Genomic DNA, 57671 nt, shown 5'->3' on the forward strand with positions numbered 1-57671 from the left:
GCAGGCAAAGTCTAACACGAGGCGAGCAATGACGAAACATCGAGGCCCCGCTCGCGTCGCCGCCGACTTCCTCCTCAACCTGATTGCCTGCAACCTCGGCCCGAAGCTGAAGACTACACCTGGAAGCGAAAGTCTCACTCAGTGGAGTGCTTCCGCTCGTGGCCCGTTTGAGACCTTGCGATGGGCACTGAAGATGTCCGCTCATCGGGGCTGACCGGAAGTCATCGCTGGAGGACTAAACCGACGCGAATGACCCACAGCTGACGGCGCCTGTTCTCCAGGAGGGAATGTTTCTGGGCACGGCAGCTATTTCAACCACAGCTTGAGAGGAACTGCCTGTCGATCGGAGCAGTTCATGGTGCCAGTATAGGAGTCTGACAGTTGTCCGCTGTAGGTGCATTCGACCCCCGCAACGGAGAATGTCGCATTCAATTGTGGTGATGAGGCCGATATCTGAAAACGCATTTCACCGGTCTTCTCCTCCGGACCATCTTGAATGCATACGCCGACGTGTTTCATCGTTAATGGCCCGGAGTATTCCTTTATAGGGCCGGAAGCCGTTTCCGTGACGGTGGCGGTCAACTCCCACTCGCCGAGATAGCCGGAGTATCCGATGACCTGAAGTGATTGAGCGACAGCCGGGGTCGCGAGAGCAATCAGAACGATAGGCAGAAAGAATGCTCTCACGATATGCTCCCGTAATATCGCTGCAGCCCCTCAGCGCTTCGTCAGAAACGCGCGCGCGTCGGTAACCTCGGTCCGGGTATTATCCGCAGCATCGGCGATCGCAACGACCTTGCTGTAATACTCGTGTGCCTTGGCGGACTCACCGGACTTTTCGGCGGCCCTCGCCGCGCCTACGTAGGCGCCTAGCCGGTTTGGCTCCTTCTTCAGCGTCGCTTCAAAGGCGACGAGCGCGTCCCTGGCGTTACCGCTATCGAGCAGCATGACACCATAGAGTTCGCGAGCCGGCTTGGGTACGCCCGGCGTCACCGGATGCTTCTCGGTCTTGTCTTCAGCATCGGCGGCTGCGCTCATCACTTTCAGCGCGTCGTCGCGCTTGCCCTCAGCATAGAGCATCCAGGCGGTAGCGACCTGCCGCTGAATGTCTACCTGCTCCGACCAATAAGCATCCTTCGCATCTCGCAGCTTGTCCCGCAACTCGGCGAGCTTGGCGATATCTGCCTTAGCGGCTTCAGGATTGCCCGAGCGGGCTGCGCCTAGCGCTCGCGCGAAATGGGTGACCGCCTGCACGTGAGCCAGCGGGCTGGCACGGACTTGAAGCGCCGCGGCGGCCTTCCAATCGCCGCGCTCCACCGCGTAGCGTGCCGGCGAAGCGGCCAGCGCGTATGGCCCAGCGATGAAAGTCTCGGTGAACCCGGTGACCGCGTTCATCTCCCCGATAACGGCTGCGGCCTTCTCGTCCTGCCCGAGTTGTAGATAGGCGTAGACTAGGTAATCCATGGCGTGCAGCTGATCGTGACCCTCTTTGTCCGCGTTCGCGACACGCGACGATTCGACGTTGGAGGCAATCGACTCCTTCCAATAGCCGACGCGCGTGAAGATGTGCGACGGCATATGCTGGGCATGCGCTGACGCTGGCGCGACCCTGGCATAGCGTCGGGCGGCCTCCAGGCCTTTCTCAGCGATCGGCGGATAGTCATAAAGATGAATCAGGTAATGCGCGACGCCGGGATGTTGTGGCTGGCGTATTGCGATCGGCTCCAGGATCGCCGCCCCTTTGAGCTGGTTGGCGTATGTTTTGTCGGACGGCAAAGCCGAGGTGTTTAGGGCGAGCGCATAATAGATCTGCGCTTCGTCATCGTCTGGATAGCGCTGTGCTAGTTGTTCCATAGCCTTGGTGTAGGCTTGCATGCGCGTACGGTGATCGACTTTTTCGTAGTCGGCATACATGGCGCTGAGCGCATCGAGGTAGTCGCGTTCGCGCTGGGTCTTGGCGCCGACGGTCTTTGCCGTCGCCAGCACGGCGACACCCTCGGCGAGATTCTTCGCAGGCGCAGGGACGTGGGGATTCCATAATAGACTAAGCGCGATACCCCAATAAGCGATGCCGCATTCGGGATCAGCCTTCAGCACATCCTCAAATACTCTTTGGGACGCGCGGTACCAGAACGAATGTTGATAGAGCATTCCGCGATCGAATAACTTCTGCGCATCCGATTTGCAGGATGTCTCGAAATGCACCGTGCCAAGCTTCTCGTCGTTAGATTGTCCCAACGCCGGTTGCGCGAATGAAAGTCCCGCCGCGGCCGTAGCAGCAATTGCGAGTGGCGTTTTGATCATGATCCAGCTCCAGGCAAGAATTAAGAATTCCCTGAGCATTGCGCAGATTAGACCTATTTCTTGACGTGGGCTATGTCACCCACCTCCGAATTCGAAATGCGAAGAGTGGTGATAGCTCCGATCCTCCTTTTCTGCGGCGCGTCAGCGGACCTGACATTTGCGAATACAGGAGCGACGACGATTGTCTCCTTGTGGCCCTTAGCCGAAGGTCGATTGAGCGCGTGTCATGTCGGCTGTCAGGGGCAAGCCGGACGCCGATCTAACTTGGCGTCCACCGCTGCTTTTGACCCATTACGGACTTCTGCCGGCTCCCACCGGAAGACTGCACCTTTCTCCAAACATTAATATTATTGACACGAGTGTCGTGCCCCAAAATACACGCTTGGGATGAAAAGGGATGGGAGGTAAGCGAATGGTCTTGGTAGTCATCTCCGCCGCTCTGGTCGCGGAAGGCTCCTTATCGCGGATAGGTATTTAGTCCCTCACGCTCCGCTGCAGTTTGCGAACTGGTCTCGCCAAGTTCGCGAGCGATCTGCTTCACGTCGACGGCTCGCCTTTTGTAGAAGGTCGAATTTCGAGCGATGACAAAGAACCATCGATGGCGGGAGAGCGCGGTAATTATCTTCGGTAATGCCGTCCGCGAAATACTCCTGCTCGGGATCTCCACTCCTGTTCGAGAACGGGAGGACCGCAACGGATGGCTTGTCCGGCAACGCAAGCTCGCCGCCAAAAACGCGCTGTGGAATGGACACAAGAATACATTGGCACGGCTGCGTGCGCTGATGGACGTCACGAGCGGGCATCTCGCAGCATCACGAAAGCAAATCGCTCTGTCGGAAAAGCTTCTCGAGGAGCCGGTACCACTTGAACCCCGATGCTAATCGTCACCACTAAAGGCGGGTTACGTGCGGGCGGTCCCGTCCATTGCGCGAAGAAGAAGAATTTGTGGGCAGGTGGAAGTTGAAGGTGGCTAACGACTTCATGACAGGACCGCGAACCGCAGCCCGAGCCTTGCCGGTCCTGCTGACCACCAATTGACCACCGAAACGCCGTGAACAAACAGCGATAAAAGTGGTCAGCCACGAACGAACGTCATTGTTTTTATTGAATTTTTCGGTTGTTACTTACGTTCGGGACGCAGGGGGCGCAGGTACTGAAGGCGAAGCCGAGCGATTTACAGTTCGTCTGTAACCCATTGATTTCGATAGCGCTATTGTGGTGGCCTTTTACACCTAAGTGTCTGCAATTGCTTCGGAAAGATGAGACTCTTAATCAGCGGGTCCCAGGTTCGAGCCCTGGTGCGCCCACCATCCCAAAGCCCCGCTAGCGCAGGGTTTTTCCACTTCGGGCCCTGGAACAAAGCGCGTCTCGTGCGACGCTTTTCGTGGTCGGACGTCGCACGGTGCGACGACTTGACGATGTTTGCGAGATGTTCTTGTTGGCGCAATGAAATAATCTGTCTCGTCAAAGAGCGCGACTATTGCGTTGAGATCTGGAACGACGCCGGCCAGCACGACATCCGCATCGACGAGATCGACAGGTTCGACGCGCTGGCGCATTCCGCCTGAGAACTCATAAGCTGGGTGGTGTTTCTGCCTGCCCGCAAGGAATCTCAACTCCATCGCATGGGCTTGCCGCCATCTGCCGCACTCTCCTGAGCGAGTATCGCGATGCGCGTGGCCCGCAGGGCTTCATTTGCTGGAATTTGCAAGGTCTCGCCACGGGCGAGATGATCGAAGACGAAGCCGGCAGGCGAGACGCCCGCGGGCAGGTCGACTTCGCGCAGGGGTCTCGTCGCCGTCTCGACGAGCAATTTGTTTTCAGCGAATAGAACGTCTGCGCGCCCCTTTGTCCCGGAGATCCGCATGGCATAGTCGCCATGCCGTGGCGAAGCTTCGGGCTGGATCCAGTCGACTTCGATCGCGAATTGCGGGCCGCCGTCGCAGGCGAGGATGGCACGCCCCAGCGCGGGAAAGTCCGTCGTGCCGGCAGCCGCGATCGGTGATATCCAGCCGCTGACCGTACCGCTGGTATATCCCGTCAGCCAAAGTGCGAGATCGATGTCGTGAACCGTGAGGTCGGCGAGGATGCCGCCATAGGTCGATGGTTCGAACATCCACGCGGGACGACGGCTCGGGACGAGCTTGTGCGGCCCGGTTGCGGTGATGGATACGATGTCTCCAAGTTCGCCGCTGTCGATGATCGAGCGGAGCGCGAGGGTGACCGGATAGAAGCGTTTTTCCAGCAGAAGCGTCAGCAAATTGCGCCCGGCGAGAGTTTCCTCGATTGTTGCGAGCTGTGGCAGGGTCACCGCCATCGGCTTGTCGGCGATCGCGAAGATGCCGCGGCGCAAGAGTTCGGCCACGATCGGAGCGCGAAGGCCGAATTCGGTGAAGACCGCTGCGGCTCGAACCTGATGCGCGTCCAAAAGCGCATGTGGATCGGCGTAGCCGGGCGCCTTCGTGCGTCGTTCGAGCTCGGCACGTCGCGCCGCGTCATGATCGGCGATGGCCACGACCTTGACGTCGGTTCGGTTCGCAATCTCCGAAAGTACATACTCGACGTGTGGGTGGGCCGCGCCAATGATGGCGATGTCGAGCGTCTCGGAGTTACTCGTCGGCATGAATGACCTCAGATGCGACTTCGTTGGGGCTGATGGCCCGACCTTCCGAGGCCGATCGATAGATGGCGTCGACCAATCTCGCAGCTTCGAATCCGTCCCTGAACGAGCTCGCGGGTGACCGTCGCTCCCGGACGGCTTGAGCGAAGTCGCGCCATTGCGCGATATGTCCTTCGATCCCGATGGCCTTGGGATCGCTGGCGGCGCTGCCAACTCCGGCCGCACTTGGCGGCTCCGCGACGCCGGGAAAATCCCAGCGGACGATGCTGTCGTTTCCGAGTTCGCAACTGCCGCGGTCCGTGAACAGCCGAAGCATGGCCGGCCGTCCCGGAGGCAGTGCCGTGCTCGTCACGATCACGCCGAGCGCGCCGGACGCGAAGGAGAGCAGCGCCGCTGTCGTGTCCTCGACGGCGTGTGTGTGCCCGAGCGTTGCCATCTTGCCCTGAACACTGTCCACAGTCCCGAACAACCAAAGCATCAGGTCGAGATTGTGAACGCCCTGATTGAACAGCGAGCCTCCGCCGTGCTCCGCTTCGCTGCGCCACGGCTTCTCCGCGTAGTATGCGTCGGAGCGGTACCAATGGATCGCCGCCTCGATCAGGCGCGCCTGTCCGAGATGACCTGCGTCGAGCAGAGCCTTGATCGCCTGGTGTTGCGGTTCGAGACGGCGCTGCGAAACAACGCCGCACGTCAGTTGCGAGCGCGCGGCCGCGCGGACCAGCGATGCGGCCTCGGCCGGATCGACGCAGAGCGGCTTTTCGACGAGCACGTGCCGTCCGGCCTCGATCGCAGCAAGCGCGACGTCATGATGCGCGCCGCTCGGGGTGCAGACCACGACCGCGTCGATCTCGGCACTTGCGAGCATCGCCTCGGCGGTCGCGAATGTCGGAACAGGTTCGCCGTTCGTGCACGCTGCAATCTGCTCGGGCGTGCCGCCGGCGATCGCGGACAAGACGGTTTCGTCGAGCGCTCGTATCGCCCGCGCGTGCGTTTCACCGATTGCCCCTGGGCCGATCAACCCGATGCGAAGCCAGTTCATGTCTCATTCCTCAGGGGGTGAGCGGGTAAGGCCGGCCCGCGACATAAACCGTCTCAGGCATAAGAGAGCCATCCTCGCCGAGACGGAATCGCAGCAGATCGGCCGGTGCTCCCACCGTCAGCGCGGGAAGGTTGAACAGCAGGCGCGGATTGATGGTTGCGAGCCTCAGCGCCTCTGCCAGGGTCAATCCGGCCATGCGCCTGGCCATGGCTATTCCGAACTTGAGGCTGACGGCCGCGCCCGCCAGGAAGGATGTGCCGACGACCTCCAGCCGGCCGTTCGCCTTCAGCTCGACCTTGCCGCCGATCGGCGCGTCATAGATTCCAGGCGTGCACCCCGCGAGCGCGGCGGCGTCCGACACCAGGATCGATCGCTCAAGTCCCTTTGCACGCAGCATGGCTTTGAAGGTCTCCGGAGGGAGGTGATGGCCATCGGCGATGAAGCTCGCCCACAGCCTGTCTTCGGCCAGTTGAGACCAGATCGGGTTGGGATGTCGCGGCAGCGTGGCTGCGATGCCATTGCCAAGATGCGTCGACAACATTGCGCCCGCCGCAACAGCAGCGGAGATCTGATCCGGCGTCGCATTGGTATGGCCAAGCGCAACGCGAACACCGCGCGTCCGAAGGCCACGTACATATGCTTCCGTCTCTGGCCAGTGCGGCGACATTGTCGCGAGGCCGATGAGGTTGCCGCTGGCGGCTTGCCACGCGTCGAACTCGTCGAGGCTCGGCGGCCTCACATGTTCGGCCGGATGTGCGCCGCGTGGACCGTCCTCCGGCGCGATATGCGGTCCTTCAAGATGGACGAACGGCATCGCATGCTTGATGAGAGGATCGCTGTCGCGTGCCTGCGCAATGGCCTGTAGCGCGTCGATGGTCGCATCGTGCGATGCCGTGATCAGCGTCGGGGCAAAGCGTGACACGCCGCTTCTGTGGACGGCCGAGACGAGATCGCGGACCGTCTGGGGATCAGGGCGGGCATTGAGATCGTAACCGCCAAAGCCGTTCAATTGCAGATCGAACAGGCCGAGCGACAGCCACAGCCCGTCATCGTGTCCGCCAGCAATGATGTCCGAGATCCGGCCATCCTGAATGACGATGGTGCGATTCTGTCCAGTCTCCGGATCGCGGCCCCAGACGCGTGTTGCCGGATCCGTCATGCGCGTGCCGGTATTTGCGGTGAGAGCTGCGGCGGCGTGGAATCCTGGTCGAGATACAGCGCGCATCGCGGATGCGTGCGGAGCGCGCTTGCCGGGCAGGCCGTTCCGATCGGGCCGTACAGCGATCGCTCGACGGCGGTGCGCTTGGATGCACCAGGCACGACGCAAAACAGCTGGCCGGCATCCAGCAGCCGCGGAATCGTCAGCGTGATCGCATGTGTCGGGACGTGCCCGAGGGTCGGGAAACATCCATCGTCGACCTGCTGCTGCCGGCAGATCGCGTCGAGTTCGACGACCTTGACCTGTTTCGTATCGTGCAGGTCGGCGACCGGCGGGTCATTGAAGGCGAGGTGACCATTGACGCCGATGCCGAGGCAGATGATGTCGATCGGGGCCTCTGCAAGAAGGGCCGCATAGCGCGCCGCTTCCCGGCCCGGATCCGGTTCTTGTCCGATCAAGTGAACGGTGCCGAAGGCGACACGCGAGAAGAGGTGACGCGTCAGCCAGGCCCCGAAGCGCTCCGGCGCGCCCGAAGGAAGTCCGATATATTCGTCCATGTGGAAGGCTGTGACGCGCCGCCAGTCGATATCGCGCTCGCGTGCAAGGGCATCCAGCATCTCTGCCTGGCTCGGCGCCGCGGCAAATATCATCCGCGCCGTGCTCTGCCGCGCGAGGCGGTCGCGCAGCGCCACACCGACATCCGCAGCAGCCGCACGGCCCATCGCATCCCGCGTCTTAAATGTCGCGATTGAGGGAGTAACCGAAGCCGTCATGCTCATCCATGGTTCTGTCGGGCTTGCCCGCCACCCCAAGCGGAGAGAATGTAATGCAACCGGTTGCATGTCAAGCTTGCGCCCCGGGCCCGACCGAGGCATGTGTAGTTGGATGCGATGCAGAGGAGGCGGCCCGCGGTGAAGCGCGATCCTGATAGCGGCGGGGAGGGGCGTCCATCGGTCGTGCCGACGATCAGTCAGGTGGCGAAGGCTTCGGGGGTCTCCCGTGCGACCGTATCGCGCGCCTTTTCGCGGCCCGAGATGCTGACCGAGGAGACCGTCCGGCGTGTCAAGGCGGTCGCCGACAAGCTCGGCTACGTGCCAAATCAGGTCGCCCGCGCACTGTCGACCGGGCGCCATGGCAATGTCGCTCTCATTGTCTCGGATGTCGCGAACCCGTTCTTTCCGCCGCTGATCAGGGCCGCGCAACTTCGCGCCGACCAGGCGGGGCTGTGCGTTTTCCTCGGCAACTCGGACGAGGATCCCGCGCGTGAGGAATTGCTGGTCGGCCGCTTCATCGGCCAGGTGGAAGGGCTCGTCCTCGCCTCGTCCCGCCTGGACGAAGAGCATATCCGCCGCCATGCGATGCGCCGGCCGCTGGTGCTCATCAATCGCGATATCGAAGGCATTACGCGGGTCCTGATCGACACGGCGCCGGGCGTCGCTGCCGCGATCGCGCATCTTGCCGAGCTGGGGCACCGGCACATCGCCTATGTCAGCGGCCCGACGACATCGTGGTCCAACCAGCAGCGGCGCAACGCCGTCCGGCGCGAAGCGGAGAAGCGCGGGCTCAAGGTGATTGCCGTTCCCGCGCGCCCGCCATCCTACGACACGGGCCGGCTAGCGGCCACCCAGATCGTCGCCAGCGGCGTCACCGCGGCGATCGCGTTCGACGACCTGGTCGCTCAGGGTCTGCTGGCCGGGCTCGCGGCGCTCGACATCGAGGTGCCGAAATCGTTCAGTGTCGTCGGCTGCGACGATGTCCTCGGTGAAACCACCTACCCGCCGCTCACCACCGTGTCGGCGCGCTGCGCCGATGCGGGCGATGTCGCGGTCGGTCTCCTGCTCAGCCAGATGAAGGGCGGCGTGTCGGGCGAGATCCGCCACAAGCTGAATTCCCATCTTGTCATTCGCGCCAGCACCGGCCCGGCTCCGGTGAAGCGGAGAAGCCGCTGACGATTTAGTCAACGGCCTCAGAAAGCGGCAATGGATCGCAATTGACACGCAACCGGTTGCATGCGAGCTTTTTCGCAGGATTTGCTCAATTCCGGATGCGAGAGTGACCTTCATGATGAGACCCGTCGGCAGGTTCGGCTACACGACGCTCCCCGAGAACAGAATTCGCCCGGCGACGCCGGATCGTCGGTCATGGATGTCGGCAGCGCTGTCACTGGCGCTGGTTGTCGCTGCCCCCGTGTTTGCTTCGCCCGCGTCGGCGGAGAAGCTGACGATATGGAGTGGTTGGCCCGACCTTGCCCCGTTTTACAAGCGCGTCGGCGACCAGCTGAAGAGCAAATATCCGGATCTCGAAATCAGCGTCGAGGCCATTGCCCTGCGTGAGCACGAGAAGCGGCTGGCGCTGTCGCTGCCATCCGGCGCGGCCGGGGACGTCATCGAGATGGAGGTCGAGGCGGCGAGGTATCTCGAGGCTGGCGTCATTCCGGAGCCGCCGGCGTCGATCGTCGATTTCGTCAAAGCCAATTACGACATGACGCGTGTGAAGACCGCCATGTACGACGGCAAGATCTTCGGTGTCCCCTTGTTCCAGGGGCAGGGCGCGCTGTACTACAACACCGAGATGTTCGCCAAGGCCGGCCTCGACGGCCCGCCCAAGACCATGGCCGACTATACCGCTTATGCGCAGAAGCTTGCGCAGCGCGATGCGTCCGGCGTGCCGACGGTGAGCGGATGGAGCTTGCGTCTCAGCGGCGGCGGCTCGGGCATCGCGGAGAAGTACTGGACCATCCTCTATAACCACGGCGGGACGCTGTTGCAGGACAAGGGCGGAAAGTGGCGCGCCGCCTATGCAAGCGAGGCCGGCCGCGCCGCGCTCAAGCAGTATCTCGACAACGTCGTGGTTTATCGGACGGTGACGCCCGAGATGAAGGCGGATGCGGAAGCCTTCGAGCTCGGCCAGACCGCGATGTTCATCCGGGAATCCTGGGTGATTGGCGACGTCGCCAAGAAGGCGCCCAACCTCAAATACGCCACCGCCCCGTTACCGAAGGGCACGCTGATGGTCCCGGTCGACCTCTATGTGCCGAACAAGGGACCCAAGAGTCAGATCGCCTGGGATTTCGTTCAAAAGGCAAATGAGCCGGAAAATCTGCTCTGGCTGCTCGAGAACACGGCCTGGGTCCCCAACCGCAAGGGCCTCGACTACTCCGCGGTCCTCAAGAAAGTCCCGCAGCTCGGCGCATTCGTCAACGTTCCGGCCGACCACGTCTTCTTCACCGTGCCGGCGATCAGCCCGGCGAGCGAAATCCTTACCAGGCTGGCGGCACGGCTGGAGAAGGCCTTCACCGACAAGTCGCTGGCGGGCAACGACGCTGCGATCGATGCGTTCCTGAAGTCTGCGGCTGATGAAAGCGACAAGATCCTCGCCCGGGAAGACCTGCTGGCCAAACCCTAGAGCTTCCGACAGGGGCGACCCAATCCAGGCGCCGGCCGCTGACTGGCGCTTGCTGGAGGATCCATGCGCACCACGCCAAAATGGCTGTTTCCAGTTCTTGCGCTTCTTCCGGTCCTCGGGCTCTACGGCTGTGTCCGCGTCTATCCGATCATCGAGACGTTGCGGCTCAGCCTCTTCCAATGGAATATCATCTCGCGGCGGAAGCCATTCGTCGGATTCGCCAACTTCATCGAGTTGGCGAGCGACTCGCTGTTTCTCGAAGCGATATTCAATACAACAATCATCGCCTTCAGCGTCGTGGCGATCACCATTCCGGTTGCGCTTGCGCTCGCAACGCTGATCAACAGCCGGCAGGGGCTGCGGCGCAGCGGCATTTATGAAGCCTCGGTTTTCCTGCCGCACGTCGTCTCGCTGGTTCCGGCGGCGATGGCCTGGAAATGGATTTTCGACGCCCGGCTCGGACCGCTCAACGCCTTGATCGGACTGGTCGGAATCCCGGCCCAGTCGTGGTTGTTCGACCCCATCCTGTCACTGGTGTGCCTGATTGTTCTCTGTTCCTGGCAGGCGATCGGTTATGCCGTCCTGATCTTCCTTGTCGGACTGAAGAACGTTCCGGATGCGCTCTACGAGGCCGCGCGCCTCGACGGTGCCTCGTCACTTCAGGCCTTCCGCTACATCGCGGTGCCGCTGTTGAAGCCGGTCATGCTGTACGTATCGGTCATTACGCTGATCTCGTCCTACAATATCTATGCGCAGGCCTTCGTGCTGGCATCCGATGTGCAGGGTGCGCCGGGACACCTCGTTCGCGTCCTCGTCCTCGACATGCTCGAAAACAGCTTTCGCAACTACCGGGTCGGCTACGCCGCCGCAGAAGCCGTCGTGCTGCTCGTCATCGTCCTCATCCTGACCGGCGCGCAGTTCAGGCTGTTCCGCGATCGGAGCCGGGCATGAGCGAGCCCGATCGTCCGTCCGTCGTTGGTCAGCACCGTGCCGTCGGCCTCGTGATCGACGCTGTTCTCTGCGCCGTCAGCCTGATGATGCTGTTGCCGCTGGTCTTCCTGATCAGCAACGCGTTCAAGACGCCGCCGGAGCTGCTGGCCTGGCCGCCGACCATCATTCCGCACCAGCCGACGCTGGACAACGTCGTCAGCGTTCTGCGCGAAACGCCGCTGTTTCGCTGGATCGGCAACTCGCTCATCTTCGCAACGCTCTCGACCGCGAGCATCGTCAGCACGTCGGCGATAGCAGGCTATGTGCTCGGCAAGTTTGATCTGCCGGGGGTGCCGGTCATCTTCGGCATCATCATTGCGACGGCGGTCGTTCCCTTCGAAGTCTACATGATCCCGCTCTACCTCAACGTCCAGTCTGCCGGACTGTTGAACACCTGGCCCGGGCTTCTGGTCGGCTATCTCATTATGAGCTTTGGCATCTTCCTGGTGCGGCAATACGTGATGACGTCGATCCCCGACGAGCTCCTGGAGGCCGCGCGAGTGGATGGCGCCGGAGAGGGCTGGATCTTCCTGCGGATCGTGCTGCCGCTGATGCGTGGCCCGTTGGGCGCTCTCGCCGTGCTGGCGTTCTTTCAGGCCTGGACCGCATTCGCGTGGCCGCTCGTCGTCATGACCAACAAGGAGACCTATACGCTCGAGGTTGGGCTGGCATTGTTTCAGACCGGTTTCACCGTGGATATCGGCCGTCTAAGCGCTGCCGCCGCCCTGGCTCTGGTTCCGAGTGCGCTTTTCTTCTCGCTGATGCGTCGAAATTTCGTGCGTGGCGTGGCCGCGAGCGGTTTGAAAGAGTGACGCCTCGGCAGCATTCCGACGAAGAGAAAACCCGTTGCGATTTCGATGCTGGCTTGGGGGCTCAGTTGTCGGAATGGACGCTGATTTTTCCAGCAAATCATGCGCCTCGTCATCAGCGGGCTCGCTGCGCCCGCTTCTTGCGCCTACGCTACAAAAACGCTTGCGCCGCGATCCGCGCAACTGACGCGCTCGCGGAAGAAGCCGAAGAGTTCACGGCCGATCCCGACATGCATCGTGGAGAGATCGGCTTGCGCACAGGCTCGCGCGGCCAACTCGCTCGGGGTGACGAGTACGTCAAGCTGACCGGTGACGGCGTCGAGCCGAATGACGTCGCCATCACGGAGCCGCGCAATCGCACCGCCATCCGCTGCTTCAGGAGTGACGTGAATGGCTGCAGGAACCTTACCCGAGGCGCCTGAAAGCCGCCCATCTGTGACAAGCGCGACTTTCAGTCCGCGATCCTGAAGCACGCCAAGGAGCGGCATCAGCTTGTGCAGCTCCGGCATGCCGTTCGCCTTCGGACCCTGGAAGCGTATCACCGCGATCATATCACCCGCGAGCTCACCCGCGGCGAAGCTCCGCTGCAGTTCGTCCTGGGAATCGAAGACGCGAGCCGGGGCTTCGATGACATGGCGTTGCGGTGCGACCGCAGACGTCTTGACGACCGCGCGCCCGAGATTGCCCGTCAGGACCTGAAGGCCGCCGGCCGTTTGGAACGGGTCAGTGGTGCCGCGAAGCACGGCAGAATCGCCGGTTCCAGCCGGTCCTTCGCGCCAGGTCAGCTTGCCCTCGGCATCGAGCAGCGGCTCCTGCAAGTACGCATCGAGCCCTTCGCCGCAAACGGTCAGGACGTCGCGGTGCAGGAGCCCCGCAGCAAGCAATTCGCGGATCAAGAAGCTCATTCCGCCGGCGGCATGGAAATGGTTCACGTCTGCTGAGCCGTTGGGATAGATCCGCGCGATCAGCGGCGTCACCCGGGCGAGGTCGGCGAAGTCGTCCCAGGTCAGGGTGAGGCCGGCCGCCGCAGCCATGGCAACCAGATGCAGCGTCAGATTGGTCGAGCCGCCGGTGGCGTGCAGGCCCACGATGCCGTTGACGAAGGCGCGCTCGTCGAGCACGCGGCCAATCGGGATGTATTGATTGCCGAGCGAGGTGATGTCCAATGCTCGCTCGGTCGCTGCGACAGTCAGCGCATCGCGCAAAGGTGTGTTCGGGTTCACGAATGATGCGCCCGGCAGCTGCAGGCCCATGATCTCCATCAGCATCTGGTTGGTATTGGCGGTCCCGTAAAAGGTACAAGTCCCCGCGCCATGGTAGGCCTTCGCCTCCGCTTCCAGCAAAGCCTCGCGACCCAGCTTTCCTTCGGCGTAAGCCTGCCGGATTTTCGCTTTCGCGTCGTTGGCAAGGCCCGAAGTCATCGGACCGGATGGAATGAAGACCGCAGGCAAATGCCCGAACGAGAGCGCGCCGATGACGAGACCTGGCACGATCTTGTCGCATATGCCGAGAAACACCGCGGCGTCGAAGGTCTGATGCGACAGCGCGACCGCGGTGGACAAGGCGATGACCTCGCGCGAGAACAGCGAGAGCTCCATTCCAGCTTCGCCTTGCGTGATGCCGTCGCACATCGCCGGAACGCCGCCCGCGACCTGGGCAACACCACCGGCTGCGCGTGCGCTCTGCCGGATGAGTTCAGGGAAACGCTCGTAGGGCTGGTGGGCCGAGAGCATATCGTTGTAGGCCGTGACAATTCCGAGACTGGGGACGTGGCCATCCTGCATCAGCTGCTTGTCGCGCCCCCCGCAAGCCGCGAAGGCATGAGCCTGGTTGGCGCATCCCAGTCGCCGCCGCACAGGCGTGCTCGCCGCGTTCGCAATGCGGTCGAGATAGCGTGCTCGGCAGTCGTGACTGCGCCGAGCGATGCGATCCGTTACCTCGGCAACCCGCGCATTGATCCTTGCTTCGATGGTCATACAAGCCTCCCGTTTGCGGACTGAGCATCGGCGATGCGCTGCTCCGTGGTCACGGACCGTCCTCCATCCATGTCCGGCCGTCGCGTTCGATCAGTGCGACGGCAGCGGAGGGGCCCCAGCTGCCGGCGACGTAGGGACGCGGGAGATCATTGATCTGGCTCCATGCCTGACGGATCGGATCGATCCAGCGCCATGCCGCTTCCACTTCGTCCCGTCGCATGAACAAGGTGGCGTTTCCGCGGACCACATCCATCAGGAGCCGCTCGTAAGCGTCAGGCACCGAGACGTCGAATGCTTCCGCGAAGCTCATGTCGAGGGGGACATACTGCAACCGCATGCCGCCCGATCCAGGCTCCTTGATCATCAGCCAGAGCTTGATTCCCTCGTCCGGCTGCAGGCGGATCACGAGCCGTGTCTGCAAAGCCTTTCCGCAATCCGAATTGAAGATCGAATGCGGAACTTTCCTGAAGGTCACGACGATCTCGGAACTGCGCTGCTGCAGTCGCTTTCCTGTGCGCAGGTAAAAGGGAACGCCGGTCCAGCGCCAGTTCGCAACGGCGACCTTGAGCGCGACGAAGGTTTCGGTCGGGCTCTGGCGATTGTCGATCTCTTCCACATAACCCGGAACCGCAACGCCGCTGCATGCGCCGGCGCGGTATTGACCCGGGACCGTCAGGAATGCCGCGTTTGTCTCATCGATGCGCTCGAGCGATTTCAGGATCTTGAGCTTCTCGTCGCGTACGGCGTCGGCTTCGAGCGAATGTGGCGGCTCCATCGCCACCAGGCAGAGCAGTTGTAGAAGGTGATTCTGAACCATGTCGCGCAGGGCGCCGGACTTGTCGTAGTACGTGCCGCGTTCCTCTACGCCGATGGATTCGGCGACCGTAATCTGCACATGGTCGATGTGGGCGGCATTCCACAGCGGTTCGAACAATGCGTTGGCGAACCGTAGTGCCATCAAATTCTGCACTGTCTCCTTGCCGAGATAGTGATCGATACGGTAGACGCGTTCCTCCGGAAAAATCATGCCGACGGTCTGATTGAACCTGATTGCGGATTCGAGATCCTTGCCGATCGGCTTCTCGATAACGATGCGGGAATCGCCTTTCGAAAGACCGTAATGCCCCAGCCTTTCGCAGATTGGTCCGAATAGATGCGGGGCCGTCGCCAGATAATGGACCTGAACGCGGTCGGCGTAGGCCGACAGGGCGGCTGCGAGTTCGGTCCAACCGTTCTCGCCTTCTGCATCGGCAGCCATGTAGGAGATGCGGGCCAGGAAGCGATCGAGTTCGGGTCCCGCCGTTTCCGATGCCGGCACATGCTTCAGGATCGACGCGCGCATCACAGCGAGGAAATCATCCCGCGACATTGCGCCGCGCGCGACGCCTATAATGGCTGCTTCATCCGGCAGCTGGCCCGCAAAATCGCGCCTAAACAGCGCCGGCAACAGCTTGCGGCGCGCGAGATCGCCTGTCGCGCCGAAAACCGTCAGGACGAAGGGAGCCACCGGGATGACGCGGCTGGTCAGACCGGAGCCTTGCTCAATTCGATCCCTGCTGATGTGCCGCATTGCGTCCGTCACTCTGTCAAGCATGGCTGCGTGCTCCCATCGATATCGGCGGTGGTCGGCAAGTCGGCGCCATCGCGTGAAACCGTGACGGCGGCGGCGGCCATCCCGTAAGTGAGCAATTCGCGGATCGCCGCCTGGTCGAGCGCCGCGATGGCGTCGGGATGGAGCCGCCCGGTTTTGGCAAGCTGCGCAAGCAGCGCGGCGTGGAATGTGTCGCCGGCGCCCACGGTGTCGCGCACGACCACTGAGCGACCGGGGACCGATACGCTTCCAGTGGCGGAGAAGGCGGTTGCCCCCTTCGCTCCCTCGGTCACCACGACCAGGCGCGCGCCGCACTTTTGCCAGTAGGCGGCCGCATCGGCAATTGAGAAACGACCACCCCATGCAAGGCGAACGTCCTCGTCACTCGCCTTGATCATTGTCGCCGTCCGGTAGAAGCGTTCCGCGGCGACGACCCAGCTTTTCATGTCGCCGACGACGGTCGAACGGACGTTCGGATCAACGCTGATGACGCGACGCCCATGTTCGCGTTGGGCGAGCGCGGCAAACGTGGTGCCGACCGGCTCGACGGCCATGGAATAGGAACCGAAGGTCAAAGCCCTGATGTCGTCGGGCAACGCGCCGGGCAGATGAGCGAGCAGGAGCGAGCGATCTGCTGCACCTTCGCCATGGAAAGTGTAGTTCGGCTGGCCGTCATCGGCGGTCGCCACGATCGAAATAGGGGAAGGCCGATCGGTGCGCACGAGAAAACGGCCGTCCACACCTTCGCGAGCGAGGCGGTCCGCGAGGAACGCGCCGAAATGATCGCGCGAGATGCCGCTCAGGAAGGCCGTTCGAACACCGAGGCGAGCAAGGCCAACAGCGACATTGAAGGGAGAGCCACCGGCAACGGCATGGGTCGACATTTCCGGCCCGCCGGGCACCCTCACAAACAGATCGATCAGGGCTTCGCCACAGACAAGAATCACGATGCGTCACCCTGGTTCATCACGACAAGCCTCTGGGCGGTTCGGCGCTTGCTGAAAAGGGGATCGGCGCCAGGCACGTTGCTGCGCTCGAAGCGGAGAGCCATGTCGGTGACCATGCTCAATCCTTGAAGAGGACGTCGTAATCGCGAGCGAACGCCGCGAGCAGCGGCAAGGCCGCACCGCCGATTGCGCGTGCATCACGCCCGATCGAGCCTTCCACCACCGCAGCGTCGGTGAGGCCCTGTCGGTCCATGCGGGCCCAATGTTCGTTTGTGCGCTCGACGAGACGGCGGCGCACATCGATAGGAAAGGCCCCGTCGATGATGACGGCTTCAAAGTCGATCACGGCGAGTAATGAAGCGACGGCCTGCGCCAGCGCCTCCGCTGTTGCGTTAATCCACGCTTCGAGCGGATCCGCAAAACTCGACCAATCGTCGGGGGAGAGCCAGATGTCGGTGCCGCGTTGACCGGCGGCGATCACGCGGCGCTCCAACTGATAGATGGAGGCGGTGCGGATCAACTGCTGAAGGCTTGTCTCACCGTTTTCCTCCCGTCGCATGATCGGCATCGACCCGAGCGCGCCGGCATTGCCGCTGCGACCCGGGAACAGGCTGCCATTCAGAACGATGCCGCCGCCGATGAAGGCGCCGATGTAGAAGTAGGCGAAATCCCGGTACGCGGCGCCGGCAGCGAAGGTGAGTTCGGCCGCACATGCCGAAGTCGCGTCGTTGCACACGCGGACCGGCCAAGGGGCGAAGCGGCGCGACAGTTCAGCGGCAACGTTGAAGTCACGCCACTTGTCGAGCGCGCCGGGTGGTGTCTGCAGATCGGCTTCCCAGTTCCACAATTCAAATGGCATTGCGACGCCGATGCCGCTGATCCTGCCGTGCTGGGCTTCTGGCAGTTCGGCGACAAGGCCCGGCATCTCGCGTTCCGCAAATGCCATGATCTCTTCGGGCGTCGGGAAGGAATAGATCATGCGTCGCCGGGCGCGGATGCCGGCGGTGAAGTCCATCAACACCAGATCGGAACTGCGCCGGCCGATCATGAGCCCGAGACCGAAAGCGCCGTCCGGATTGAGCGAATAGGGGACGGAGGGTTGGCCGATGCGGCCTCGCTGTGGTTCGCCCGCAAGCAGCAGCCCATCGGCTTCCAGCCGATTGATGATCACGGTCGTGGTTTGAGTCGAAAGGCCGGTGAGGCGTGCGATCTCGACCTTGCCGAGACTGCGATGGCGCCGAATAAGGGAAAGGATCAGGCGCTCGTTGTACAGTCGCACGCCCGTCTGGGTGGTGCCGCGGCTGTCGCCGGGCAAAGCCACCGTAGCGCCCGCAAGCGGTGCTGTTTCTTCCATCCTCGGCTCCGCCAAACTCCGGGAATCTGTCGTCGCGACAGTTCTGTTGGCCATTCCCCGGCAGTTGGCACGCTACAATGGACGCAGTTGAGGGTTGCGTCAATTAATAAATCGGGATGATTTATTTATTGACAGAGCCGTTCGCAGCTCCTTAGGATCGGCAGCTACACGCGGTCGAAACCGCGCAGGCCAACAAAAACGTCCAACGGAGAGGGAATAGATGCGTCATTCACTTGGACTGTTCACAGCGTTCGCGCTTGCTCTGGGCACCACCGGCAGTTTCGCTGCCGACAAACCGATCGTGGGTCTCATCACCAAGACCAACACCAATCCGTTCTTCGTGAAGATGAAGGCCGGCGCCGACGAGGCCGCGAAGGCGAATGACGTCGAGTTGCGCTCGTTTGCCGGAAAGGTCGACGGCGACAACGAGAGCCAGGTGGCGGCCATTGAGAACCTGATCGCCGCCGGTGCCAAAGGCATCCTGATCACACCGAACGACTCCCGCGCCATCGTTCCGGCTGTCGAGAAGGCACGGGCCGCCGGCATTTTGGTCATTGCTCTTGATACCCCGCTCGATCCGGCGAGTGCGGCGGATGCGACGTTTGCAACGGACAATTTCCTGGCGGGTCAGATGATCGGCCAATGGGCCGCCAAGACGCTGGGGGCCAAGGCGGCATCGGCGAAGATTGCGCTGCTCGACCTCAACGTGAACCAGATTTCGGTCGATGTCGCCCGCGACCAGGGCTTTCTGAAAGGCTTTGGCATTGATCTCGGCAACCCCGCCAAGATCGGTGACGAGAAGGATGCGCGCATCGTCGGTCATGATGTGACGCTCGGCAGCGAGGAGGGCGGCCGCAAGGCGATGGAGAATTTGCTCCAGAAGGATCCCGGCATCTCGCTCGTCTACACCATCAACGAGCCTGCGGCGGCGGGAGCCTATGAGGCCCTGCGCTCGGTCGGGCGCGACAAGGACGTGCTGATCGTTTCCGTCGACGGCGGTTGCCCTGGCGTGCGCAATGTGAAGGACGGCGTCATCGGCGCCACCTCCATGCAGTTCCCGCTGCTGATGGCGGCGAAAGGTGTTGAGGCAGTGAAGGCCTTCGCTTCTGGCGGCGGCAAGCCGAAGGCCTCGCCGGGCCTGGACTTCGTCAACACCGGTGTCGAGCTCGTTACCGACAAGCCGGCCGGCGAGATGCCGTCGATCGACAGCGCCGCCGCCTTGAAGAAGTGCTGGGGCTGATTCCACTCTTTCACTTGTAGCCGATGGCAAGGACTGGCGCCCGCTATCCGGGCGCCAGATAGCGCCGGGCAAGCTCGCCCGAGATTGGCAGGTCTCCACATGCAACGAGGAAAACGGCCATGACTGATATCGGCAGTAGCCGCCCCGCTGCCCAGGCCTTCGAGCTTGTGCTCGACAAGGGCGAGAGCCGCGTGGCCGAATTCGAAGTCCGTGCAAGATCGCCGCTGCAGAAGCTTCAGCACTTCCTGCACGCCAATCCGACGGCCGTGCCGGCAATTGTGCTCCTGCTCAGCGTTGCGGCGTTCGGCTTTACCGTCGGCTCGCGTTTTCTGTCGATGTTCAACCTGTCGCTGATCATCCAGCAGGTCACGATCATCGGCGTGATCGGGGCGGCGCAGACGTTGATCGTGATCACCGCCGGCATTGATTTGTCGGTTGGGGCCATCATGGTGTTGTGCTCCGTCATCATGGGCAAGCTCGCGGTCACCATGGGACTGCCGGCTCCGATCGCGTTCGTTGTCGGTGTCGCCGCAGGCGCCGGCTGCGGCGTGGTCAACGGTGCACTCGTGACCCGGCTCAAGCTGCCGCCCTTCATCGTAACGCTTGGGACGTGGTCGATCTTCTTCGCTCTCAACCTCTGGTATTCGGCGTCCGAGACCATCCGTTCGCAGGAGGTCGCGAAAATCGCCCCGTTGCTCCAGTCACTGGGGACGTCGGTGAACATTTTTGGCGCCCGTTTCACCTACGGCTCCTTCTTCATGCTCGGGCTCGTGGCATTGATCTGGTTCGTGCTGAATCGTACAGCCTTCGGGCGCCATCTCTATGCGGTGGGCGACGATCCCGATGCGGCGCGGCTTGCCGGCATCCGAACCGACCGCATCCTCTTCAGCGTCTACGTGATCGCCGGCGTGATTTGCGCGCTCGGTGCGTGGGCATTGATCGGGCGCATTGGGTCGATCAGCCCGCAGGCCGGCCAGACGGCCAATTTGGACAGCATCACGGCGGTGGTCGTCGGTGGTGCCAGCCTGTTCGGCGGGCGTGGTTCGATTGTCGGCACGCTGATCGGCGCCCTCATCGTCGGCGTATTCCGCAACGGGCTTGCCTTGTCCGATGTCGACGTGCTCTGGCAGGAATTCGCCGTCGGCTGGCTGATCATCATCGCAGTTGCCCTCGATCAATGGATTCGCAAGGTGTCGGCATGAGCGCAGGACCGAACGTTCCCGGGGTAACACCGCTCCTGCAGGCGCGCGGATTGAACAAGCGCTATGGCCGCGTGACGGCACTCGATCACGCCGACTTCGATCTCTATCCGGGCGAAATCCTGGCCGTGATCGGAGACAATGGCGCCGGAAAATCATCGCTGATCCGCGCGCTCTCGGGCGCGCTCGTCCCGGACGCCGGCGAGATCAAGCTGGCCGGCATGCCAGTCGCGTTCCGCTCGCCGCTCGACGCCCAGGCGGCCGGCATCGAGACGGTCTATCAAACGCTTGCACTGTCTCCGAGCTTGTCGATCGCCGACAACATGTTTCTCGGCCGCGAGCTGCGCCGATCGGGTCCGCTCGGCACGATCTGCCGCATGCTCGATCGCAAGGCCATGCAGCGCATCGCGCGCGAGAAGCTCACCGAGCTTGGCCTCATGACCGTGCAGAGCATCAACCAGCGCGTCGAAACCTTGTCGGGCGGTCAACGCCAGGGCGTGGCGGTGGCAAGGGCCGCGGCCTTCGGCTCGCGCGTGGTGATCATGGACGAGCCGACCGCGGCGCTCGGGGTCAAGGAATCGCGTCGTGTGCTGGAATTGATCCTGGATGTGCGACGGCGTGGCGTTTCGGTGGTCTTGATCAGCCACAACATGCCGCATGTGTTCGAGATCGCCGATCGCATCCATATCCATCGACTCGGTCGGCGGCTCACGGTGATCGATCCCAAGGCATACACGATGTCGGATGCGGTCGCCTTCATGACCGGCGCGCGGGCGCCCATCGAAGTTGCGGCGTGACAGGACTCGAGGGAGGACAAGCCTCTCCGGTCCACGCTTTTCCAAAGTACCGGGGTTATTGCTCCGCCGTCGCGCAAGCGAAACGCCGCGATTTCGTGCTCGCGCGCGGACGAGCGAAGGTGATGCGGCCGGACGGATGTGGGCAAGGAGGGAGTCGCCATCCATCAATCCGGACGTGAATTGTCGGTTCACTCGTCAATCGCGACCACATAGTCCGCATGAAGAGTAATCGGAGCCTTCGATCCGTCGAGAACCACACGCAGACTCTTCGGGTAGTATCCAACGCCAACCACCCTCCCGGTCTTTCCAGCCAAGCGAGGGCCCGCCGTGGGCTTCACCTGAATACGCGACCCCGATGGAAACCTGGGGTTGGTTTGGGTCGATCCTGGCATGGCTGGCTTACGGTTTGACGTAGGTCCAGCCCATCTCCTGCAATTCCATCACGCGCACGACGCCCGACTTCACGACCTCCGCCTGCCGAACAATCGGTATGTCCTTGTTCTCGGCCTTCTGCATCTTCTCCTGGGTGTTGCCGCAGGCCTTGAACGAAACCTCGGGCGTGCTCAGGGCCATCTCTTCGATGCGCGTCTTTACCGGCGAGGTGTCTTCACGCAGCATGTGCAGGCCGGGCCCGAACGTGACGACCTCGATCTTCACCTTCTCGCCTGCGTCCTTGTAGTACTGCGTCACATTGGTTGCGTTGTTGAGCGCGAGATTCATCGCTGCGGGGTCGTTCGTATTCACCTGCAGGATCAAATGATGTTCTCTTTTCTTGGCTGCGGCCGCATCCTCCATGCGGGCAAACGCGGAGTTTTTCCGTGCCGCCGTCGTCGGCTTCGCTGCCTGTTGTCTTGCATGGCTCGCCTTATGCGGGACGGGTTGCCCGTCCGCCGGCGTCCAGTATTTTCCGCCCTGCTCCGCGGCCGAAAACGATGCGGAAACCAGAACGGCGATCGCTGCCATCACGACCGCTTTGCCAATATGTTGAAGTCTGATCATTACTACCTCCATCGAAGAAAATCATAAGCGCACCTTCAATGATTTGGTGTCGCGATCGCGCGCGGCCATTTGCACGCCGCGGCGATCTTCGCGCGCGCCGCGTCCAGCCCGGCGAGGGAGAACGTTCCGTCACGGGCAGCGCCGCCCCGTGGTGAGAGAAGGACAATGAGGTCCCCGCTGTCTGGAAGCGACTGCAGCAAGCGAACGACGTCCCCGGTGAACGCGACGCCGGAACCGAATGCCGGGACGGCTGCCGCAACCTGCACCGCCGGATTGTCATTGACGCGATAGAAAATTGCATCCTCACCGCCTCCGCGGGAGATGCCGGGGCCCGCGAGGGCCAGCTCCGTCCGGCCGCCGCGACAGCGGATCGATAATTGCATCGCGGATTCGCCGGTCTCGCCGCGCGACGATGTCGTGGCGGTCGCGATCGGTGAGTAGTCGACGGGGGAGGTCGTCTGGCTGACGATCCAGTCGTCTTCGGGCGTCAGGCGAGGCTGAGGCGCGGTGGTACGCGTCAATTTATTCAGACACGCCAGGCGCTCGGCGTGGTCCTTCTGAAGGCAGGAACGGAGCTGCGTCATGGGATCCTGGGCCAACGCATTGCCGCCTGTACCGCCGAGTGCGATGAGAAGAAGGACCGCGGTGCGTTTCATTGCGATGCTTGTGTTGCCCGGGGCTGGCGATCCAGCCACGCCTGCGCCGCAGGGACGCGCGCAAGACCCGGGACTGTCGCAGCGAGGTTGATGGATTTCCACTTCGGGTCGAAACCGGGCGCCTGCAATCTGTCGATCCGGGAGAACAGGTGGTCGATGAAGCGCGCGACGCGCTCGGAGCGGTTCGAGTTGGCCGGCCAGTTGAATGCGACCAGAGCGGTCGGCACCGCGATCGTTGAAACCCGTTCGCCCGGTTTGATCAGACGGGGATAGTCGGCTTCACCGAGGGCAGCGGGAAGATAGTAGTCCTCGAACCTGCCGTCGTAGGGGAGGGGCAGGAACTTGAATCCCGGCTCCCAGCGCCCCCGCACGAAGGCATCCACCGGCTTCGATGTAATGAAGACAACGGCTGCTATCTCGCCCTTGCGCATCTGCTCGAGCGCGATCTGGTGCGGAATGAACGTCTTTTCCACCTCGAGGTTGAGGCGGCTGAAGATCAGCGGCCCCGAATAGGCCGCAGCGGTGCCCTGCGTATTGAAATTGACCTTCTTGCCGGCGAGATCGCTCAAGCTCTGAATCTCCGGCCGAACGAAGATATGCAGCTCGGACGGGAACAGATTCAGGACATACGCAATTCGTCGCTGGATGTCCGGCACCTGGCTCTTGTACTCCTCGAGCGCGTCGGAGTTGATGATTGCCGCATCGATGCCTCGCAAATAGAGCAGGGAGTTCACGTTTTCAGTTGCCCCGCGGGTGACCACCGGCAGCACATGGAGGTTATCCCCATCGTCGACCACACGCGCGATCTCCGCCGCCAGGCGGATCGGCGCGCCCTCGAGAAGACCTCCGGCCAGGCCGATCGTCCAGGCGTTCATGGCGGTCACCTCAGGCCTTGGCTGCGGCGGCTCGGGCCGTGCCAGACGGACCTTGTGAGGCCGAATGTCTTGCGGCCGCGCATCCGCCCAGGGTTGAATGGCCAGGAGCAATGATGCGAGCGCCACGAGCAACAGCAGCCGTTGCAATTCCATGAATCTTTTCATCAACGAACTCCTTTACGCACGCTGCATCCGTGTCTGCGCTTTCGATCCTTGATGGCGCATGTCGGCTTGGAAAATCGCCTCATAAGACCGTGCTATCGGCGCAACGCTTCGAATCGCGCCTTCGCCTCCTTGATTCCTCCAGCTTCGGCCCGCGCATAAAGATTTTGCGCTCTAGTGGGATCGCCCTGCGTTCCATAGGTTCCGAAGTTCGGAAGGATCAGCGGATCGTAGGTTTCTGCGAGCACGAAGCTTGCTCGGGCGCTGCCCATCTCGGCGGCACGTTCCAGCACGATCCGCGCAGCGCCGATGTTTCCCTGTTCAAGCAGCACGCTCGCACGCGCAATCAATTTCGCCGCTTGCGCCCCTTCGTTGGGATTGACTTCTTTAGGATTGACTTCCTTAGGATTGACCTGGGCACCGCCCTGGCTGTGCGCCGCTGTGTCCTGGTCTTGGACTGGCTTGTCTCTGACCGGTTTGTCTTGGACTGGTTTGTCCTGGACGGGCCGGTTCTGGATTGGCCGTGCGGGCGCTGACAGCGGCTCCTCGCGCACGGCCTTGCCGGTGGTAGCCGGCGGAGACGCTGCGGAGGGAATCTTCGCCGCCAGAGCGCCGTTTTCTCGATGCGCCGATGCGAGATCCCTTTCCAGTCCCTCGGCCCGCTCGCGTTCACGCAGCAACAAGTTGCGCAACTCGGCCGAGTCGCGCTCCCCGGCTTGCTTGATCCTTGCGGCTTCCTCGGTTGCCTTGGACGCGCGCTCGGTCTGTGCGTCGAGATCGCGGCTTGCTTTCGCGAGATCCCGGGCCAGTTGGTCGGCCCGCTGGCGCTCGCGTTGTGATTGCGCCAGGGAGGCAGTATTGTTCGCCTCAGCCTGTTTGAGCTGTGCTGCTTCCGCGCTGGCTTTGGCCGCTTGAGCCTCGTATGCGTAGATCGTGCTGCGTGCCATCGAGAGATCCTGCGCCAGCGCTTCGGCTCTCTCGTGCTCCTTCTGCATCGACCGCCTCTGCTCCGCGGCGCCAGCCTTTGCTGCTTGCGTCAGCCTGGCGACTTCGTCGCCGGCATTTGCAGCCAGCGCCGTCTGCGCATCGATATCTCGTCGCGCAGCCGCGAGCGCCTGCTCCAGCTGGCCGATCCGATCCCGCTCCTGTTGCAGGGAGTTCTGCAACTCTGCCGCGCCGCTTTCTCCTGCCACTTTCGGTAGGAAGGCGTTTTCGCTGGCTTTCGCCACCGGTGCAGTTTGTGCCTGGTATGCATAAATAGCGCTTCGCGTCAGGGAGAGATCCTGCGCAAGCGTGTCGGCCCTTTCGCGCTCCTTCTGCATCGATTGCCTCAAGTCCTCGGCGCTGGCCTCCGCCGCCCGACTTCGCCGCGAAAGGTCCTCGTTCACGTTTGCCGCCAGCGCAGCCTGGGTTTCGGCATCGTGCCGCGCGGCCGCCAGAGTCTGCTCCAGCCCCGCCGACCGTTCACGCTCCTGCTGCAGTGTTTTCTCTAGTTCCGTAACGACGCTATTTCCCGCTTGTTTCAGCGCGGCCACTTCCTCTCCCGATTTCGTCGCCAGCGCAGTTTGGGTTTCGACATCGCGCCGGGCGGCTGCGAGATCCCGCTCCAGCCGCGCCGACCGTTCACGCTCCTGCTGCAGCGTCTTCTGCAGCTCCGTGGCGACACTCTCGCCCGCCTGTTTCAGGGAGGAAACTTCCTCACCTGATTTCGTCGCCAGCGCGGTTTGGGTTTCGACATCGCGCCGCGCGGTTGCGAGATCCTGCTCCAGCCGCGCCGACCGCTCGCGCTCCTCCTGCAGGAATGCCTGCAGATCAGCCGCGCCACTCTCGCCCGCTTGGTTCGGCCGGGAAGCTTCTTTCAGTCGGGAACCTTCCTCGACGGCCTTCGCTGCCAGCGCCTTTTGCGTTTCGACCTCGCGCCGCGCATCGTCAAGTGCCTGCACCAGCCACTCGACCCGATCATGCTCCCGCTCGAGATGTTGCAACAACTCTATGTCGCGCCTTGCGAAGCCAAGTTCGCACGACAGCGACTCTGCCCAGTCGCGTTGCTGTTTCGGAGGCTGCTGCAGGGCACCCGTGTCGCCAGTCGTCGCCTGCGCAACCTGTATCGACTTGTCGCTGCCGCCCGGGCGCGGCAGCAACTTCTCGAACGCGTCAGAACCGCGATCGCGGGCAGTTGTCGCCTGTTGCGCGTCTGCGAGGTGCCGCGCCTGATCCTGGGAAGCCTTCGTTTCCGACGGCCATGTCATGACGAGCATGACCGCTGCCATCCACAGGGGGGCGCATCTTCCCCGCGTGGGGGAGATCTTCACGTCCCCGTTGAGCATGACCGTGCGAGCCATCGGCAATCACCTGTCGCGTGGCGATACGATATCCTTCAGATGCCCCCTGATGCCTCATTATGCGCTCCATCTTTACGCGAAGCATATAGCTCGAATGGAGGACCCTCCCCACCACTTTTGGGTTAGGCTTCGGACTGTGCCCGATCATCCAAGCCATGAACAATGAGATGGACTCAGCGGGCTGGAGCCTTCCGGATTTGGTTCAGTGTCCAATCCTTTTGGAGTACTCTCCTTTCGTCCACGCACATCAGGAATCCTGCACTCATATGTCAGGAGCAGGTGGTAACCATTGATCTGGTACCGCTCAGGTAGGGCATGAACTTGGTCGAAGGGAATTCCACGGCAGGACGACGGGATTGCTCCAGAGCAGGCGGCGCCGCCACCTAGTGCCACTGCAGGCGAACACACCCTGCTGCAGGCCCGTCAGCTCGGCGTGGAAACTGCAGGTCGATCTGACTCGAACTGGGAGCGCTGCAGCCGAATGGATCGTTCAAGGTTCGCGGCCTCGGCGCAGCGTGCGAGAAATGTTTGGGTGCGATTATTGAGGCTGCCGTTTGCGCTGAGTGGAGGGAGCATGTTCTTGAAATCGAGTCTCAGAAATGAAGAACCCCGGGTGCGGCTGCCAATCGAGGCCCTTTAGTGGTTACCGCGCTTCTTCGGCTGATCGCGTGGCTGCTCGCGGCCGCCGTCACTTTCGTAACGCTTGGACCTCAGGACGTTCGGCCTCACCCCGTTCTCGGACAGCAAGGCGATCACGCGCTCACCTTCCTTCTGATCGGGATTGTCTTCGGCCTTGCCTATCCGCAGCGGCGCTTGACTGCTTCAGCGCTCGCCGTTGCCCTGATCGGCCTGCTTGAGATCATGCAACTATGGGTGCCGGGACGGCACGCGAGATTTGAGGATTTTATGGTCGATGCGCTCTCGGCCTGCGTCGGCTTCGCGCTTTCCGCGGCGGCGAGCTGGATGATGGCGCAATTAGGCCAAGATCCCGACGCGGTGACGCGCCAACGTCCTTAGTGCGCACATATGGCTTGCACCGGGGGTGCGCGAGTTGACCGCGAGACGAAGCGCACCATCAATCGAGCTCAGTGCATTGGTGCACGGACACTCCGTCGCCGCCTGGATCGGTGCTGCGGATCGTCGAATTTGAGCTCGGCAACAAGTCGCCAAAGCTGAACCTCGTGACCATCGGCCAACCGTCCGGCCCGCTTGGTTGCGGACGCGTCGTCAGGGCAGTGAAGGTTGACGACGCTTCCCAATTGGCCATGTTCATCCAGAACGTACGCACGATAGTGTGGCATCGCAAATCCCCAGGCGCGACTGCATCTTACCTGCAGGCTTGTTCCACGGTGAAAAGATTTTGGGTCATTACGAGCTACCTCTGATGGGCGACATGCACGCTGCTGCAGCTCGTCCCGAACTCCGCTCATGCGGTCAGACCCGCCGGTGCACGTTTCAACACCTCGGACGCGCACGCTCAGGCATGACGACGAAGATGCCTGGACCGCTCCCGAACCTTCGGTAGCTCGCTGCCCTGATAACCGTTGGGGTTCTGCAATTGCCAACGCCAATGGTCCGCACACATTTGCTCCAACGACCGCGTCGATGCCCAGCCCAACGCGTTCTTCGCAAACGTCGGATCGGCATAGCAGGCGGCGACATCACCGGCCCGGCGCTCCCTGATTTCATAGGGGATTGATCGCCCGCTCACCGATTCAAACGTACGGACGATGTCCAGAACGCTGCTGCCGTTGCCCGTTCCAAGATTGACCGTGATCAGACCGGGCTGTCCGAGCTGGCGCAGGGCACTCAAATGCCCGGATGCGAGATCGACCACATGAATGAAGTCGCGGATTCCGGTGCCATCAGGCGTGTCATAGTCGTTTCCCCAGATCTGCAGCTTCTCCCGTCGTCCAATCGCCACCTGCGCCACAAACGGCAACAGGTTGCTGGGAACGCCCAGCGGGTCTTCCCCGATGAGCCCGCTTTCGTGCGCGCCAACCGGGTTGAAGTAGCGCAGATTGCCGATCCGCCAACCGTCGTCGGACCTGCAGAGATCCTTCAGCATCTCTTCGATGACGAGCTTTGTGCGGCCGTACGGATTGGTCGGACCGAGGGGATGCTTCTCGTCGAGCGGCAGGTATCTGGGCATCCCGTAGACGGTCGCCGACGAGCTGAACACGAGCGTCTTTACGTTCGCCCTCTTCATGGCCGACAGCAGCCGCATCGTTCCCAGGACGTTGTTCTCGTAATACGTCATGGGCCGTACGTTGGAATCGCCCACCGCCTTCAGTCCTGCAAGGTGAATGACCGCGGTCACTGCGCAGGTACGAAGCATGTCGTAGATCAGCTCTTCATTCCGGATATCGGCATGCCGAAAGATGAGCGATCGCCCGCAGATGGACTGGACCCGCTCAAGCGAGGCCTTGTTGCTGTTGGAAAGATTGTCGACGACGACGACGTCGAACCCGGCGTCCAGCAATGCGATACAGACATGCGACCCGATGTAGCCCGCACCTCCGGTCACCAAGATCATTTCGGACAGCTTCCGCATTCGCTCAACTGGCCTCCGTGCAATGCGGCACCACATTACTTGCAAGTCGCGCCCACGGGGCGTGGAGATTTTGGGCCTTATGAGCTACCTCCGGTGGACTGCATCGCGCGTGGCGCAGCCCGCCGGGACGGGCCGTCGAGCGCTCACGATTGTCGCGTCACCCATTTCCAGGCGTCGCGGACTTGAACCTCCAGGTCAGATCCTTCTGGGTTCCAGCCGAACAGGCTTAGCGCCTCTTCGAGAGTGCCGATCAGGACTGCGGGATCGCCATGGCGGTTTCGTCGAGGTTGTTGCGATAGGAGAGCAGGGGGGTTAGATTCGCCGACGTAGGCATAAGTGGCAAAATGGCATCTCCCGCTGCGGAATTGCGACGGCGCTTGTTACCTCTGCCCGATGCGTACCGAATCGCCTGCGGTCGCATCGGTCCGGCTTGTCCCTGATGGAATGTCTGAACTGCCTACCCTTCGAGGAGGCACGGCAGGACCATCCTGGTATTGGAGGGCGACCTCGACGGCGTCACCCGGCTGCAACTCGGTATCTTCGCTTGCGATGATCCGTTCCTGTCCCTTTCTGATGATGGCAATCTCCGCGTGATTGCCGGTTCCTCGCACGAGTTGCGATCGAACCATCGCAGTGTACTGAAGTTTCTCGCCGACGCTCTGCAGCTTTTCGCGGATTTGATTGAGCTTTACGCTGGTATCTTGCAGCTCACGGAGCAAGTCGAGCCTCCGCTGGTCATCCAGCTTTGCCAGCTTTCTGACGAACTCGTCCTGCTGCTTCTTGACCTGCAGCAGTTGCGCAGAGGTTTGCAGCTTCCGCGTTGATGACAGCAGCACTGCGCGACGCGCATCCGTAACGCGAGGACTGATCAGGGATCCCTTGCCGAAGAGCTCGGTCGCTTTCTGCAGCTCTTCAAGATCCCCCTGAAGTCCCTCTTCGTCCTTCTTCTGCTGCTCTGACAGCACGCGGACCTCGTCGTCTCCCTGTCGAATACCGCGCTGAAGGAACGTTTTTTCCTGCTGATAGTCACTCTGCTTGGTCTTCAGATATTCCTTTTCCGAATTCACGATGTCAGAAATCGCCGATCGAGCTAAGGGCGCGTCCATCAGAGCGCTTGGACTGATCTGAGCTCCCTCTCCAAGTTCAGTCTTGATGCGCCACATGCGCGCCTGTTCTTTGGCCAGCTCTGTCCAAAGCGAACCATACTCGCTTCTCAAGTCCGCTGACTCGAGATACGGGTTGTTCATTCTGAGGCGCATGATGTCGTAGCCGCCGGCCACGGCGACGAGCTGGCGTGCGGTGATGGACGGACGATAGGGGTACTCACCCGGCTTCGATACATCCCCGTTTACGTATATGGGCTTGTATTCCGCGATGACCGTCGTGACCTCGTCTGCGTCGATCACGACGGCCGTCTCCCGGCCATCGGCCGTCCTCTGTCGAAATACCTTCCTCGCCAGTGCAGCCCCGATTTTGGCTCGGATCTGCGATAAGGGCAGGCCTGCCACCGGAAGCGATCCGACCAGTGGCAACGAAACGTTCCCGTCCATTTGGACGGCAGCGCGATGCCGCAGCTCCGGCACGCCCGCAACCGCGACCTCCAGTACATCTCCGATGTTTACCAGATATTCCGCCCTTGCTTGAGTGACGGAGATTGTCAGGCCAACAGCCACCAAGGCCCATTTGATGCAACGACCCAGGTCGCTGCGAGAAACGCCGACATGGAAGCTATTGCGCAGTCTGGAGTTCGGCATTGCGACATTCCCTGTACGAACGTGGTCACCGAGGTGAAGTCTTTCGAATTTGGTCATGGAAGGCAGCACGTCAACAGCCGTCCGAGTAGCCGTCCAGACGGGGCGATCCGCAAAACGACGTTCTGTTCTCTCATTGACGCCGAACCGCTGGTGCCTTCTTCCCCTTTTTCCGACTGATCGGTTCTCCGTCATGCCCATCGGACCCACTCGGACGGGCGCTTCCATTGCTGCCCGAATCTAATCCCGCGCTGTCGCGGCTCAATCGACCATCGTAGTTACCCACTTTTTGCCCGTCCCATCCGCATTGCCAATTTTCATCCAGTGACCCGGACTGTACTGAGTCAACCCAAGTGGCGAGTGATCGGGTGGCTGACTGCTATGACTTATGCGTCCTTCACCAATTTGCCGGCCTCTACCAAGCTTCAGGCACATTCGTTCGACGACGGCAGGGCGATTGCAGGAGGCGTTGGAAGGAGCAGATTGACTGCTCTATTGGTCGTGGCAGCAGGCACGGAGTTCCTGCTCGTAGCCGGTGCGGCCTATTTCGCAGCGGTTCTTTATCATCGCGTGGTCTTGCTGGAGCCGCCGGATTCCGCCAGGTACATTCTGGAATCCCTTCTGATTTCCACATTGGAATTGCTGGTTTCCATAGGACTACGGCAATATTCCCGAATCCTGACGCAGCCCCGCCACGTCTTCCTATGGAGCGGTGCCAACGCCGTCCTCCTCGTATTCTCCTTCTTCGTCTCGGCAATATTCGTTCTGAAAGCCTCCGGGGATTACTCGCGAGCAACTGTCATCATCCAGGCCGGGAGTGTCCTGATCACCGTGCTGTGCACGCGGGCAATATGGTTTTCAGTGCTGCAGCCTGCTATCGCGTCTGGTTTGATCGATGCTAGGCGCGTCATCCTCATAGGAGACCCGGGTCACTGCTTGCAGTTTTCTGCACGAGCTAACGCCACCGGAATTCGGACCATTCGCTCGTTCGACCTTCCGCGGGCTCGCGCCGCTTCCTTGGTTCCGGCGCACCCCGACGCCGGCCAGGCGCCACCTGATGTCCGCCAATTGGTCGCGGACTGCCGACCCTTCCGAGTGGATGACGTTGTCATTTTGATTTCGGAATCAGATTGCGGCTCTGCTCTCGCGCTTGCCGCCGCCCTGTCAGACCTGCCAGTAGACGTTCACGTCGTGCTTGTTGGGTCCATCGATCTGATGGCCGTGTCGCGGAGCACCCAGTTCGGCAACATGGTGACGATGCGGATATTCCAATCTCCGCTCACTCCTTTCAGCCGAGCAATCAAAAGGGGAGTCGACATCGCCGTTGCAAGCGCGGGCCTTGTTCTGACCAGCATCCTTTTCGTGATTGTTCCGCTCGCAATCAAACTCGAGTCTCGTGGGCCGGTGTTTTTTCGACAGACACGCCACGGCTACAACAATGAGCCCATTCGCGTGTTGAAATTCCGATCGATGACCGTCATGGAGGATGGCGACAACTTCAAACCGGCCACCAGACACGATCCGCGCGTGACCCGTGTTGGACGCCTTCTGCGCCGGACCAATGTCGACGAGCTTCCGCAATTGTTCAATGTCCTGCTCGGCAACATGTCGATCGTCGGGCCCCGTCCGCACGCAACCTCGCAGAACGAGTCGTTCAACGCGCTGATTTCGTCATTTTCCCGCCGCCACAACGTCAAGCCTGGTATTACAGGTTGGGCTCAGGTCAACGGGTTTCGTGGTGACGTCGATACGCTCGAGAAGATGCAGCGTCGGGTGGAGCATGATCTGTATTACATCGACAACTGGTCAGTCCTTCTCGACTTCAAGATCATGGTCATGACCTTCTTTTCGAAAAAAGCTTATTGGAATGCCTATTGATGCGTTAGTCGGTGCCGACCGTCGTTGCCCGCAGCGCGTTTCTCATCATCCGGGGGCGTAGAAGTGCAACCCGGGGACGACACGTCGGCGGAGAGGCGCGTGGCCCCTCCGCTTCGTATCTCGTGATCCCCTGATGCTGCATACGGGCGGCGGATGACCGTTGGGCCTATTGGGAAAGGCCGCAAGCTCAGCCGACCCCTGTCTACCGCTCTCGCAGCGATTCCTGCTTGTACCTCGCCAGCGGCGAGAGAAGATAGCTGATGATCGTGCGCGCGCCGGTCTTGACCTCGACCGTCACCGCCATGCCGGGACCGAGCTTGACGAGCTTGTCCTCCACCTGCATGTGCGTGCGGTCGAGTGAAATCCGCGTCGCATACTCCAGCTCCTGGCCTTTCGGCTCGCTGCTGCCTTGCGCCGTGCCCGACGCGCGGTCGTTTGGTCCGCCCTGCCTGTCCCGCGTGATGGCGTCGGTCGACACGCTGAGGACGTCCCCATGCAGGAGCCCATAGCGCGTGAAGTTGAACGTGTCGATCTTGATCTCTGCCTTCTGTCCGGGATGGACGAAGCCGATGTCGCGGTTGGAGAGCATGGCCTCGATCTCGAGCTGACTCTCGCTTGGAACCACGATGGCGAGCGACTGCGCCGGCGTCACCACGCCACCCACCGTGTGAACGGCGAGTTGTTGAACGACCCCGTCGACCGGCGCGGTCAACTGCTGAAGCTTCGTGCGCCGATCCGCCTTGACCACTTCCTGCGCAGCGCTCGCCGCCTTCTGCTCGGCTTTCGCGAGTGCGTCATAGGTGGCACGCCGATACTCCGCGGCAGTCCTTTCCTTCGTTTCTTTCAGCAGGGCAATGGCGGCGTCGGCTTCGCCGAGCCGGCTCTGCTGGAGGACCAGATCCTGCTGAAGGCCGACCAGCTCCTGATACTCGGAGAGATAGACAACCCGCGAGGCCAAGGCCTTGTCGACCAGAGTCTTGCGGATGTCGACCCGCTCCTGGAGCACCGGTATCGTCGCCTGGAGCTTCGCCACGCTCGCCGATGTTGTCGCCCGCTCCGCTTCCTTCTGACCTTGCTGGCGCTCGATCTCAGCGAGCTTGGCGCTCTGCTCGGCGCGCTGGCTGATCAGAAACTGGCGATGCATCTCGATCTCCGCGGCGCTTGCGCCCTGCGGTGATCGGAAGGCGGCAAGCGGATCGCTGGTGAGCGCTGCTCGCAGCCGCGAGACGTCGAGTTCGGCCGCAACAAGATCGCTTCTCTGGCGCTCCTGATCGGCGTCCGTCATCGTCGGGTCGAGTTCGATCAGCACATCGCCGGCCTTGACGCTCTGTCCGTCACGTACGTGAATGGCGCGAACAACGCCAGTCTCGAACGGCTGGATCAGCTTGGTGCGTCCGCCGGGCACGATCTTGCCCGTCGCAGTAGCGACGATGTCGACGCTGCCCAACGATGCCCACAACAGCGCGACGCAAAACACCGCGATGATGCTCGCCCCGATCGCGCGACCAATCGGCGACGGCGGCGATTCGGTGATCTCGAGTGCCGCCGGCAGAAACGCGATCTCGTGCTCGCGCCGTCGGACCTCGGCTCTCGGAAACGGTACGATATTCCGGCTAGCGGACGTCATGGATACCGGCCTGCAGATAGTGGAGATTTGCGTAGCGCCCGTTCGAGCGAATGAGTTCGTCATGGCTGCCGTCCTCGACGATGCGGCCATGCTCGAGAGTGATGATTCGGTTCGCATTGCGCACGGTAGAGAGCCTATGAGCGATGACGATTACAGTCCGGCCGGCGGAGATCCTTTTCATGTTCTGCTGGATGGCGCGCTCGCTTTCGTAGTCGAGCGCACTGGTCGCCTCGTCGAGGATAAGGATGCGGGGGTTGGTAATGAGTGCGCGAGCGATCGCGACACGCTGGCGCTGCCCGCCGGATAGACTGCTGCCGCGCTCGCCCACGATGGTGTCGTAGCCCTCGGGCAGCTCCAGGATGAAGTCGTGTGCGCCGGCGAGTGATGCCGCCTCGATGACGCGCTCCATGGGCATGGCCGGGTCGGCGAGTGCAATGTTCTCGCGGATCGAACGATTGAAGAGCACGTTCTCCTGCAAGACCACGCCGATTTGGCGCCGAAGCCAGGTCAGGTCGACCGTCGCGAGGTCGACGCCGTCGACCAGCACGCGTCCGCTCTCCGGCACGTAGAGACGCTGGATCAGCTTGCCGATGGTGCTCTTGCCCGAGCCCGAAGAGCCAACGATACCGATGACCTGGCCGGGCTCGATGCCGAAGGACACATCGTGCAGCACCTCGGGGCCGTCGACGCGGTAGCGGAAGGTCGCGTGCTCGAATACGACCTTGCCGCGGATCGCCGGCAGCGCGGCGCGGGCCGAACTGAAGCTTGGCTCCGGGATGGTGTTGAGAATGTCGCCGAGCCGATCGACCGACAGCCGGGCCTGATGGAAATCCTGCCACATCTGCGCGAGCCGAAGCACCGGCATGCTTACCCGCCCCGCCAGCATGTTGAACGCGACCAGCTCTCCGACGGTCAGGTCGCCGCCGATCACGAACTTGGCGCCGAAGTAGAGCGTTGCGGCCGTGACCAGCTTGTTGATCATCTGGACCGCTTGGCTCGCCGTGTTGTTCAGGCTGAGTACGCGGAAACTCGCCCCCACATAGCCGGCGAGTTGCTCCTCCCAGCGGCGTTGCATCTGGGGCTCAACTGCCATCGCCTTCAGCGTCTCGACGCCCGTGACGCTTTCGACCAGGAAGGCCTGGTTCTCCGAGCCGCGATTGAACTTCTCATCGAGCCGCCGGCGAAACAGCGGCGCGGCGCCGGCGGAAATTCCGATGTAGAAAGGGAACGACGCCAGAACGATCCACGTCAACGCGGCCGAATAGTAGAACATGACCGCAAGGAAGACGACAGTGAACAGAAGATCGACGACCAGGGTGAGCGCCGAACTCGTCAGGAACTGGCGGATGTTCTCAAGCTCGCGAACGCGTGCGACCGAATCGCCAACGCGGCGTGTCTGGAAATATGCGATCGGCAACGCCATCAGGTGACGAAACAGCCGGGCGCCGAGCTCGACGTCGATGCGGTTCGTCGTGTGCGCGAACAGATGGACGCGCAACGTGCCGAGAACGGTCTCGAACAAGGTCAACGCGACGAGACCCGCGACCAGGACGTCGAGCGTGCTGATGCTCCGATGCACGAGTACCTTGTCGATGACGACCTGGAAGAACAGCGGGGCAACGAGGGCAAAGACCTGAAGGAAGAACGACGCGATCAGCACTTCGCCGAGAAGACGGCGATACTTGTGGACCGCACCGAGAAACCAGCTGATATCGAATCGCCTGGACAGATCCGTCAGAGCCGCACGCCGGGTCATCAGGATGATGTCGCCGTCCCAGACGGCCTCGAGTTCGGCCTGCGTCATGGATTCGGGTCGGGAAGATAATGGGCGCTGAACGAGAATCTTGTCGTCGATGACCTTGCCCAGGACCAGGAAGCTGCCGTCGCGCAGCGCGGCGATCGCCGGCAACGGCGTGACGGCCAGCCTGTTCCAGCTTGACCGCTGTGCCCGCGCCTTGACGCCGAACTCCTTGGTACAGCGCAGGATTTCGGTCACGCCGATCCGCGAGGTGCCCATGCGATGGCGAATTTGCTCCGGGTCGGCCGCAATGCCATGGCAACGCAGCAATATCGCCATCGCAATCAGTCCAGACTCATCGCCATCCGCAGGCTCAGGACCCGGCTCCTGGACGGGCATATCGCGACGTTCGGCGGACCGTGCAGACGCCAGAGCATCGCCGGCGAGCGCAACCAGATCACGCCCGCGCGCAATCAGACCGGCAAAGGCATGCTGCGCGCGACCGGCGAGGCCATGAGATCCGGTCAGAATCAAGCGGCCGTCCCAGATTTCTTCGAATTCCGCACGCGGCATCAGCTTCGGATGGGCCGAGGTCGGATACAGCACAAGCGCGGCGTCGTCCTCGACCTTGCCGAGCAGCAGGAAGCCGCCATCACGCAGCGCTGCGATTCCGGGCAGGCTGATGCCTGCAAGCTGTTTCCATTGTGTCGTGCGCGAACCGACCTTCAGTCCGAAATCGCGGGCGCAGCGAAGCATCGCACGGATGCCGATTGCGCTCTCTCCGCAACGGTCGCGGAGCTGGTCGGGCTCGGCGTTCACGCCATGAAGGCGCAGGAACAGAGCAAGGGACCGAAGCCCGAGATCTGCGGCATGGGCATTTCCATTCTGGATCGCCATTTATTACTCAACCCTTCGCGGCTACCGGCCGCGTATGATGTTCCTTCTCATGCATTCCCAAATATTGACGGGGCCGCACCCAGGCGCTGAGCCTGGGTGCGGCACGGCCTTAGTGTTGCGGTCGGGCCAGCAACGAGTCGTGTCCCCAACCGGTCGCCTGCGACAGAGCCGCCACGAACTGACCGGGATCCACGTGGCCGGTGTGAGCGGCCAAGTACTGGTTCAGCAGCGCAAAGCTCTGGCTCGCGAACGACGCCATCGTGGTGCCGGTCGCAGCCGGATGATCCGCCGCCATGATCGGATGGGCAGCGGTCGTTGCCAGGGTGCTGGCGGCCGGGTCAAGGTGCTGCTGGAGCAGCGCAAAGCCCTGGCTTGCCAAGGACCCCGTGTTTGCAGCGGTCGTGTGCTGATGATCCGTGGACTCGGTCGTGTGCGAGGTCGTCGGGGCCACGGCCGTCGTGGTGGCAACAGGCTGCTGATTTGTCGCGGTGTGGTGGTGGTGGTGCGACGACGTCGTCGTGGTCGTGGTCGTCGCAGGTCGTGGATCCACCACGGTGATGGTCTGCGGCGAGGCCGTCGCAACCGCACCGGTGGTCGGATCCTTCGCACTTGCAGTCAGCGTGAGCGTTGCGGTCGGATGGCCGCCGCCCCTGTAGGTCGAGGTCAGCGTCAATCCGCTGTCGACCTGCGCGGCCGTCAACGTGATGTTATTCCCCCGGAACGTCTGACCATCGAGCTTGTCGGTAATCGTCTCGTACTTGGGCAACCCAGTGATGTTCACGGTCACGACGTCGTTGGAGTCGGTCGTGGTCACCTGGGTCCCGAGATCGACCTTGCCGCCTCTTCCGGCCACCCAGAGCGAGTGATCCGCGATCGTGAGGACGGGCGTGGTGGCTGACGGCGTCGTTGGTGCCGTCGGCGTGGTCGGCGTCGTCGGGGCGGTCGGCGTCGTCGATGCCGTCGAAACCGCCAGGCCGGAGAAAGTCTTCACCGCAGCCGACAGGTTCGCCGCAACACCGCTCGCGTCCTTGATAGCCGTACCGCTCGGCAGGTTCACGCCGGTGATGGCGAGCGCCGAGGTGCTGGTGTCGGTCGAGGCGACAGTCGTTTTGAAGGTGAGCGTGCCCGTGCCCGAGCCACCTGCATAGGTGGCGATATTGCCGTCATTGAGCGACAGCGTGGGCGTGCCTGTTACCGTCACGGCCTCGTTGAAGGCGAGCGACAGCGTGATCGTGTCCCCGACGTGCTCGGTACCCGTTCCCGGAGCAGCCGTGGCCTGGGTCACCGCCGGCAAGACCGGATCGATCTGGAGACCGGTGAACGTCTTCACCGCACCCGACAGGTTTGCGGCGACCCCAGAGGCGTCCTTGATGCCCGCACCGCTCGGAAGATTGACGCCGGTGATGGCGAGCGCCGAGGTGTTCGTGTCGGTCGACGCAACGGTCGTTTTGAAGGTGAGCGTGCCCGTGCCCGAGCCACCTGCATAGGTGGCGATATTGCCGTCATTGAGTGACAGCGTGGGCGTGCCTGTTACCATCACGGCCTCGTTGAAGGCGAGCGACAGCGTGATGGTATCGCCGGCATGCTCGATGCCCGTTCCCGGAGAGGCCGTGGCCTGCGTCACGGCCGGCGTCACCGTGGGTGTTGTGGGTTGTGTCGGTGCCGTGCCGCCCACACCCTGCCAGCCGATCGCCGTCGACCCAGTGACCATGGTCAGATTGCGAAAGTCGGCGGTCACGGTCTCGGTAGGACCTGAATTCCGATAGAGGCCTTCTTCCCAATAGGTCTGCGAGCCATAGCCCAGCGGGCCGGAATAGTTCACGACCTGCTGGCCGTCGACCGCCAGCTTGAGATAGCCGCCGCCGCTGTTCGAGACGTTGGCCTGGATGTTGATGTCGTAATACTTCCCCGGAACAATCGGGTTCGGGTCGGTCCATAGCACCTGATAATGCAGATCGGGGGAGCCCTGGGCGGGATTCCCGCCAGGCAGGACATAGAGCGCGACAAGCTGCAGATGGTCGCCGTTGAGCTGAACTGCGAATGGCGGCGAGGTTCCAGCCACAGTGCCGCCATCATGCATTTCTGCGGTAACAAAGAACCACGCGTTGTTGACGAATGTGTTGTTTGGCCCGTTGGGCTGCACCGCAAACTGGTAGTCGATGGCGACGGGAGTCCCCGCGGGAATGTATTGGGTGCTCGTGCTTCCGGCCGTACCCGCCCACATGATTTCAGAGCGATCAACACTTGACCCATCGAACCAGGCGTGATCGCCAGGTTGAATTGAAAATTGCAGAGTCTGCGGGTCGGGATTGGTCAGGCTGTAGCTCTTGCCCGGGGTCTGTACGTAATAGCGGTCGCCCCCAATGCTGAGGTACGTTTGCGGCGTAGCCGAAAATGACGTGATGGTGCCGGTAGTATCCAATTCAGGTCTCCATTTGCACTTTTGACGTTGACACGGAATTCCAGTGCCGCGGCGAAGGGCGCGCGACATACCGCAGCTCACAGCGTCTGGCGCCGCGAACACATTTCAACGCATCGCAGTCTCGGACCGCGAGCGGATTTCAGAGCATCGGGAATTCTGCCCCCCCGATTGCTAGGTTGGGGGGTTAATCAGCAAAAGTGGCGAAAAAACTTTCAAAGTATGACTTATACCATTGTATGTCGGTCTAATACGCGCCGATATTGAGTCGGTTCAAGGCACTCGCGCGATTTTTCCACCAGATCGCTTCGTCGCCAGCGTTGGGGGAGATCGAAAGCGACGGGGCTAGCCGAGAGGAACGCACGTAAGCGTCAATTGACGCGTGGTGTGAGGGCGCTTCGTTTAGCTCGGTCCCGCGGATCGTCAAAACTGGACTGCGCGACCAATCCCCAAAGGTCCGCCTCATAACCGTCCGCTCTTTCGCGGAAAGAGGTCGTCTCCGCAGGGAAGCTTAATCACGCCGATGCGATACAGTTGATCGCGTTGGAGGCTCAAACGAAACAGGGAAGCAACGCGGCTTCATCGCTCATGAGGTCGCTCGATTTGTTGCTTCCTTAGGTTCTGAGCCGTGGCAGCAAGGAGAAACTTGTCTCGAGCCGCTGATGAGTCTCTCAACCTCGGCCGGTCGAAGCGCAGGATGCGCTTCAGAACGGCGACCAATATCTCGATCTTCTTCAGTTCGTGCCGCGACTTCATGGGAATCCGACTTGGCGATAAAGCGGTGTCGTCCCATCATTCACGAGAGCGCCGGGAAGCGTGGCGGCGCTGCACCGCGCGATCCGCCGGCGCTTGATAGATATGGCCCGTCGTTAGAACCAATCAGGCGGGAAGGGCAGCGCTGACCTGCTGGTCCGTCCTCGCGGTGAGAGCGGGTTTGCGGATGATAAAGATGATGTCGTTGTGATCGGAGCTCAGGCGGCCGAGGGACAGGACCTGAAGCGTCTTCTTGTAGGCTTCCATCAGCTTCAGCTTGAGGCTGTTGTTGTTCAGGCCGTGGCTGCTGGGCATCCCGTATTCGGCGGCCAGGAGCAGCCCGTTCTCTCCGCGGAACGCCCGAATGCCTTCGCGCGACACCACTTGGTCGTAGGTGACTTTGTAGCGACCGTGGCCTGGCTTGCCGGCGTTCTTCCATCCGAGGATCAGGCGATAGAAGAGCACGTGAATCCAGTGCGGCGTCATCCTGGCGGTGAAGCCGTACGCCGAATAGGGGTCGGGGATCACGATGATGATCAGCCCGCCGGGTTTAACCCATCTGTTGAAGCTCTCCAGGACCTGCTGCGCCCCCGGCACGTGCTCCGGGACGAAGAAGTTGAAGATGACATCGAAGGTCCGCTGACCGAAATCGGCCGCGCGCAGATCCCCGACGATGCCTTCGTGGAGGTCCTTCGTTTCGTCGCGCCGGATGCGAAGGGCTTCGGGGTCGAGGTCGATGCCGGTTAGCACATATCCGCCCAGTCAGACGGCCGGCCGCACATGCTGAGCCGGGAGGGGGCATTTGCATGGCTGCAGATGACAGACGCCGCAAGGAGGTGAGCTCTGCAGTGCTTCATGGATGGTTGAACGACAAACCCTTGGCAAACAGAAGGCCGATGTGGGTAGCTCCAAAGAGTCCGCACACGGCGCGATTTTTGAATTATGCGGAAGAGCGTGGAGTTACCGAAACTTTGCGATATGCCGTGCACAAGATTGTCAAGTTCGCGACCGCAGGCGTAGTCCTGGGCGTACTACTCGCCTGTGCGGCCGAGGCTGTTTTCCTATTTGTCAGCATTTTCATGATGGGGCCCATCCCCATGCACGATGAATTTGCAAGCCGCGACTTTTCACGATGGAGCGGCTTGGCAAAACAAGTTTGCTGCAATGGCTCCGCAACAGTCGTTGACGCGCCCAGCTGGCATTCCAAGAACGCCGCAAGGTTCAAGATAAGCTTCGATGATCCCGTNGTGAAAGGGAATCATCGCTCTGAATTCCGATTGAAAGCGACGGAGTTTCACCGACTTTATGAATATGGATTGAAGATCTTCGTCCCACCGGATTGGCAGTCCGATAATAATCAGGTCATCGTGACGCAGATGCACAATGTGCNNGACAGNTGGAAAGGTGAGGGGGGACTCCAGCCCCCGCTCGAATTGAGCTTAGTCAATGATAGCTGGGTTCTCCGGACAGCCTGGGGGCGAAGTCCAACGTGGCTCGACCCAAAAGGGGACATTCGTCGAGACATTCCATGGTCGCAGCCGTTTGAACGTGGAAAATGGACCACCTGGACTTTTCGCACCAGGTGGTCGCTAGATGGGGACGGGATTATCGAGGTCGAAAAAGACGGTAATGCTGTTTTTCAGAGGCTCGGCGCGAACTGTTACGACAACTTACTTGCTCCCTACCTTAAATTTGGAGCTTATGCTCCTGGGTGGATTGACTTGGGTGCACCTCCTGAAATCAAGACCAGGGAGATTTTTTTTACGGACGTTTTTGCGCGGGAGGCGGTGAGAGCGCCGACTGAGCATGTTGTTGAGCGATAGGCAGTATCTGTCCGGTTACGTTTGCCCATAGCTGGAAACGCGATCCGTCATTTTTCCGCTCGCGCTGCGTGATAAGGTGTTGGGCGTCCTTCTCATCGCACAGGCGAGACCGTTGAGGAGCCGGCACATGCGGCGGCGCGATCTTCTTACCGGATTATTGGCGACTACAACGGCGAGCGCCATGCGGACGGCCGCCGGGCTATCAATGCCAGCAGTCAACGATGAGACCAATGCGCTCGCTTCTGCCATCTCGCCTGCACCGAGCAGCGACTGGCTGCAGCAGGTCGACAACTTGATTACTACGCTCAAGCAAAAGGGCATCTGGGCGACGCTCGATCTGTTCTATTGCTTCGCCGCACCATCCGAGAGTGCTTGCAGCTACAACTGGGTCAACACAGCCACAGGCCGTCTCACTGCCAATGGTACCATCTCCTATACTGCCAACAATTGCCTCGCCGGCGATGGCTCAACAGGCTGGCTCTCGACTAATTTCCAGGTCAACAGCGGTAAGGCCACCGATGGCAATTCTGCGTTTGGGCACTTTTGTCTTAATGAGTGCACATCCGACGACATCAGTCCATTCCAGTGCAGCGGCGAAAAACTCTTTATCGGTCACAAGGCCAATGGCTCTGTGATTAGTAACATCATAGCGGGCCTCAATACTTCGGATGGAATTTCTCTGAGCAGCGTTTACGGCTCGACCGTCGGACATTGGGCGATACAACAGAATGACACATCAGCGCAGATTCAGGTCTTTCTCGATGGCTCATCGATCGGCACTGGCACCGCAACCCACAGTGCGGGCGCCGGCACCGTTCAGATCCTCAAGAGCGCGCGTGGTCATTTCACGTCGCGTCACGTTGCCTTCGTGCATTATGGATCGAAGCTGACAGCACAGCAGCAACTCGATTTCAGCAAGGCACTCTATAGCTTCCTGACCGCGATGGATGTCAGGCCGAAGATCGGCGGCCTCGGCTCAAGTACGGGACCGACCAATGTCGCGCCCTACAAACATCTCCCGACCGGGAGCGGGAACAACCTAGTTTATCCGGTCACGACATCGACGAGCGCACTTCATGGTTCCTTGCAGGGGCGTGCCGGAGCCTATCCCTATTGTCTGATCAAGGTGAACGATCCAAACTATCTCAATCTGTATCGCTTTGAGGTGCATAAAGGCGATGCTGCCCCATTCGACGGTCCCAGCGTCGACCGAATTCAATTCAATACTGCGCAGCTCCTGATTCCGTGGCAAGTGACCGGCGACATCTCGTTTGCCTTCTTCATAGAGCCTGGCTCGACCTTCGACTGCACCTTCTGTGGTCTTCCCAATCTTCACGATCAGACTGGCGGCGTCAATTCCGGACCGACCCATGCGCTCTATCCTCGTAGCGGGAGTTATGGCGTCTGGGTCCATATCAATCCGACGACCTGGAGTTCTCCCTATGTCAGTTGCGCGACTGGCCGGTGGCATTTCGTGAGGACGACATTCCGGATGGATAATTCTCCCAATGGATTTGTGCAGACCTGGCTCGATGGCAATCTGCTTTGGAACAGGAGCGGCGTGCAAGTTGGCACGCAAGCCAGGGCACCATTCTGGTGGAATCTGGCGTTGTATCGAGGGAATGACCTAGATGGCCTGCCGTTGGCCGTTTGGTATGCGAACATCGAAATAGATGCATCGGGCTCGCAGCCGTTTGTATCGCGCATCAACAATCCGCTGCCGGTGCCACCGCTGACATGATCGCTCTGGCCCTCGTCGCGGACCGCGCCTTAAGCCGCTTGGCATCGGACACCTCCAGGCCGCCGTATTTGGCCTTCCATTTGTAAAGCGTCGCGCTGGGAGATCCCGTGCTTGCGGCAGACATCGGCCGTGGCCGCGCCCGCCTCCTGCTCCCGCAGGATCCCATGATCTGCTCGTCCGTGAACCAACTTGGCTTCATGGTCCATCCCTTCAAGGGTGACGGACTCTACCATTCTTGGAGGAATCTGCGGGGCTCAGACCACTTAGTTCGCGCAACCACCGAGGGTTACCTATTTATAGCCACGACATTTGTGACGAATCCTCTAGTAAAAGGATAGACCTAACACCTCTTCATCTGATGACTCGTGGAGGTTGAGCGATGCAATTGCACGCCTTGCAGCAGGGCAGAGGTTTTGCGGCAATGGCCGTCCTCGGCTACCATCTTTCGCTCACGATGACCCTGCCGCGCTATCTCGGAGAGGAACTGTTTTCCAACTTCACTCGACGCGGCAATTTGGGCGTTGATTTCTTCTTCGTGCTTTCGGGCTTCGTCATCGCCCTCGCCCACCGTCACGATGTCGGCAACCCCGACCGGCTGGGCCGCTATCTGACGCGCCGCTTTGTGCGGGTGTTCCCGGTCTATTGGGTCTATGTCGGCATCTTCTGCGCACTGGTGGCGATGGGATTTGGAACGCCGGGGGCGGTCGTGCTGCCGGACACCGTCGGCCGCTGGATTTCGACCGCATTCCTCGTCCGCCTCGACAGCTTGGAATTTCCGATCGCGCCGGCGTGGTCCCTCGTCAACGAAATGGCCTTCTATCTCGTTTTCGCGCTCTTCATTATTAGCAGGAATGTCGGAAGGGCCGTCTTCGCGCTATGGATGCTGGCTTGCCTGCCGATATTCCAACACCAAGACGGCAGCGGCTGGACGCCGTGGACTAGCTATTTCTCGTCGCTCAATCTCAATTTTCTTGTCGGTATGCTGGCCTTCCAGTGCTGGACGCACGGCAGGCCGAGTGTCGTCAAATGCGCGTTTCCAGCCGGTCTGGCGCTGCTGGCCGCCGTCTATGCGCTCGAAAGCGAGGGCATGCCCTACAGCCAGACGCAGATCGCCTACGCCATCGCCTTCGGCTTGATCGTAGCCGGGGCTGGATCGCTGGAATCTGCCGGACAGTGGCCATCCAACGTACGGCTTCTCAACCTGATCGGGGATGCATCCTATTCGATCTACCTGACCCATGAGGCCTTTCTCGGCCTGCTCGCCAAGGTCATGATCGGGGTTTCGGCCCACGTCTCGCTGACGCCGAAACTTATCTATGTTGTGGTCTTCGCCAGCACGATCGCCTGCGGCTGCCTGCTGCACCTGCTCGTCGAGCGCCCGCTGATCGAGGCCTGTCGCAATTTCAATCGTCGGCAACCACTTGCTCAAGTCTGACCTGGCGAAGGTATCTGCGCTCAGAAACAGGCACAGACTTAGCGCCAATGCGATCTTGATGGTACGTGTCATTTCCGAAATTTCAACCAAAGGCTCAGCATATAGCTGAGCATGAAGGGCATCATCAATGCGATGATGATATCCCAAGCGGGATGTGCGTATGGATCGTCGGGTAACGGTGTTTCGCGCAGGCGATCGGCTTTGCCATCGCCAGAAGCTATGTGACGCCATCACGAACAGAGAGAGTTGATCAGCCAGCGCTTGCGCCTATCCGTCGGAGATCAGCGGCGCATCGACTGCCTCCGCCCGAGAATGGCGCAACCGGTGAACGTGGTGCCGAACTCGCGATTGAGCTTGTCAGCAATGGATTGCACTCTCCGCTCTGCGCCCTGGCCGGGCCCGGGTTGAGGGCCGTCAAGGGTCTCGCCAGACACCTATTCGCGCGGTTATCTGTCGAATCGCGCCCGATAGGCCGGTTCTGGACATTCACGTTCGATTTTCCGTCAAATTGTGTCGGCGTCGAAGGAGTGCTCGATCGGGTTGGACGAGCGTCACTTGATCCGGTCCCGGGGCGGGAGCGTCATGCACGTCCTCCCAAAACGCCGGCGAACCAGCTCGCCACCGACTTCACCATGGAGGTTCTCATGGGGCGAGGGGGCTCGGCAGGCCGGCTGGGAATGCCGACAGCGTCACCGGTCTCGCCTCAATGCAGTGGGACGTTTCCTCAGCGACGCGTCGCGACGAGCTGGATTCCGAGGATGCGGCGCAGTATCGGCAGGTTCGAAACGCGCCATCCGAGGCTCCGCGGCAGCCAGCCGACGGCGGTTTCGAGCGCGATCACGACGCCCAGCGGCAGCGTCGTCTGGAATTTGCGGATGCGCACGAAACCCTGCACCCGCGCGAAACCCACGGAGCGGAACAGGCCCGCTAGTTCGCGATTCGTGTACTCGCGCAAGTGAAAGCCCCGCGCCACTTCATCGATGCCGCCCGAGACGTCGTGCGGACCGTTCATGCGGTTAGGCGTGATGCAGAAGTATTTTCCGCCGGGCTCCAGCGCGGCGAACACGTTGGCGAGCTGGTCGCGGGCGTCTTCCGGATGGAGGTGCTCCATCAGCTGGTTGGAGAAGATCAGCGTCGCCTTTACTGGAATGCTGATGCCGTCGGAGAGCACGACTTCAAGGTTCGGGGCGCTCGCGCCGCGTGTCACCGTCTCGGAGACATCAATCGCGTACGCCTTCCGCACGTGCGGCGCGACGAGCATCGTGAGCGCGCAGTCGCCAGCTCCGACCTCCGCATAGACCGTGTCAGGGTTCAGGAACGGGCGGAGAGTCTCGAACAGCTCCTGCAATTCGGCCCGCTTCACCGCCTTCTGGCTCTTAAGCACGAGCAGCGGGTGGTACGGCACCTTGCGAAACAGCTCTTCGTACACCGAGCTGTAAAGTTGCTTGCGCTCCGCGCGCGAAGAATTGCGCAACCGATCCGCGAGCTCGATTTCCACCTCGTAGTGGTGCGCGCGCTTGGGGTCCATCAGGAGTTGGGAGGCCATTCCTCACGATACCACCCGTCCAGGGGCCGACCAATACTCAAGATGGGGTAGCCACAACGTGAGCACCGGTTGAACTCAATCGAAGTGCGTTATTCATAGCCTCTGGCTAAACTGGTATCAAAGTTGTGCCCGAGCGTCGGTAGCTAGGGCTGAACGGATCGCCATTGCGGAGGTCGCCTCAATTGAATCGGCAGCTTAAAGACCTCGTATTTCATACCATCGGGAGCGCCGGATTTTTTCCGGTCTTTCGCAGGGTCTTCGCTGGTCGAGCGGCGATTGTAATGTTTCATGAAATTCAGCGGGATTGTCGACCAGAATTAATGACCGGCACTTCTGTTGAACTATTCGAATATTCGCTCAGTTGGCTCCAACAAGAAGGATGGGCGATTGTCAGCCTCGAGGAATGCCTTGAGCGGCTGGCCAGAAATGACCAATCGCGCCGCTACGCGGTCCTCACTTTCGATGACGGCTACCGGGACAATGTCTCGGTGGCGCTTCCAATCCTTGAGCGCAACAACGCTCCATTCATGATGTACGTGCCGACTGCTGCGCTAACGCGGACCATGCAGTCGTGGTGGTTAGGATTGCGCGAGCTGTTTCGCTCAAGAGATGACATCACAATCGATGCGATGGGCATTCGGTTTCATTGTCCTGACTTCGAGAGCAAGCGGTTCGCATTGACAAGAGTCGACCAGTGGGTTCACCAGGATTACAGACGTGCCGAAATGCTTGCGCCGACCTTCAACAAGGCTGGTATTTCGATATCGACGTTGAACAACCAATACTTCCTCGACGAGGGCGAGCTTCAAGAGCTATCGCGTCATCCTCTCGCATCAATTGGCGGGCACACTACCTCACACGCAGCGCTGGCGACCATTGACGCGACCTTAGCGCGAGCCGAATTGGCCGATAACCGCAACTATCTGGAGAACTTACTTCAGTTGCCTGTCCGGCATCACGCTTATCCGTATGGGGCGTGCGGTGTGCGTGAAGAGCATCTCGCCAAAGAGGCGGGTTATTTGACCGCCGTAACAACGCGACACGGTCAGCTGGGCAACGATCGTCTCAACCAATTCGCGCTTCCCCGCATTGGGGTGAGCAGTGCATTTGACTCGGAAATTTCGTTCGCGGCGCGAATGAATGGGGTGCAGCTGGCAGCCCAAACGCTACTTGCGAGACGATCCCATCGGCAGGCACTTGGAAGTGATGCTTCGGGCCTGGGCCGGGCGACGGTGAGCTGAGATCACCGCAACTCTCGGGAGGCGCGCCCGTGAACTGTGGTTCGCCACCATTGAGACGATCGCCGCTGCAGACACCCCAGTAACGGGGGCAATCTGCACGAAGCTACGACTCGCGGTTGCCAAAGTCCTTTTCTAAGAGGCCAAATAGGTCGGCGTCAGGCGCGTGTCTCCGGCTCTCGACACCGTGCGGCCTTTCGCCAGATCGGTACCAGTCGCTTCATGTAGGTGTTGATTTCATATCGTTCCGCATGATCGCGGCGGGCGGCGTCGCCCAGGCGGCGCCTCAACGCTCTATCTTCGAGCAATCGGTTAAGCGCATTGGCAAGCGCCTCAGCGTCCCCCACAGGCACCAGGAGCCCGTTGCGTTCGTGAGCAACGACTTCGGGAACCGCACCAACAGGTGTTGCGACCACAGCTACACCGTAAGCGAAGGCTTCGATGACCGCCATTGGCAGAGATTCGACAAAAGATGGGAGCGTGAGAATATCGGTCTGCTGGAGCAGCGCCGCGGTTTCTGAAGGGCCGAGCCAGCCTGGGAAGTCCACGCGATCGGCGATTTTGAGCCGCTGAGCCTGATCGCGGGTTTGCTCTATTTCTCCGCTTCCAGCTATGGTCGCGGTCCAGTCAGTGCGGCATGCCAGTTTTCCGAGTGCATCAACGAGTTGTGGCACACCCTTTTCTGGCTCAATGAAACCGAGAAAGGTAATGCGAATTTGCCCGGATTCTGATCGGCCCAGGTTTGGTTGGCTCGGCGACGTGCTTGCGTTCGGAAGAATCGTTATTTTATCGCGAAGGCTGGGAAGCCGATCGAGAATGACGCGCGCACCATAGTCGCCCAGCACGATAATCGCCGCACTATCCACGAACAATCGGTTGATGCTTCGACGCAAATATGTCCCGGCTCCTGCCCAGAATTGATCAAACTGGCCAGCGTGAAGATGAACAACATAGGGCACCCGAAAATAGCGCGCGATAGCCGCGATGATCAGCTTGCGGTACGCGCTCCCGCGCCATGCAAGCTGAAAATGGATTAGGTCAACCTTCCCGCGTCCTGCGGCGACACTGAATTGAATCAGTGCCCGCGCGAAGACCACCACTCCCCAATAAATGCTCTTCTGTCCCCTGGTTACCAGTCGCTCGGCCTTGACGCCAAGATCCCCACGTTGGTCGATTGTATCAATGATGAGATCCGTAAGACGATCAATTCCTCCTCGGCCATGCGGGCCGTAGGGTGTAGCTACGATCAAGCGAAGGGTATTCTGGGTCGTACTCATCCAATACACCGAAGTCCGTCAATAAGCTCCGGCGGAGCCATCCTTGGCAATTCCCGCCTAACAGTGCGGGCTTTAACGGCGAAGATCGATCCGACGCTCTTCTGAGAACGCTGCGCAGCAATGCGCGATATAATATCCTTGGCCCAACCAGCCTGAAGATCCTAAGGCTGTCTCCATGACCTTACTACTTTTAGTGGCTTACTCACAAGCGTGGTGTCCGGCTGGCGAGACCGACTTGAACCTCCTCCGAATGAGTGGACACCTGTAGCAGGCCAATTGAGCCCGGAGGTGTCGAATGGAACGTCAACGTCGGTCATTTACCGAGGAGTACAAGCGCCAGGCCGTCGAGCCGGTGGTGTCGAGCCGTCGCTCGGTCACGTCGGTGGCCAAGGAGCTTGGTCTGCGCGACTCGGTGCTGCGGCGCTGGGTCGACAAGTTCGGGCAGGAGCGGGCATCGGCGGCGCGGCGCCCCACCACGCAGGCGACGCCGATGTCGGCGGACCAGGCTTCGGAGATCGCCCAGCTGCGCCAGGAGAACGAACGTCTGGGCATGGAGCGCGATATTTTAAGAAGTCGCAAGATCGTCGGCTGGGCCATGCGGGATCATATGCAGGTCGAACTCGCATCCGCGGCACTGATGATGGCCATCCAGCAGCAACGGCCGCAGGCCGGATTGATCCATCGTTCCGATCGCGGCGTGCAGTGTGCCTCACATACCTATCGCAAAGCCTCACGGGCGCCGCGTCACCGCATCGATGAGCCGCAAGGCCGATTGCTACGACAATGCCCCGGTGGAGAGCTTCTTCCATACCCGGAAGACCGAGGTCGTTCATCATCGCAGCTACAGGGCCCGCGCCGAGGCGGCCAGCGCGATATCTTCGCCTTCATCGAGGGCTTCTACAACCGAACCAGGCTCCATTCCGCCGTGGGATAGATCGCCCCTTGCGTCCCACTACCTATGGCGCCGCCTGATTCCAATCCGTCCTCAATGCGCGTCGGCCCGGCTCGACGCTCACGTTGCGGCAGCTGGGTACTCACAACTGGGTAGCCACTCAGCCCCCGTAACGACCCTTTTGCTTACACTAGCTCGGCACGCCCCAAGGCTATTGTAGTGGGACGAAACTTGCGGTGTTCAGACCTGGCTAGCGGCAGCGGGGGTGGAGATGCGTGCGTCATTTCTAGGGTGCCCTATTGATGTCCTGACGATGGCCGATACGGTCGAACTCGCACACAAGGCGATGCATACCCACCAGCGCTTGCAACACGTTGCGCTCAACGTCAACAAGTTCGTCAGCATGCGCTCTGATCCGGTGCTCGCTGCCGATGTCGCTAGCAGCGATGTGATCAGCATCGATGGCATGGGCATCGTGTGGGGCGCGCGGGCACTCGGCCTGCCGGTCAAGTCGCGCGTGACCGGCATCGATCTACTCACCGAGCTTCTTACACTCTGTGCAAGAGAGGGCTTCAAACCGTATTTTCTCGGGGCGGCTCCCGGCGTGTTGCAACAGGCCGCGCAGCGGGTCCTCGACAAGCATCCCTTGATCGCGTTCGCAGGCCTCCGGGACGGTTACTTCACGGGCGAGCAGGAGGCCGACGTGGTCTGTGAAATTCGGTCCAGCCGTGCCGACTGCCTTTTCATCGGCATGCCGACGCCGCGCAAGGAGCGCTTCCTTGCGGCCCATCGCGATGCGCTCGGCGTCCCCTTCGTCATGGGGGTCGGTGGGTCGTTCGATATTCTTGCTGGCGCAGTACGGCGGGCGCCGATTCGCATGCAGCGCCTTGGGCTCGAATGGCTGTACCGCGTCTATCAGGAGCCGGAGCGCATGTGGTGGCGATATGCCAAGACCAATACGTTGTTCGCCGGTATCCTGGCCCAAGCCATTGTACGCCAGAGCCTTGGCATGGCACCGCGAGCGAGCAGCGCGCTGCCGCCTGGAATGGGCCAGGCAGGCGGATGAGGCGTGCAGAAGCACTTTCAAATTCTGTCAGGTATCTGTGCGGAAGCGATCAAGCTGTTTCCGGTGATCAACCGTCTCGAGGCCGAAAGGGGCATCGCTATCACCGTCTGCGCCATGGCGCAGCTGGTTCGCTTTGATTGATAGCTTAATCGCAGCGTCCCCAGAAAGAGCACAGTCGTCCAGATAAGGCATCTAGCATGTGTGGGATATTTGGATGGGTTCTTGGGACCGCGGCGCATCAGGATCGCAAGACTCTTGTCAGCCTTACCGATTTGATGGCTCATAGGGGGCCGGACGGCTCGGGCTATTGGCTTCACAAGACGTCGGATGAGCGATTTCAAATCGGTCTCGGCCACCGCCGGCTCTCGATCATTGACATCGGTGGCGGCGCGCAACCGATGTCGAGCGAGGATGGCCGCTTCACCTTAATTTTCAACGGCGAGATCTATAATTACCTTGAACTGCGACAGGAGCTCGTTGCTCTTGGCCATCATTTTCGCTCGAACTCGGATACCGAGGTGCTTATCGAAGCATATCGCGCCTGGCAATTTGACGCAGTACGTAGATTTCGCGGCATGTTCGGCTTTGCGCTGTGGGATGAAACAGAGCAGCGGCTAATACTTGCCCGCGATGCCTTCGGGAAAAAGCCACTGTTTCTCGCCGAGCTGCAGGGTGTTCTTCTCTTCGGCTCGGAGATTGAGCCACTCGTCCAATTCTCGGGCTTTAACCGAGCGTTCGATTCCGATGCACTCGGTCACTATCTTCTTAATCGCTATGTTCCGGGGCCCTCCACGTTTTTCCGAGCGGTGAAGAAGCTGCAGCCTGGTCACTATGCCGTATGGCAGAGCGGAACGCTGAAAACGACACGCTATTTCACGCCCCCGTTTGCGACGACTGCGCCGGACATCAAATCATTCGATGATGCAATTCGTCTGTTCGAAGAAACATTCGATGAGGCCGTTCGAATCCGCATGCGCAGCGACGCGCCGTTCGGCGCCTATCTGTCAGGTGGCATTGACTCGTCGGCGGTCGTGGCAACCATGGTCAAGCATAGCGCGGAGCCCGTGCGAACTTTCTCAGTGGGCTTTCGGGAAGTGGAATATTCGGAGATCGATCACGCGCGTGTCATTGCGGGCCGGTTTGGTACAATTCACAATGAACTATTCGTCGAACCCGGCTCCTTCATGGAACATTGGTCAACCGCCGTCTTGCGCCGTGGTGCTCCGGTCAGCGAGACATCTGACATCCCGATCTTCATGCTTTCGGAGATGGCCTCTAGCAGCGTCAAGATGGTACTCACGGGAGAAGGCGCCGATGAGTTGATGGGCGGATATCCGAAGCATCGGGCTGAGCAATGGATCGGTCTGTACCAATGGCTGATGCCACACCTGTTGCACGAGCGGGTAGTCCATCCGCTGGTGCGTTCATTGCCCTATGGGATGAGGCGCGTAAAGATTCTTGCATTGGCTGCGGGCGAGCGCGATCTCGTGAACCGCATGCGAATATGGTTTGGCGGCACGTCGGTTGCTGAAGCTGAGGCGATGCTCGGCCGCCCCCTCTCGGCAACGCCGCCGGATGTCTATCCATACTCGTCTGGGCTCAAATCTAGCCTGCGGCGTACATTATTCTTCGATCAGACATCCTGGCTTCCAGACGATCTGTTGGAACGAGGCGATCGAATGATGATGGCGGGGTCGATCGAAGGGCGGATGCCATTTATGGATACGACGCTGGCCGGCGTCGTAGCGCGCTTTCCGGATGAATTTCTGACGGGAGGCAAGGGCGGCAAGACAGTGCTGCGCGCGGCAATGGAAAAGATCCTTCCACCGGAGATCGTGCGGCGGAAAAAGGTCGGATTCCGTGTGCCGATCGGAGAATGGTTTAGAGGTCCTTACCGTGATTTCGTACAGGACATGCTCGCGAGCGAGAGTTCCAGTTTAGCGCGACTGATAAGCGGCCCTAGGCTCCGTAGGCTCGTGAGTGAGCACCTTAGCGGTCGACAGAACCACGAGAAGAATCTTTGGTCATTGATAAATCTCGAGATCTTCTTGCGTACATTCAAGATAGCAACATGAAAATGACGGGCTCGCTTTCTGGCTCCGTCTGCTGAGCCCGGGCGATCGAACTATTTCGTCTGTAGATCGCAGCCGCGCGCCGGCCGCTTGGCGCGCTGTTCACACAACCACGCCTCCAACTCGACGATCAAGGGTCGGCCACGCCTGGCGCACGCGCAAACGCTCCTGCGGCGCAAGGCCGTTGATCTCGAGTTCGACGCTAAACTGGAAGATTCGCTCACCCGCACGTCCTGTACGAAATCACGGTAAGGGCCTCTAAACCATTCTGCGATCAGCACACGAAATCCGATCCTTTTCCGCCGCACGACTTCGGCGGAAGGATCTTGTCCATTGCCGCGACGCGGATTGCCTATGAAGCCTGTTGAACATCTGTCTCTGAACGAGATCGTCCATCATTGGCATGTCGTGATTGAGTTCCGATACCGCGTCTCCTAGCCCGAACAGCCGCCGTTCGCCGGAACTGGGTCACCTCAGCGTTGATCAACTTCTCAAACGAAAGCAGCGGGGATTCGAATTTCCTGGATGCGTAGGCCGTATGATTCGAAAGAATGACCAGCACGTCCGCCCAGCCATCGACTTCTTCGATGGGGAAGAGTTCGAGATCCCAATCTTTCACGAAGGGATCGTGGCAGCGGATTGTGTAGTGTTTCGAGAGAATCCTTGCGACCTCCAAAGCCGGAGTTTCGCGAGCATCGTCGACGTCCGGCTTATAACTCACTCCCAAAATTCCGATTTTTCCGGTGGACGGGGCGATCTTGTTTCGAATTCGCGCGGCCGTGCGCTGCGGCATCCCGTCGTTCAGTTCGCGCGCCGTTCTAATGAGAGTCAAATCGTCGCCGATGTCTTCGGTCAAAAACCACGGATCGATGGCGATGCAGTGGCCTCCGACTCCGATTCCCGGTTGCAGAATGTTGACGCGCGGATGTTTGTTCGCAAGCTGAATCGCAGCTGAGATGTCGAACTTGAATTTATCGGCAATCAGCGAGAATTCGTTCGCGAGAGCGATGTTGACGTCACGGAATGTGTTTTCCATGAGCTTGACGCACTCCGCGGTCACGAGGGTTGTCTGGTGAATCGTACCCTTCGTGAATGTCGAGTAGAGACGCGCCGCCCGCCGTGCCGCTTCCGGCGACGTGGCACCTATGATGCGGTCATTGTGCACGATCTCATGTAGCGTGTTACCGGGAATCGCTCGCTCCGGGCAATGCGCGACTTCGACTCTCAAATGCTTCGATTGAAGGAGTGGAAGTACGTAGTCTTCACAGGTCTTCGGCTTGATTGTCGATTCGATGATAAGGAGATTTCCGTTTTTCAAAACGGGAAGCAGGCTGTTCACGGCCGAAAGAACGAAGGACAAGTCGCATTTCTTGTTTTTGTGCGGAGTCGGTACGGCCACAACAAAAACGTCCGCTGCCGCAGGCTTTGTCTGAGCTTTGAAGTGTCCAGTTTTCAAGGCCGTCGTCAGCAATTCCGGAATGCCGCGTTCTTCAAACGGGCAGTGACCACCGTTGATCTCGTTTACCTTTTTCGCGTTGAGATCGAATCCGGCCACCGTTATGCCAGCGTTCGCAAGCAGCAAGGAAGTCGGAAGTCCCATGTAGCCAAGACCAGCAACGCAAACGGTATCCTGCGTCTGAGGCACTGGATGCACATGTTGGCCCATGACGATGTCGAGAATTCGTTTAGCCGTGTGGCCATCTCCAAATGGATTCGTCCAAGGGGTCATCGGGCGATTGAGAGCCGCAACCATCGCGTCTGCGTTTCGGTGTACCAAGACATTCGCGCCGACGTCGACGGTTTCGGGCCGTTCCGTGGAATCGCGAATCGTCACGCAAGGTACGCCGAGGATACAAGCTTCTTCCTGGACGCCGCCGGAATCGGTAATGACGGCCGTGCAATTCGAAAGCAACTTCAGAAAATCCGAATATCCGACAGGGTCGGTCCAGGTCAGATTCCCTGGCAAATCAATCTTGCTTTCCTTGAGAACTTTCTGTGTGCGATAGTGGATCGGCCAGCACACTTGGCCGGGGATTTTCGCAATCAGTTGGATGATTTCGTTCAGCGCGTCCGGATCATCGACGTTCGCCGCTCGGTGGGATGTAAGGAGGTAATATCCCTTCGTTTGTAATTTCAGTTCGGAAAGAATCTGACTCCGTTTGTCCGCGTGAACCTGGTGAGAAAGTAGCGCGTCGACGATCGTGTTGCCGACCTTGAAGATTTTTGAATCTGGAAGACCTTCCTTTTTCAGGTAACCGACCTGCAAGTCGGTGACGGCAAAAAGATAGTCCGAAATATGATCGGCGATAATTCGGTTGCTTTCTTCCGGCATCGTTTGGTCAAACGAGCGCAATCCAGCCTCGATGTGCCCGACCTTGATATGAAGTTTATTTGCCGCGAGTGCGCCGGCCACCACAGTGTTCGTATCTCCTTGAACGAGCAATACGTCGGGCTTCTCCGACATCAGGATCGGCTCAAGCGTGATCAATATGCGGCCCGTTTGGTTCGCGTGACCGCCGGAGCCGACATTCAAATTGTATTTCGGCGCGGGAAGGTCGAGTTCCGAGAAAAAGATCCCGTCGAGCTTCTCGGAGTAATGCTGCTTCGAGTGGATGATGAGGTAATCGAGTTTTCGCTTCTGGCATTCGCGGATAACCGGCGCCATTTTGATGATTTCCGGGCGAGTTCCAACCAGAATGGCGATTTTCATCGGTCCTCCATGAGAGGCTTTTCAACCAAATGTCACTACGCTTGGCCCGTGGTGGTTCAGGGCTTTGCGTATCGCGCAGCTGCGCCCGTTCAAGGCGTTTGCGGGCTGAGTAATTGCCGGTACAAAATGCCGGAGAGTTTGCGCATCCTTGAAGAAGCCGGGCAAGCATAGTCCCTCGGACCGGTCCGTGGCTCGGACCCATTCGGATTACCCATTGTCGATCGACGAGAGGCCGACCAGCCCGTCGGCGATTGATAGAGACGCCCCTCCGTGATTACGCAAAGAAGGAAGCAATGAAATCGGCGCCAAGTATCCGACGCTCGGCATGCTCAATCTCAAGGTGAGATCGCGCCAGTCAGGGGATAAACGATGATCGTACCGGAAAGGCAGAAGCAGTCGGCGGCTACGGTACATCAAGCCAAGCGTGAAGCAAAAAGGAACGCCACCCGTTGCTTGCGATTTTGCTTGGTAACAGTCAGTTCGAGTCCGGAGATCACAAGACATATAGCAGCAGACCGATAAGAACCTTCGAGTAAGCTCGTCTATCTGCGGATCTGCGTTTGACCGTGTAAGAGCTCGTATGGAGGGCTCTCCACCAAAAGCCGAGTAAAAAAATTCCTGTAACTATCGAGCATGGGGCCGGCTGCAAAATTCGCGTTAACAAATTTGCATGCAGCACGTCCAATGGTTTCTCGCTTGAGCGGGTCACTCAGCGCCTGAAGATGGTTTACCAAAGACATCGTATCTCCGGGCGGGAATAGAAAGCCGGTCTCTCCAGGAAGTACCATTTCGGCAGCATTGCCGACGTTGCTGAGAATGACTGGCAAACCCATCGCCATCATTTCCAACGCGACAAGAGACGCCGCTTCAGAGATGCTACACAGAACGCCAACGTCAAAAGCGCTCGTGTAAGGTCGCACGTCCTGCTGAAAGCCGGCAAAAACAACGTGCTCCAACACACCATTTTCGCTGGCATACTGCTCGATACTCGCTTGCGTAGGGCCACTTCCTACAAGCAGGGCTTTGGCTGGATGCCCCCGACTTCGAAGTATTCGTATGGCGTCAATCAACTGACGATGATTTTTTTGCGGATAGAAGCGAGCGCACAAGCCGATTACGTAATCGCTTGGTGCCAACCCCAGCATTGAGCGGGTCTGATCTTTCCATTCAACGATTGAATGGGGTGAGAATCGACGCAGGTCCACCCCATTTCGAATGACGAGGGAAGTCGGAGGTGAATACCCTCGAGCTTCCCAGAATTTGCGCTGAATCTGGGCAACGTAGATCATTGCGTCCACCCGGGCGACAACATAGCGGTAAATGGGCTGGAATGCCTGGTCCCTCGCGGTTAGAATATCTGGGTTATGCAGGATCGACACGAGCTTGGCATTTGAGCCTGCCAATCGCCGTGAAATCGTCGCGAACAGCAATGGCCGCTCGTCTACGGCGACAATTACGTCAGGGGCGTGGGTGCGGATCATTCGCGACACGCCCAATGCTGTGCCAATATCGTATATCCGATTGCCATTAAGCATCTCAACAGTGCTTTGGCTGAGCTTCTTGATAGAGCTTTGGCTGAGATGTGCCGGCTTGATAGATGTTTGGCTCGGATCCGTCGCCGTATAGCTGCTTGTGAGGCCCACTATCGAGCAGATGTCACCGCGGGCCGCCAGAGCATTTGCAAGCTGATAGGTATGATGCTCAGCACCTCCCGTTCCAAGACAGTTAAGCACAAACATCACTCGCATAAAGTCACTCTCCGTCTTGACTCCTGGAAGATCAGAAAGAAG

The 57671-nt window shown here is 60.5% G+C and carries 41 protein-coding genes and 4 pseudogenes; 18 read left to right on the forward strand and 27 right to left on the reverse strand.

Annotated features, from left to right (window positions below; genetic code table 11):
- Positions 1-306 precede the first annotated feature (306 nt).
- From A3M7_RS49070 to A3M7_RS0132670, 7 genes and pseudogenes are all read right to left on the reverse strand, one after another.
- Positions 307-687, reverse strand: a complete 381-nt coding sequence (locus A3M7_RS49070; RefSeq protein WP_156937038.1) for a hypothetical protein — start codon at positions 685-687, stop codon at positions 307-309.
- Between the two features lie 30 nt (positions 688-717).
- On the reverse strand, positions 718-2304 hold the full coding sequence (locus A3M7_RS0132645; RefSeq protein WP_198033845.1) for a hypothetical protein: 1587 nt from the start codon (positions 2302-2304) through the stop codon (positions 718-720).
- A gap of 514 nt (positions 2305-2818) precedes the next feature.
- Positions 2819-3023 (reverse strand): annotated as a pseudogene (locus A3M7_RS50765) (CadC-family transcriptional regulator); the annotation flags it as partial.
- Between the two features lie 893 nt (positions 3024-3916).
- Positions 3917-4927: a Gfo/Idh/MocA family protein gene (locus tag A3M7_RS0132655; RefSeq protein ID WP_027547699.1), complete on the reverse strand. Its 1011-nt coding sequence runs from the start codon at positions 4925-4927 to the stop codon at positions 3917-3919.
- Positions 4914-5963 carry a Gfo/Idh/MocA family protein gene (locus A3M7_RS0132660; RefSeq protein WP_027547700.1) on the reverse strand — a complete coding sequence of 350 codons (1050 nt, stop codon included), beginning with the start codon at positions 5961-5963 and terminating at the stop codon, positions 4914-4916. Before A3M7_RS0132660 ends, A3M7_RS0132655 begins: the two co-directional genes overlap by 14 nt.
- Before the next feature lie 10 nt (positions 5964-5973).
- The gene (locus tag A3M7_RS0132665; protein WP_027547701.1) at positions 5974-7122 is read right to left on the reverse strand and encodes an N-acetylglucosamine-6-phosphate deacetylase; all 1149 of its coding nucleotides are present in this window, start codon (positions 7120-7122) and stop codon (positions 5974-5976) included.
- Positions 7119-7844, reverse strand: a complete 726-nt coding sequence (locus tag A3M7_RS0132670; protein ID WP_027547702.1) for a glucosamine-6-phosphate deaminase — start codon at positions 7842-7844, stop codon at positions 7119-7121. Before A3M7_RS0132670 ends, A3M7_RS0132665 begins: the two co-directional genes overlap by 4 nt.
- A gap of 189 nt (positions 7845-8033) precedes the next feature.
- Here A3M7_RS0132670 and A3M7_RS0132675 point away from each other — a divergent pair, with 189 nt between their 5' ends.
- The 4 genes from A3M7_RS0132675 (at position 8034) to A3M7_RS0132690 (ending at position 12329) form a co-directional block, all read left to right on the forward strand.
- Positions 8034-9071 carry a LacI family DNA-binding transcriptional regulator gene (locus tag A3M7_RS0132675; protein WP_027547703.1) on the forward strand — a complete coding sequence of 346 codons (1038 nt, stop codon included), beginning with the start codon at positions 8034-8036 and terminating at the stop codon, positions 9069-9071.
- A 112-nt stretch (positions 9072-9183) separates the two neighbouring features.
- A complete protein-coding gene (locus A3M7_RS0132680) occupies positions 9184-10527 on the forward strand; it encodes an ABC transporter substrate-binding protein (RefSeq protein WP_027547704.1) in 1344 nt (447 codons plus the stop codon).
- A gap of 63 nt (positions 10528-10590) precedes the next feature.
- Positions 10591-11478: a carbohydrate ABC transporter permease gene (locus A3M7_RS0132685; protein ID WP_027547705.1), complete on the forward strand. Its 888-nt coding sequence runs from the start codon at positions 10591-10593 to the stop codon at positions 11476-11478.
- Positions 11475-12329 carry a carbohydrate ABC transporter permease gene (locus A3M7_RS0132690; protein WP_027547706.1) on the forward strand — a complete coding sequence of 285 codons (855 nt, stop codon included), beginning with the start codon at positions 11475-11477 and terminating at the stop codon, positions 12327-12329. The genes A3M7_RS0132685 and A3M7_RS0132690 overlap by 4 nt, the downstream gene beginning before the upstream one ends.
- A 143-nt stretch (positions 12330-12472) precedes the next feature.
- Here the strand turns inward: A3M7_RS0132690 and edd are convergent, their stop codons facing one another.
- The 4 genes from edd to A3M7_RS0132715 form a co-directional block, all read right to left on the reverse strand.
- Positions 12473-14302 carry a phosphogluconate dehydratase gene (gene edd, locus A3M7_RS0132695; RefSeq protein ID WP_027547707.1) on the reverse strand — a complete coding sequence of 610 codons (1830 nt, stop codon included), beginning with the start codon at positions 14300-14302 and terminating at the stop codon, positions 12473-12475.
- Between the two features lie 49 nt (positions 14303-14351).
- The gene (zwf, locus tag A3M7_RS0132700) at positions 14352-15830 is read right to left on the reverse strand and encodes a glucose-6-phosphate dehydrogenase (protein ID WP_027547708.1); all 1479 of its coding nucleotides are present in this window, start codon (positions 15828-15830) and stop codon (positions 14352-14354) included.
- Between the two features lie 50 nt (positions 15831-15880).
- A complete protein-coding gene (locus A3M7_RS0132705) occupies positions 15881-16840 on the reverse strand; it encodes a carbohydrate kinase (RefSeq protein WP_027547709.1) in 960 nt (319 codons plus the stop codon).
- A 118-nt stretch (positions 16841-16958) separates the two neighbouring features.
- Complete coding sequence (locus A3M7_RS0132715; protein ID WP_063629475.1) at positions 16959-18194, reverse strand: ROK family transcriptional regulator; 1236 nt, start codon at positions 18192-18194, stop codon at positions 16959-16961.
- A 220-nt stretch (positions 18195-18414) separates the two neighbouring features.
- Here A3M7_RS0132715 and A3M7_RS0132720 point away from each other — a divergent pair, with 220 nt between their 5' ends.
- The 3 genes from A3M7_RS0132720 to A3M7_RS0132730 all read left to right on the forward strand — a co-directional run bounded on the left by A3M7_RS0132720 (position 18415) and on the right by A3M7_RS0132730 (position 21430).
- Positions 18415-19434: a sugar ABC transporter substrate-binding protein gene (locus A3M7_RS0132720; protein WP_049823814.1), complete on the forward strand. Its 1020-nt coding sequence runs from the start codon at positions 18415-18417 to the stop codon at positions 19432-19434.
- Between the two features lie 119 nt (positions 19435-19553).
- Positions 19554-20636 (forward strand): ABC transporter permease, encoded by a 1083-nt coding sequence (locus A3M7_RS0132725; protein WP_027547712.1) that lies wholly within the window; start codon positions 19554-19556, stop codon positions 20634-20636.
- Positions 20612-21430 carry an ATP-binding cassette domain-containing protein gene (locus A3M7_RS0132730; protein WP_084302728.1) on the forward strand — a complete coding sequence of 273 codons (819 nt, stop codon included), beginning with the start codon at positions 20612-20614 and terminating at the stop codon, positions 21428-21430. The genes A3M7_RS0132725 and A3M7_RS0132730 overlap by 25 nt, the downstream gene beginning before the upstream one ends.
- Before the next feature lie 399 nt (positions 21431-21829).
- On the opposite strand, the gene A3M7_RS0132735 is transcribed toward A3M7_RS0132730, so the two are convergent.
- From A3M7_RS0132735 to A3M7_RS0132750, 4 genes are all read right to left on the reverse strand, one after another.
- Positions 21830-22429 (reverse strand): DsrE family protein, encoded by a 600-nt coding sequence (locus A3M7_RS0132735; protein ID WP_027547714.1) that lies wholly within the window; start codon positions 22427-22429, stop codon positions 21830-21832.
- A 35-nt stretch (positions 22430-22464) separates the two neighbouring features.
- The gene (locus tag A3M7_RS0132740) at positions 22465-23085 is read right to left on the reverse strand and encodes a hypothetical protein (RefSeq protein WP_027547715.1); all 621 of its coding nucleotides are present in this window, start codon (positions 23083-23085) and stop codon (positions 22465-22467) included.
- Positions 23082-24125, reverse strand: a complete 1044-nt coding sequence (locus A3M7_RS0132745) for a TAXI family TRAP transporter solute-binding subunit (protein ID WP_027547716.1) — start codon at positions 24123-24125, stop codon at positions 23082-23084. Before A3M7_RS0132745 ends, A3M7_RS0132740 begins: the two co-directional genes overlap by 4 nt.
- A 92-nt stretch (positions 24126-24217) precedes the next feature.
- A complete protein-coding gene (locus tag A3M7_RS0132750; protein WP_027547717.1) occupies positions 24218-26464 on the reverse strand; it encodes a hypothetical protein in 2247 nt (748 codons plus the stop codon).
- A 639-nt stretch (positions 26465-27103) separates the two neighbouring features.
- Between A3M7_RS0132750 and A3M7_RS0132755 the strand changes: the two genes are divergently transcribed.
- Positions 27104-27481, forward strand: a complete 378-nt coding sequence (locus tag A3M7_RS0132755; protein ID WP_027547718.1) for a VanZ family protein — start codon at positions 27104-27106, stop codon at positions 27479-27481.
- Between the two features lie 460 nt (positions 27482-27941).
- Here A3M7_RS0132755 and galE read toward each other — a convergent pair whose 3' ends face one another.
- Together galE and A3M7_RS0132770 are read right to left on the reverse strand one after the other, a co-directional pair.
- Positions 27942-29000 (reverse strand): UDP-glucose 4-epimerase GalE, encoded by a 1059-nt coding sequence (gene galE, locus A3M7_RS0132765; protein ID WP_049823818.1) that lies wholly within the window; start codon positions 28998-29000, stop codon positions 27942-27944.
- A 398-nt stretch (positions 29001-29398) separates the two neighbouring features.
- A complete protein-coding gene (locus tag A3M7_RS0132770; protein ID WP_245284365.1) occupies positions 29399-30829 on the reverse strand; it encodes a polysaccharide biosynthesis/export family protein in 1431 nt (476 codons plus the stop codon).
- A gap of 321 nt (positions 30830-31150) precedes the next feature.
- On the opposite strand from A3M7_RS0132770, the gene A3M7_RS0132775 reads away from it, so the two are divergent.
- A complete protein-coding gene (locus A3M7_RS0132775) occupies positions 31151-32647 on the forward strand; it encodes an undecaprenyl-phosphate glucose phosphotransferase (RefSeq protein WP_027547722.1) in 1497 nt (498 codons plus the stop codon).
- Between the two features lie 202 nt (positions 32648-32849).
- Here A3M7_RS0132775 and A3M7_RS0132780 read toward each other — a convergent pair whose 3' ends face one another.
- The 5 genes and pseudogenes from A3M7_RS0132780 to A3M7_RS0132800 all read right to left on the reverse strand — a co-directional run bounded on the left by A3M7_RS0132780 (position 32850) and on the right by A3M7_RS0132800 (position 40831).
- Positions 32850-34274, reverse strand: coding sequence for an HlyD family type I secretion periplasmic adaptor subunit (locus A3M7_RS0132780; RefSeq protein ID WP_027547723.1), 1425 nt, complete (start codon positions 34272-34274; stop codon positions 32850-32852).
- Positions 34261-36909, reverse strand: a complete 2649-nt coding sequence (locus tag A3M7_RS0132785; protein ID WP_084302731.1) for a type I secretion system permease/ATPase — start codon at positions 36907-36909, stop codon at positions 34261-34263. Before A3M7_RS0132785 ends, A3M7_RS0132780 begins: the two co-directional genes overlap by 14 nt.
- A gap of 109 nt (positions 36910-37018) precedes the next feature.
- On the reverse strand, positions 37019-39400 hold the full coding sequence (locus A3M7_RS45240; protein ID WP_084302732.1) for a heparin lyase I family protein: 2382 nt from the start codon (positions 39398-39400) through the stop codon (positions 37019-37021).
- Between the two features lie 507 nt (positions 39401-39907).
- Positions 39908-40093: pseudogene (locus tag A3M7_RS50770) on the reverse strand (IS5/IS1182 family transposase); the annotation flags it as partial.
- 114 nt (positions 40094-40207) lie between these two features.
- On the reverse strand, positions 40208-40831 hold the full coding sequence (locus tag A3M7_RS0132800; RefSeq protein ID WP_027547725.1) for a bifunctional 2-polyprenyl-6-hydroxyphenol methylase/3-demethylubiquinol 3-O-methyltransferase UbiG: 624 nt from the start codon (positions 40829-40831) through the stop codon (positions 40208-40210).
- A gap of 56 nt (positions 40832-40887) precedes the next feature.
- Between A3M7_RS0132800 and A3M7_RS0132805 the strand changes: the two genes are divergently transcribed.
- Together A3M7_RS0132805 and A3M7_RS0132810 are read left to right on the forward strand one after the other, a co-directional pair.
- Positions 40888-41904 carry a polysaccharide lyase gene (locus tag A3M7_RS0132805; protein WP_084302734.1) on the forward strand — a complete coding sequence of 339 codons (1017 nt, stop codon included), beginning with the start codon at positions 40888-40890 and terminating at the stop codon, positions 41902-41904.
- Positions 41905-42031: 127 nt separating this feature from the next.
- The gene (locus tag A3M7_RS0132810) at positions 42032-43645 is read left to right on the forward strand and encodes a hypothetical protein (protein ID WP_156937040.1); all 1614 of its coding nucleotides are present in this window, start codon (positions 42032-42034) and stop codon (positions 43643-43645) included.
- Here A3M7_RS0132810 and A3M7_RS0132815 read toward each other — a convergent pair.
- Positions 43611-43844: a transposase gene (locus A3M7_RS0132815; RefSeq protein ID WP_371090227.1), complete on the reverse strand. Its 234-nt coding sequence runs from the start codon at positions 43842-43844 to the stop codon at positions 43611-43613. The genes A3M7_RS0132810 and A3M7_RS0132815 overlap by 35 nt on opposite strands.
- Positions 43845-44024: 180 nt before the next feature.
- Between A3M7_RS0132815 and A3M7_RS0132820 the strand changes: the two genes are divergently transcribed.
- Positions 44025-45080 carry an acyltransferase gene (locus A3M7_RS0132820; RefSeq protein ID WP_084302735.1) on the forward strand — a complete coding sequence of 352 codons (1056 nt, stop codon included), beginning with the start codon at positions 44025-44027 and terminating at the stop codon, positions 45078-45080.
- Positions 45081-45804: 724 nt separating this feature from the next.
- On the opposite strand, the gene A3M7_RS0132825 is transcribed toward A3M7_RS0132820, so the two are convergent.
- Positions 45805-46608 (reverse strand): bifunctional 2-polyprenyl-6-hydroxyphenol methylase/3-demethylubiquinol 3-O-methyltransferase UbiG, encoded by an 804-nt coding sequence (locus A3M7_RS0132825; RefSeq protein ID WP_049823816.1) that lies wholly within the window; start codon positions 46606-46608, stop codon positions 45805-45807.
- A 200-nt stretch (positions 46609-46808) separates the two neighbouring features.
- Here A3M7_RS0132825 and A3M7_RS45245 point away from each other — a divergent pair, with 200 nt between their 5' ends.
- Positions 46809-47867: a polysaccharide deacetylase family protein gene (locus A3M7_RS45245; RefSeq protein WP_245284366.1), complete on the forward strand. Its 1059-nt coding sequence runs from the start codon at positions 46809-46811 to the stop codon at positions 47865-47867.
- 155 nt (positions 47868-48022) lie between these two features.
- Here A3M7_RS45245 and A3M7_RS0132835 read toward each other — a convergent pair whose 3' ends face one another.
- Positions 48023-49141: a glycosyltransferase family 4 protein gene (locus A3M7_RS0132835; RefSeq protein WP_063629478.1), complete on the reverse strand. Its 1119-nt coding sequence runs from the start codon at positions 49139-49141 to the stop codon at positions 48023-48025.
- 295 nt (positions 49142-49436) lie between these two features.
- Between A3M7_RS0132835 and A3M7_RS51360 the strand changes: the two are divergent.
- The 5 genes and pseudogenes from A3M7_RS51360 to asnB form a co-directional block, all read left to right on the forward strand.
- Positions 49437-49667: pseudogene (locus tag A3M7_RS51360) on the forward strand (transposase); the annotation flags it as partial.
- Positions 49668-49706: 39 nt separating this feature from the next.
- Positions 49707-50075 (forward strand): annotated as a pseudogene (locus A3M7_RS51365) (DDE-type integrase/transposase/recombinase); the annotation flags it as partial.
- A 271-nt stretch (positions 50076-50346) separates the two neighbouring features.
- A complete protein-coding gene (locus A3M7_RS45255) occupies positions 50347-51099 on the forward strand; it encodes a WecB/TagA/CpsF family glycosyltransferase (protein WP_245284367.1) in 753 nt (250 codons plus the stop codon).
- Between the two features lie 3 nt (positions 51100-51102).
- Entirely contained in the window at positions 51103-51240 is a 138-nt protein-coding gene (locus A3M7_RS49075; RefSeq protein ID WP_156937041.1) for a hypothetical protein, read from the forward strand.
- 56 nt (positions 51241-51296) lie between these two features.
- Positions 51297-53174, forward strand: a complete 1878-nt coding sequence (gene asnB, locus A3M7_RS0132860) for an asparagine synthase (glutamine-hydrolyzing) (protein WP_027547732.1) — start codon at positions 51297-51299, stop codon at positions 53172-53174.
- Between the two features lie 349 nt (positions 53175-53523).
- On the opposite strand, the gene wecB is transcribed toward asnB, so the two are convergent.
- On the reverse strand, positions 53524-55881 hold the full coding sequence (gene wecB / locus A3M7_RS45935) for a non-hydrolyzing UDP-N-acetylglucosamine 2-epimerase (RefSeq protein WP_063629477.1): 2358 nt from the start codon (positions 55879-55881) through the stop codon (positions 53524-53526).
- A 542-nt stretch (positions 55882-56423) separates the two neighbouring features.
- Positions 56424-57629, reverse strand: coding sequence for a glycosyltransferase (locus A3M7_RS0132870; RefSeq protein WP_198033847.1), 1206 nt, complete (start codon positions 57627-57629; stop codon positions 56424-56426).
- Positions 57630-57671 lie beyond the last annotated feature (42 nt).

This window comes from Bradyrhizobium sp. WSM2254, assembly GCF_000472645.1.
Classification (GTDB): Bacteria; Pseudomonadota; Alphaproteobacteria; order Rhizobiales; family Xanthobacteraceae; genus Bradyrhizobium; species Bradyrhizobium niftali.

Coding starts and splice junctions, on each gene's coding strand:
- A3M7_RS0132690 (WP_027547706.1), top strand. CDS start 11,475: ATGAGCGAGCCCGATCGTCCGTCCGTCGTTGGTCAGCACCGTGCCGTC.
- A3M7_RS45240 (WP_084302732.1), bottom strand. CDS start 39,400: ATGTCGCGCGCCCTTCGCCGCGGCACTGGAATTCCGTGTCAACGTCAA.
- wecB (WP_063629477.1), bottom strand. CDS start 55,881: ATGAAAATCGCCATTCTGGTTGGAACTCGCCCGGAAATCATCAAAATG.
- A3M7_RS0132745 (WP_027547716.1), bottom strand. CDS start 24,125: ATGAAAAGATTCATGGAATTGCAACGGCTGCTGTTGCTCGTGGCGCTC.
- A3M7_RS0132750 (WP_027547717.1), bottom strand. CDS start 26,464: ATGGCTCGCACGGTCATGCTCAACGGGGACGTGAAGATCTCCCCCACG.
- A3M7_RS0132665 (WP_027547701.1), bottom strand. CDS start 7,122: ATGACGGATCCGGCAACACGCGTCTGGGGCCGCGATCCGGAGACTGGA.
- A3M7_RS0132680 (WP_027547704.1), top strand. CDS start 9,184: ATGATGAGACCCGTCGGCAGGTTCGGCTACACGACGCTCCCCGAGAAC.
- A3M7_RS0132770 (WP_245284365.1), bottom strand. CDS start 30,829: ATGACCAAATTCGAAAGACTTCACCTCGGTGACCACGTTCGTACAGGG.
- A3M7_RS0132820 (WP_084302735.1), top strand. CDS start 44,025: ATGCAATTGCACGCCTTGCAGCAGGGCAGAGGTTTTGCGGCAATGGCC.
- A3M7_RS0132715 (WP_063629475.1), bottom strand. CDS start 18,194: ATGGAAGAAACAGCACCGCTTGCGGGCGCTACGGTGGCTTTGCCCGGC.
- edd (WP_027547707.1), bottom strand. CDS start 14,302: ATGACCATCGAAGCAAGGATCAATGCGCGGGTTGCCGAGGTAACGGAT.
- A3M7_RS0132685 (WP_027547705.1), top strand. CDS start 10,591: ATGCGCACCACGCCAAAATGGCTGTTTCCAGTTCTTGCGCTTCTTCCG.
- A3M7_RS0132815 (WP_371090227.1), bottom strand. CDS start 43,844: ATGAAGCCAAGTTGGTTCACGGACGAGCAGATCATGGGATCCTGCGGG.
- A3M7_RS0132810 (WP_156937040.1), top strand. CDS start 42,032: ATGCGGCGGCGCGATCTTCTTACCGGATTATTGGCGACTACAACGGCG.
- A3M7_RS0132870 (WP_198033847.1), bottom strand. CDS start 57,629: ATGCGAGTGATGTTTGTGCTTAACTGTCTTGGAACGGGAGGTGCTGAG.
- A3M7_RS45255 (WP_245284367.1), top strand. CDS start 50,347: ATGGCCGATACGGTCGAACTCGCACACAAGGCGATGCATACCCACCAG.
- A3M7_RS0132655 (WP_027547699.1), bottom strand. CDS start 4,927: ATGCCGACGAGTAACTCCGAGACGCTCGACATCGCCATCATTGGCGCG.
- A3M7_RS0132780 (WP_027547723.1), bottom strand. CDS start 34,274: ATGACGTCCGCTAGCCGGAATATCGTACCGTTTCCGAGAGCCGAGGTC.
- A3M7_RS0132735 (WP_027547714.1), bottom strand. CDS start 22,429: ATGATCAGACTTCAACATATTGGCAAAGCGGTCGTGATGGCAGCGATC.
- A3M7_RS0132660 (WP_027547700.1), bottom strand. CDS start 5,963: ATGAACTGGCTTCGCATCGGGTTGATCGGCCCAGGGGCAATCGGTGAA.
- A3M7_RS0132740 (WP_027547715.1), bottom strand. CDS start 23,085: ATGAAACGCACCGCGGTCCTTCTTCTCATCGCACTCGGCGGTACAGGC.
- A3M7_RS0132835 (WP_063629478.1), bottom strand. CDS start 49,141: ATGAGTACGACCCAGAATACCCTTCGCTTGATCGTAGCTACACCCTAC.
- A3M7_RS0132725 (WP_027547712.1), top strand. CDS start 19,554: ATGACTGATATCGGCAGTAGCCGCCCCGCTGCCCAGGCCTTCGAGCTT.
- A3M7_RS0132785 (WP_084302731.1), bottom strand. CDS start 36,909: ATGGCGATCCAGAATGGAAATGCCCATGCCGCAGATCTCGGGCTTCGG.
- A3M7_RS0132775 (WP_027547722.1), top strand. CDS start 31,151: ATGACTTATGCGTCCTTCACCAATTTGCCGGCCTCTACCAAGCTTCAG.
- A3M7_RS0132670 (WP_027547702.1), bottom strand. CDS start 7,844: ATGGGCCGTGCGGCTGCTGCGGATGTCGGTGTGGCGCTGCGCGACCGC.
- A3M7_RS0132645 (WP_198033845.1), bottom strand. CDS start 2,304: ATGATCAAAACGCCACTCGCAATTGCTGCTACGGCCGCGGCGGGACTT.
- A3M7_RS0132825 (WP_049823816.1), bottom strand. CDS start 46,608: ATGGACCCCAAGCGCGCGCACCACTACGAGGTGGAAATCGAGCTCGCG.
- A3M7_RS0132720 (WP_049823814.1), top strand. CDS start 18,415: ATGCGTCATTCACTTGGACTGTTCACAGCGTTCGCGCTTGCTCTGGGC.
- A3M7_RS0132730 (WP_084302728.1), top strand. CDS start 20,612: ATGGATTCGCAAGGTGTCGGCATGAGCGCAGGACCGAACGTTCCCGGG.
- galE (WP_049823818.1), bottom strand. CDS start 29,000: ATGATCTTGGTGACCGGAGGTGCGGGCTACATCGGGTCGCATGTCTGT.
- asnB (WP_027547732.1), top strand. CDS start 51,297: ATGTGTGGGATATTTGGATGGGTTCTTGGGACCGCGGCGCATCAGGAT.